Below are 57,671 nucleotides of genomic sequence, written 5' to 3'. Positions count from 1 at the left end.
AATTCATTTATAATAAATGGCAGTTTTATCCGGGTGTTTCAGCAGGTTATGTGATATCGGAGGAGAATTTCTGGAAACCTGTTTCAAAGTATGTAAACAATTTCAAACTAAGAGCTTCTTACGGTAAATCAGGTGATCAAAATAATGTTGCAAACAATTTCTTCTTTTATCCTTCTTTACCAACAACTAAAGCAACTGCGTCCAATTGGTATTTTGGTTCAGCAACACAGGCTTATGTTTCGCAAACGGGAGATGTTAACCCTAACATTTCTTGGACAAAACCTGTTATGTTAGACTTTGGGGCAGATCTTGGTTTGTTTAATAATCAACTTGAAATTACCGGGGACTGGTATCAAAGAAAGATTACTGATTTATTGGCTCCAGCAGCGCCACTTCCTTCGGTATTTGGTACATCAGTACAGTCGATCAATGCTGGTGAAATGACTACTAAAGGTTTTGAGGTTGCCGTAAATTGGAAACAACAAATTGGTAAAGATTTTAAATACAGTGTAAAAGGTACTTTAAGTAATTATAAAGGTATTGTTACTAAGTATCCTAATCCTACCAAATCTCTAAGCACGTTGTATGAAGGCCAAGTAATGGGGGAAATTTGGGGATATACTGCCAACCAATTGTATCAAACAGCTGATGAGGTTGCAAAAGCGGTGCCTGCTTCATTCTGGAGCGGTCGTTGGATGCTTGGAGATTTAAATTACCAAGATTTAGATGGTAGCGGTAAAATTGACAATGGCAAAAATACTGCTGATAATCCTGGTGATTTACGAGTTATCGGTAATGAAACGCCACAGTATTTTTATGGCTTATCAACCGATATGCAATATAAAGGTTTTGATTTAATGGTGTTTGTACAGGGTGTTGGCAAAAAAGATGTATTTATTAATTCAAACTATTTCTTTGGTATTGCTAGTGGGGCTCAACCTTTTCAAAACTCTGTATTTACTTCAACATTGAATAGATGGACTCCTGATACTCCAAATGGATACTTGCCTAAGTTCTATTTGAGTGCTGAGAACCAGAAAAACCTTCAAACTTCTACTCGTTACTTGCAAAATGCAGCATATTTACGTTTGAAGACGGTTCAATTAGGTTATACTTTCCCTGAGAAATGGACTAGTAAGCTTAAAATAGACAAGTTCCGAATTTATACCACAGCAGAGAATCTTGCAACGATTACCAAAATGTTTGAAGGAATTGATCCTGAAATTGCAATTGGTACTGGTAAAATTTATCCTTTGCAAAGAAGCTTTACATTTGGTTTAAATGTGACTTTATAATTCAGAAAATACATTAATCTAGGTATTAATCTTAAGTAGATTATAATGAAATTAAATAAACTAATACTTATAGCAGCGGGTCTTTTTATGACGATGACTGCCTGTCAAAAAAATATTCTTGATCTTGCACCTGAAGATAATATCTCAGATGCAGAGTTTTGGAAGACACCTAGTGATCTTCAATTGTATGCTAACAGCTTCTATAATGCTCTTCCATCTTACACAGGTTTTAATACTATTGGTAATTATGGTGATGATGCAGATCAAGGTAGTGATAACATGATTGCGTTTGGTGGTTACAATACTGCTATGAATGGAGAACGCGCAGTTCCGGCAACTGGAGGGGGATGGTCTTGGTCTTCATTACGTAACATTAATTATTTTTTGGAACGTTATAGCAAAGTGAATGCATCTTCAGAGGCTGTGAATCCTTATGTAGGAGAGGCTTATTTCTTTAGGGCTTATTTTTATTTTAATATGCTTAAAACTTTTGGTGATCTTCCTTGGATCAATAAAGTGATGCAAGTTAGTGATTCAACTATGATTTATTCTGCACGATTACCGCGCAATATTATAGCTGACTCGATAATAAATGACCTTGACAAAGCAATCAATTTGTTGCCAACTAAATCAAAGGCGCAAACTATGCGTATTAATAAGGAAATTGCCATGGGGCTGCAATCTCGTATTGCCTTGTATGAAGGTACCTGGGAAAAATACCATGCAGGATCTGTTTTTGGAGTTGTTGGGTCAGATGGCACAAAATATCTTCAAAAAGCAGCCGCCGTTTCAGATGCCTTAATTACTTCAGGTGTTCATCAACTTGATAACGTAGGTGTTGCTGATGGTTATTGGAAATTGTTTAACCAAACTAGTCAGTCTGCCAGCAAAGAAGTAATGTTATGGAGAGCTTATAGTGCAACTGGTACTCCTCAATTAGTTACTAACTGGGCTCGGTATACAATTGCTGGTGCTGCACGTGGTCTTACAAAAAATTTAGTTGATGCATATTTATGTACAGACGGTAAACCTATTTCGGCTAGTTCCTTGTATAAAGGAGATGATTCATTAAAACGAGTGGTGACTAATCGTGACCCTCGTCTCGCTCAAACCATTTATGTGCCGGATAATAAACATTATATTACCCAAGGTAAAACAGGTACAGCAGATCTTGTTTTTACTGTTCCTGCATTTAATAACACTGATAATACAATGAAACCGGCAACTGGTTATCAATTGTATAAGGGTCATAGCCCTGATTATGCTCAACAAAGTGCACAAAATATTGGTACTAATTCTTTGATCATGATGCGTTATGCTGAAGTACTATTGAACTATGCTGAAGCAAAAGCAGAATTAGGCGATATTTCACAAGCAGATTTGGATAAAAGTATCAACAAGCTTCGTCAGCGTGTGGGAATGCCTAATCTTTCAGTTACAGCGATTACTACAGATCCTAAATGGGAGTTCCCAGCATTGTCTCCGATTATCAACGAAGTTCGTCGTGAGCGTCGTGTAGAGCTAGCTTGTGAAGGTTACAGAAAGGATGATATTTTCCGTTGGGCTGCAGCTGATGAGCTAATCGTTGGTTGGAAACCTAAAGGTGCGAAAAGATTGCAGTGGATGACAGATCCAACTGTTAAGACTTTTTTAACTAATGCGGCGTATCCGGTTGATGCAAATGGTTATATTGAGAAGTTTCAGGCTTCTGCTCCTTTAGCAACTGGTTATAAGTTCAGAATTGACCGTGATTATTTATCACCGATTCCAAGTAATGAGATAAACTTAAATCCTAATTTAAAGCAAAATCCTAATTGGTAACGCTCCTGTTCTTTTAATTGTGATTTAATTATTAGCGTGTTGCTTTGTTGATTATTTAACTAAGCAACACGCTTTTTTAATTTAAAATTTATTTATGAAACATTTACAGTTGATAATCATGTGCTTATCAATGCTTCTGGGCTGCAAAAAATCAGAAAATGTTGAAGCGCAATCACGCGAAAAAACTCCGATAACAGAAACTAAAATTATGATTGCCGGTTATTTGCCGAGTTATGGTTTTAATGGCTATGATTTTCAAAACCTTAATTATGTAAATCGTGTATATTATTTTTCAATAGAGCCGGATGTTGTAGGTGGTTTTCAAATGACGGATGTTGATTCAACCAACATTGAGTTTTTAAAAACCAAACTTAGCTCTCAACAAGAATTATTTGTCACTATCGGTGGTTGGGTGAAATCTCAAAACATTCCAACCATGGCGGCTGATCCGGTAAAACGAAGTGCTTATATTTCAAAATTACTTGGTTATTGCCAGCGTAGAAATATAAAAGGCATTGATTTGGATTGGGAAGATTATCCTAACACGGTTAGTCAAAGCAGTTATGTTACTCTTGTTAAGGAATTGGCGGAAGCACTTCGGCCGAAGGGAATTAAATTTAGCGTAGCTCTGGGTGATACAAAGTCTGCTTTTGGACAGCAAGTAAATAATTACGTAGATCAAATTAATTTAATGACCTATGGTAAGCTTGATGCGAACGGAAATCAGTCAACTATGCTTCAATTAACCAATGCCTTATCCTCTTTTGTTGGTACTGGCATTCCAAAGAACAAATTATTGGCAGGGGTTCCTTTTTATGGAAAACGTTCTGCTGACCCTGTTTCCATGAAATATTCTGAAATTGTAAGTGCATCATCTCCTGCAACTACGTTAAATAAATATGATTCTTATAGTTTCAACGGGCGTTCATTTTTGCAAGATAAAACAGCCTTTCTTCGCCAAAACGGATACGGCGGTATTATGGTTTGGGAACTTTCACAGGATGTCTCATCTACTTCTCCGTATTCACTTTTGAAGTGCATTTACGAAAGGAATTATTAAGCGTTGCTCTATAAAACTGAACATATCTAAGATTTATAGTTGTTGTAGGGACCTAAAGAAATTTTTATAAATAAGTTATCTATCTGATGAAGCTGAATCATTTTTTTCTTTTTCTTCTCTTTCTTTTGCCGTGCACGGTTGCCGGACAAAAACAAAAAACGTATTTCGTTTCTGTTAGTGGGAAAGACAGTAATCCAGGAACGCTGGAAAAGCCTTTTGCAACGCTTCAAAAGGCACGCGATGTTGTTAGCTCACAAAGGAAATTACATCAGGATGCTGTAATTACAGTCTTTCTTAGACAAGGATCTTATTTTCTTGCCCAGAGTTTTGTGTTGGATAGTCTGAATTCAGGCACTAAGCAGGCTCCAATCACCTATAGTGCTTATCAAAATGAAAAAGTAAGTATTACAGGAGGCATCACCATTTCGCCCGGTAAAGCGGTACCGGTGACGAATAGAAATGTCTTGTCAAGATTATTGCCAGAAGCTCGAAGTCGCGTGCTGCAGGTGAATTTAAAGGCATTAGGCATAAAAAACTACGGTACTATTCAGCCGAAGGGTTTTGGCAGGGCTTACACTACGACAGCCATGGAGCTTTTTTGTAATAAAGAAGCCATGAAGCCGGCGCGATGGCCAAACGACAGCCTCGTGCCTATTGGCAAGGTAATCGACCCGGGCTCAATACCACGAAACGGTGATTTTTCTCATCGCGGAGGTAAGTTTACGTATAATGTACAAAGGCCGGCTCGTTGGACTAAAGCCACCGATATCTGGATTTCCGGTTTTTTTAAATACGGTTACGCCGATGATGCGGTAAAGATTGGCAATCTCGATACAACCAATAAAACATTGACTACCGTTCAGGAAACCATGTATGGTTTTGAGAGTGGCAAAATATTTCAGCGTTGGTATGCATTTAACTTACTGGAGGAGATTGATGAACCCGGTGAGTATTATATTGATAGAGAGGCCGGCATGCTGTACTTCTTACCTCCAGTCGGTAAGCTGGAAACAATTGAATTGTCGCTTACAGAAGAGCCTTTGGTGGTCATGGAAAATGCCGCTTATGTACAGTTTAAAAATATCATTTTTGAATGCTCCAGAGGCATGGGGGCATATATAGAACGAGGTAGAGCAAATAAGATTGATCATTGCACCTTCCGAAACCTCGGCATGGTTGCTGTTTCACTGGGAAAAGGTATCCAGATGGATGGTTTTCAACATACAGGCACCGGGCAGCCAACCTCAAGAATCATCGGAAATTTGTATGGACATCTTTATGACAACACGACCTTTGATCGCGAAGCTGGTTCGGGGCATGTAATCAGCAACTGTCAGATTTACAATACCGGAGCCGGAGGAATTATTCTGGGTGGAGGCAACAGAGTTACGCTCCAGAGAGGAGATAATCAGGTTGTCAATTGTCGTATTTATAATTTTAACCGTATCGAACGTTCCTACAAGGCAGGTGTGAACATTGATGGCGTGGGTAATGTCATTCGTAATTGCGAAATCTACAATTGCCCCGGCAGTGCCATTCTTCTGCATGGGAACGATCATTTGATTGAATATAATGTTATTCATGATGCTGTTAAAGATGGAGACGATATGGGGGCTATTTATTATGGACGTGATCCCAGTGAATTAGGAAACAAGGTTAAAAACAATTTTTTCCATCATATTGGCAATGAGCATGGGGTGATTATGGCCGTTTACCATGATGATGGGGCTTGTGGTATGGAAGTCACCGGAAATGTGTTTTACAAGGCCGGTTCCAGAAATATCATGATAGGCGGAGGCAACGACAATGTGTATCGTAATAATATTTTTATTGATTGTCCGCTGGCTTTTCATCTCGATAACCGATTAATGGGCTGGGCAAAAGGATTCGTCGCAAAAGACGGCTTGTACGAAAAACGTTTGAAGGCCGTAAATTATCAGCAAGCTCCTTACTCAGAACGATATCCTTCAATCTCTAATTATTTTAAGGATAACCCAGGATTGCCGAAACGAAATTTTATTGAAGGGAATGTTTTCGTTAATGTTAAATCATTACATAATGGTAAACCAGAGTGGTCATATATCGGAAAAAATTTTATTCTGAACAGCGATCCTGGTTTTGTGGATTATGAAAAGATGAACTTCGAACTTTTGCCAACTTCTGAAGTGTACAAGCAGCTGCCCGAATTTGTCAATATTCCTTTTAGCCAAATCGGGGTTCAAAAAGATCAAAATAAAAAGAGTGACGTTTATCGTCAGCCTGTGCGTACTAGAAGGTTACGTTAAAATTATATAAATTGAATATCATGGTTTTTAAAACGTGTTATGCTGGTAAATAGATTAGCAGCATAACACGTTTTGTTTATCTTTGTAGCGTGATACACACTGCAAAGAAAAGAAATTTAAAAACGTGGTTATCCGGTTTACTGTTTGCGGTATTCCTGATAACTCAAATTCCTTTTGCTGCTTTTCACAACCACAGCTTTAAAAATCCCGATCCTTTAGCCAAAGGAAAAACAGAGCAATCAGCAAAGATCAGTGATTCAGATGGAGCTTCGCCTTGTGCGGTTTGTAATTTCCATTTTATTAAAGATTATTCTGTTGAGCAGGAAGCACAACTTTTGGTTCAGTCTGTTGTTTTTAAAAGCTATCTTATTGAGTCGGTTAAAGCAGCCACTGCATTACTAACCCTCCGTCAACTACGCGCCCCTCCCGTTGTAGCATAAGCTCCCTGTTCGGCTATCGCTCTGCCGAAAATCAATTATTCTAATTTCTTACTGTTCATGTAAAGAATCTTGTGGTGGATAAGTTTTCCACTTATGGCTCTGTTGCATTGATTTATATAGATCAAAAATGAAAACAAAATCATTTTTACTCTCACTTATTGTATTTTTTCTAACCTTAAATAAATTGGTAGCAGGCCCCAACCCTGTAACCACGATAACCGGTAAAGTGACCGATAAAACAACCGGTCTGCCCATAGAGGCGGCGGAGGTTAGTATTACCAGTTTGCACATCGGTGTTAATACCAACAGCAAGGGCATGTTCACACTTCCGGATGTTCCTAAAAGTAAGCTCCTCATTACCGTTAGCCGATTGGGTTATAAATCAGTTTCAATGCCCATCGATCTGAATGCTATGAGTATAATCAATTTTGAGATGGAACCAACTACTGTAGAAATCAATGAGGTGGTCGTTACAGGTTCTCCTATACAAGGTCAAAACGTTCGAAATAGTACGGCCATTTCGGTAGTATCGATGAAATCAATTACCAGTAGCGGGGCCACAAATATTGTGGATGCCTTAGGAAACGTTCCGGGCGTATCACAAATAACAACGGGAGGAGCCATCTCTAAGCCTGTTATCAGAGGTCTGAGTTACAACCGGGTAGTTACCTTGAGCAATGATGTAAAGCAGGAAGGTCAGCAATGGGGAGATGAACATGGCATTGAGGTTGATCAATATTCGGCCGGTAAAGTCGAAGTGCTGCGTGGACCTGCCAGTTTGTTTTACGGTTCCGATGCGTTGGGTGGTGTGATTAATATTATTGATCCTGTTACTTCTCCTCCCGGAAGTTTCAAGGGACAGTTCATTACCAATTATTCAACCAACAACGGGCTTACTGCTAATAACCTGCAATTTGAGGGGAATTATCATGGATTTGTATATCGCATGGTGGGCACTTATAAAAATGCCATGTCGTTTGCAACACCTAGCGAACGCGTTTATAACAGTGCTTTCAGAGAGAACAATATTACGGGCATGGTGGGTGTAAATAAATCATGGGGATATGCGCATCTTACCTATTCGCGATTCAATACAGAATTGGGTTTAACGGATGGGCAGCGTGATTCAACGGGTAAATTTGTTGACAATGAAGGAAATACAGTTTCTCATAGTGAATTGGAAAGCCGTTCATTGGCCTTGCCTTTCCAACATATTACGCACAATAAAGTAGCCTTGAATACAAATATTGCCCTTGGAAAGGGATTCATAAAAACTACCTTGGGCTTTCAAAATAATAAACGCATGGAGTTAGAAGACTCTCCTTCTGTTCCATCTTTGTTTTTTGATTTGAGTACTTACACATTGGATAGTAAATACTACTTCCCCGAAATGAACGGTTGGGCCCCGGTAATTGGTATTTCTGGTTCGATTCAGAATAATCGTAATAAAGGAGAGGAAGCGTTGGTTGCCGGCTACGATTCGTATGCGCTGGGAGCTTTTGCATATGCTAAACGTTCTTGGGATAAGCTTACCCTTGATGTCGGACTACGTTTCGATACCCGTAAAATGAATGGGATGGAAGAATATCAGTTTATGGCCTTCAACAATACATTTTCAAATATTTCAGGGTCGACTGGCTTAACCTATCAGCTTACAGATAACTTCCATGCAAAAGCAAACATTGGTCGTGGATTTCGTGCTCCTAATATTGCCGAGCTGAGCGCACAGGGAGTGCATGAGGGAACGTTCCGATATGAGGTTGGGAATCCAGCTCTTAAACAAGAAACTACCCTGCAGTTGGATGGATCATTGGGATGGGATGGTAAATACTTCAGTTCGGAGCTGAATGGGTATTACAACATGATAAATGATTTTATCTATTATCAGAATACAAATAATGAACAAATCGATGTGAATGGCATTCTATACCCGGTTTATCGTTATATACAAGGAAATTCTGTTTTGAAAGGTTTGGAATTCAGCTTTGATGTTCACGCGATAAGTTCATTGCATTTCGAAAATACCTTTGCTCTTACCCGCGGAACAAATACCGATACCAAACAGGATTTGCCGTTTATTCCGCAAGCCAAACTAACCAATGAGCTGCGTTTTAATATCCCGAAGGAGAAAAAATCAGGTTTGACGGGCTCGTACGTTAGCTTGAGCATTGATAACAATTTCAAGCAAACTAAAGTTGATCCTTTTGAAAGCAGTTCTGGTGGATACACTTTGTTAAACGCTGCCTTGGGCACTACCTTTTGCAGTAAATCAGGCCATGAATGGTTCACGATCTACGCAAACGGCCGTAATCTTACGAATAGAAATTATATTGATCATTTAAGCCGCTTCAAAGAAATAGGTATCTCAAATATAGGTCGGAATATTACCTTCGGTATTAATGTGCCCATTTCTAATTAACGCTTCGACTCCGCTTAGTGTGAGGGAAATGAATCACAGGACTAATGCTTTAACTCTGCTCAGTGTGACTGTCAACCTGAGTGGAGTTGAATGTTCCTGTTCAATTGCGGTCAGCCTCAAATTTATTTTTTCTTTCTTTCTTTCTTTCTTTCCCCCAAAACCTAAGCATCATCTTTTTCGTACCTAATCAGGATGCCGCCCAATTAAGTTGGAGTTTTTAGAAAAATGGCTGTTTTTAGAGGTTCGGCTGCCCAAAATAACAAGAGAAAATATGAAGGTGCTGAATATAAAGACAACCATGAACCCCCTCTACGGTAAACTACTACCTCTAATGCTTGTTCTGAGTTTTGCCTGGACAATTAGCGCAGGACAAAACATACAGTCGATAAACGGAATTAAGCCTTACTTTTTTGACTTGCCACTTGATTCAGGTAAAAATGTAATAATTGAAGCTGCCAAAAAGAAATTTAAGAATAATCTCGTTGAGGATTTTGTGGTAGAAGCTAACATTAAAACCTATTTTGTTGCCACCACTATTGCCTATGACTATTTTACCCAAAAACCATTGATAACTAGGCTGAAAATATACGAAGAATGGAGCTTTGATGATCCGTCTATGTCTGATTCAGAGCTTCATATTGTTATTGACGCTTATTATGGTTCTGAAGGTAAAGGGGAACGCAATATGATGTCCCAATATTCATCACTGCAAAATTCATTTAAAGATAGATTTGCAAAACAAAAAAGCTATTCATATTACGCCGGGAGCAAAATTGCAGGAGGGCATAATTATTTTATCAGCAGTATGGATAAAAATCCAATAGTAAATCTAGGCTGGTCAAATGGGGGGAATAGTGATTACAGCGTGATCATCTCATTTATCAAAAAGATTAATTGTCATGAGGTTACGCTCGCTCAAAGTGAGACCGACAAGCAACCTGAAGTTCAAAACTATTTAAAACGACTGATTTTTCGCACACTTCGTTAACTGCTATAACGGGGATTTAAATTTTCGGTAGCGTTTCTAAACCGCCGATAATTTTTTTGTCGTGCATGATCTAAGTAATAGTCAAATTAAATAGTTATATTACAGATAGTTAGTAGTGTTTTGATTTGCTCTGAAAAACACAGACATTATCCATGAAAGCAAACGTGCAATATGTTAACCCTTCAGAGGCATTAGCTGTCATTCAATCAAACCAACGGGTTTTTATACAAGGCAGCGCCCACACGCCCACTTTCCTGTTAAAGCATTTGGCTCAGGAAGCCCAACGTTTAAAAAATGTAGAAGTAGTTTCAATAAGTGTATACGGAGATTTACACGTTGATAAGTTTGAGTTAAAAAACAGCTTCTGCCTTAATTCATTATTTGTTTCAGAAAGCATACGTAATGCGGTTCGGGAAGGTTATGCAGACTATGTTCCGGTTTTTTTAAGTGAAATTCCTGAGTTGTTCAAACGCCAAATTTTACCTCTCGACGTAGCTATCGTACATGTTTCCGTTCCGGATGCTCATGGCTATTGCTCTTTAGGGGTATCGGTTGATGTTGCACGCAGTGCGGTTGATTCGGCACGATACATCATTGCGCAAGTGAACCCTAAGGCGCCAAGAACACATGGTGACGGCATGATACATAGCAGCCGATTTCATGCAATGGTCTTTTGTGAAGATAACCTGCATGAGGCCTTTTTTGGCCAAAAGGCTGATGACAATACAACGAAGATTGGTGAATATGTTGCCGGGCTCATTGACGATAAATGCGTTTTGCAAATGGGCATCGGTGCAATTCCGGATGCTGTTTTAAAATGCCTGCATAACCATAAAGATCTGGGGGTACATACTGAAATGTGCTCAGATGGAATTATTGATCTTTTTGAAAAGGATGTTATCAATAATAAATACAAACAAATTCATCCTAATAAGAGCGTTTCATCCTTTGCCTTAGGTTCAAGGAAATTATATGATTATGTTAATGATAATCCGGCTTTTGCTTTTCTGGATGTTGATTATGTCAACAATCCGAGCGTTATCAGTAGAAATCATAGAATGATCGCTATAAACAGTGCCCTGGAAATCGACATTACAGGTCAGGTATGTTCCGATTCCATTGGCACCTATCAATACTCCGGCGTTGGAGGGCAAATGGACTTTATGCGGGGTGCGGCATTAAGCGAAGGTGGGAAACCCATTATTGCCATCCCTTCCCGTACAAATAAAGGCGTGTCACGAATTGTATCTGCATTAAAACCAGGGGCCGGCGTGGTAACTACCAGGGCGCATATGCATTATGTTGTCACCGAATACGGTATAGCCTATTTATTCGGGAAGAATTTAAGGCAGCGGGCAAAGGCCCTTATCAATATTGCACATCCTGATGATAGGGAGCTATTGGAGAAAGATTGTGTTGAACGCTTCAAGATATTTTAGCGAACTTATACACACATTTCCAATCGATTTTATAATTTAAAAATGAAATTAAAGATAACAGCCATTGTTTTAGCAGTAATTGTTTCACTTCAACTGTTCAGTTACGCTAGGTTGGTGATGCGGATGAAATATGAGGTGGCATTGAAGGAAATGGTGATTAAAAAGGAATACAACTCAGAGCAAGATAAGGCCGCTGAATTAAAAAAAGTTCAAGATGAAAAACACAGCAACATTATTCAGAGAAGGGTGACTTTAATTTCGCTTTTAGTATTCTCATCGGCCTTAATGGTGGTTTTATTCCGGTTGTACAAAAATGAACAACAAAAGATTTAAGCAAAGGGTAATTAATAGATTCATGGATGACATTGAGCCATATATCAAATAAAGAAGTTAATAAAGCTGAACTTATAAAGGGACAGGATATCAGAGCAGGTGTTTTTAACTTAATAAAATCTGAATTTCCGAACTTTTCCAACGATAGTGTTGTATCGCTGGACGAACTGAACAAATACCGACGACTCTACCTTACCAAACTTGTTGAGCAAGAAAAAGGGCAATTGGCCAATATTGATTTGGATGTAATGCAGGCTATTCGAGATAACTCGATACTTTCTGAAAACATACAAGACGAAATTGAAGGTGCGCTTACAACCGGTCAAAAATTGGCAGATAAAATTGCATCATTCGGCGGAAGTTGGACATTTATCGGTTCATTTTTTTCATTCTTGGTTTTATGGATAGCGACCAATATTTGGTTGTTTACAACTAAGCCCTTTGATCCGTATCCATTTATCCTTTTGAACTTAATTCTCTCCTGTGTGGCTGCAATCCAAGCACCTGTTATCATGATGAGCCAAAATCGACAAGAACAGAAAGACCGACAACGAGCAGAACACGACTATAAGATCAATCTCAAAGCAGAACTTGAAATAAAACTGTTGAGTGAAAAGATGGACCACTTGTTAGTTCATCAAAACAAAAATTTTTTGGAAATACAGGAAGTTCAAATTGACTATTTAGAAGACTTGATGAAGCAACTTAAAAACAAATAGGATTTCATAAAATAAAAGAAGCGATGATACAGCAAATTCAGACATCGGAAAAGAACATTCTGGCTATTGAGGTGATTGACGGGTTTACCGAAATCGACGAAACGCTCTGTCAGAAATTATTTGAAGAGAAATTAAAGTTGGGCTATGCTCAGGTAAATGTATTAGTGAAGCTCGATGAGTTGAAAATTACTCATAGTAGTGTTAAAGCTTTTATGGAAGACACTATCTGGGCTTTAAGGAACTATAAAAATATTGGGCATCTTGCCATAGTTGCTCATTCAAATGTATTGAAAGCTTTAGTCCCGATCGATAATATATTTTTTAAGCGTGCTTCCGAAGGGCGATTAGAACGGTATTTTGACATCTCGCAGATGGAAGAAGCACTTCAATTCGTGGGATTATAATCAATGAGATGCTAGTTGAGCGAAAAAAGAATCTCGGACTTATTGAACTCATTGCAATTGCAGTAGGTGGAATGGTGGGGGGAGGGATTTTTAGCGTACTTGGCATTTCTGTTTCGATGATAGGAAATCTCACTCCTGTTGCAATCATAATTGGCGGACTAATAGCAGCTCTTGCCGCCTATTCGTATGTGCAACTTGGGGTTTATTATAAAGATGAAGGAGCAACATATTCATTCTACAAAAAGACTTATCCAAAATCTCCTTTTTCAGCAGCCGTTATTGGGTGGCTGGTAATTTTTGGCTACATCAGCACTTTGGCATTATATGCTTATACATTTTCGTCATACGTAATTAGTGATTCTGGTTTTGCAAATAATGTCTGGATCAGAAAACTAATAGCAATTTCGGTAATAGGCTTTTTTACCTTTATTAATGTTTGGAGTGTAAAAGGTATGGGGAAGCTGGAAGACCTAATGGTGTATTCAAAATTAATTGTTCTTGTTGCTATTTCTTTCTTTTTGATTTCATACGGTGACGGCAATTTTGTTCGATTCTCTGAAATGATAGTTGCAGATGCTGAGAAAGCTTCTGTGCTGAATATTCTTATCGTTGCCTCAGTTACTTTTGTTGCCTATGAAGGGTTTCAATTAGTAATTAATGCAGTTAATGAAATGTCAAACCCTCAAAAAAATATCCCCAGAGCAATTTATTCGTCTATCATCTTGGTTATCCTTATCTATGTCATCATTTCCATCGGAGCATTATTTGCAATTCCAATTAATCAGATAATAATGAATAAAGAGTATGCGCTGGCCGCAGGAACAGGAAAGGTGATGGGTAAATTAGGAAATGATCTCGTAATCATCGGAGCTCTTTTGGCAACGAGTAGTGCAATTAGTGGCACCTTATTCGGCTCTTCAAGGCAAATGGCTGTAATAGCATCCGATTCATTTTTGCCGTTTTTTCTTTCAAAACGACACAAAAATATTCCTCAAAATGCGATTATGACGATGGCTTCCATCGCAAGTTTCTTAATTGTTATTGGCGGGTTACGCTTGATTTTGGAATTTGGGAGCATTACCTTTTTGCTGGTTTCGCTCTTAATGGCGATTGCTAATTATAAAATTCGCAAACAAACAGCGTCATCTTCTTTGCTGACCATTATATCAATCGTCGGTTTAGGAATCGGAGCTGTCTTGATTTTATGGTATGAGTTTAAGAACAATTGGGAACAAATGCTCGCCATTCTTTTTCTTTATCTTATTTTGACCGTTTCAGCTTGGTTTTATTCCAGAATTGGCAATCAAACATAATGTAACTGGGAAAGTTTAACTTTTTTCAACGCCAACCTAATTAAAAACTAAGCATTGATTTTTTCAATAATTATCAAAATCTCTCCATCCTGACACCCTCTAGCGCCAAATCAGATTAACGCATTGTTAATTATAAATTCTTATCAAAAATCACATTTGCTATAGTTCAGATATGATTTTTTGTTTTATATATTCTTTCTAATGATCTGTAAAAGATGTTTTTGTGCGCTAAATTGATTAAATTTAAGAATGAAGATACTGAGAGTTAAAATACTAGATGATAGTGCAGTTAAGCTGCTCAAAACCATGGCCGATATGAACCTCATTGCTATTGACGAAAAATCGGACAATGGATTCTTAAAAGTGTTGAGTCATTTGCAACACAAAAAGGAAAGTTCATTATTGGGTGAAGCAAGCAAGGATGTAAATTAAAAAGAGATTAATACAGCAACTCTCGTCCTTGTCACACGTTCGACCTTTCTTCTCTAATTCCTTGAATCGATTTTCCTGAATGCCTTCCAAATAAAGCATGTTTCGGTATTTCAATAATTTGTGAGCCGTAAATTCCGGAATGACCGGAGAAAATATAGGCGACAATACAGGCAATGGCTATAAAAAGGCCGCTCTCAATTCCGAAAAGCTCGAGTCCCATCAATGTGCAGGCAATAGGCGTGTTAGATGCGCCGGCAAAAACGGCAACGAATCCCATGCCAGCCAATAATGATAAAGGTAAAGGAATAAAAAACGTGAGAATGTTTCCTAAGGTCGCGCCGATAAAAAACAAGGGGGTTACTTCGCCGCCTTTAAACCCACAGCCTAATGTAAATGCTGTAAAGAGCAGTTTCAATATGAAATCATAATAAGGCAATGGCTCAACAAAAGCCTGTTTGATAAGAGGAATGCCTAAGCCGGCATAGCGGGTTCCGATAAAATAAAAAAGTGCAGCAATGATAATTCCTCCGAAAAAAGGGCGCAGGTAAGGCGTTTTGACAAAGCGTGCAAACTGATGCTGAAACCAGTGCATAATTACGGAAAATGCTCTTGCGGTTAATCCAAAAAATAAACCTGCAACAACGGCGTATAACATGGTAATTGGAGTAAACTTCGGAATAAATGGAATATGATAAACCGTATGCACAACGCCCAGTGAACGGCAGGTCCAATCGGCTATTAGAGCGGCAAATAAGGCGGGTAATATAGCGGTGTAACGTGTACCGCCCGCTAAAAAAACTTCTAACCCAAATACTAATCCTGCTAAGGGGGTTCCAAATACTGAAGCAAAACCGGCGCTCATGCCGCTAATCAATAATAACTTACGATCTCTGTCGTGTAAATTAAAAATCTTGGTAAACTGATCGGCGATTGATCCTCCCATTTGAACCGCTGTACCCTCGCGTCCAGCTGATCCTCCAAATAAATGTGTAATGATGGTTGAGCATAAAACAAGAGGTGCCATTTTAAGCGGAACCATTTGCTTTGGACTATGAATTTCTTCGAGCAGCTGATTGTTGCCTTTTACCACATCTGAGCCATAGCTGTAATAAGTATAACCTATCGCCAAACCAGCTATTGGCAATAGCGCAATAATCCAATTGTTGAGTTCGCGGTAATTAGTTGCCCAATCCAGCAAAATAAGGAATATGGCGGATGCTGCACCTGAGAGCAGGCCAATAATGCTCGCGATAAAGAGCCATTTCAAGCTGAAAAGAAGTAAAGGAATTAGCTCTGTCGAATGATAAATGCGTCGCACTTTCTCTGGAATGCTCATGGCCATAAAAATAAGATTGTTAATTAAATTTTCGGCATAAATCTTAAAGGTGGCACAAGGCTGTTTCTTGTCAAATAATTATAAAAAATTGCAATCGAATAGTGTTGCATTACCGCTCAAAAAACTACTTTTGAAGAAGATACCAATCTTCAACACTTATAACCATATGGAACTTACTCCTGAAATAATCGACAGGCTTGAGAAGTTGCAAAAGAAATACGATGCTATGGGACAAGACATGGTTTCGTATCTCGACGGCTTGCTTCATGCCGATTTTTTGACTTATTGGGATTACATACATCTGGATACTTTGCTGAGTTTGCAAAATCCTCGTACGCCCTTTCCTGATGAGAAAATCTTTATCATGTATCATCAAATCACAGAGTTATACCTTCGTTTGATTATACATGAATGCGAGCAAATAGCACAACATCCTGCTTTAACAACTACTTTTTTCTTAAGCCGTATCAAACGCGTTAATCGTTACTTTGAAACCCTAATCGATTCGTTTGATGTAATGGTAGACGGAATGGATAAAGAACAATTCCTCAGCTTCCGTATGTCGTTATTGCCTGCCAGTGGTTTCCAGTCGGGTCAATATCGCATGATTGAGATTTATGCTTCCGATTTCCTAACCTTAGTTCCGGTTGAAAAGCGGGAAGCACTTAAAGATGCTTCAATCGAAGAAATTTACGAGCAATTGTATTGGAAACAGGGAGCGACGGAGCTTTCCAGTGGCAAGAAAACGCTTACACTTAAGCAATTTGAAGCCAAATACTCCGATCAGTTTATTAAGCTGGCAAAAGCATGCAAAGAAAATAACTTTTGGAAGTGCTATGAACGTTTAAAAGCTCAAGGCGAAAATGTTGAGGCTTTAGAGGCTGAATTGCGAAATTTCGATACTCATGTAAACGTGAACTGGAAATTGATGCATTACCGCTCTGCAGTGCGCTACATGCAAAAAGATCCGGAAGATATTAAGGCCACAGGCGGTACTAACTGGCAAAAGTATTTGCCACCGCGTTTCCAACGCCTCATTTTTTACCCGGAACTCTGGATGCCTGAAGAGTTAGATAACTGGGGAAAAGGATGGGTTGAAAATAATGTATTTGGATCATAAATTCATTGAAAAACAAACAGCTTTTGTCGTGAGAGCGCCTGTTTATAAGCCTGTTAGTTTATTCGTTTTAGTATTAGTCGTAAAAATTACGTAATCTTGCAGATCATAAATAATTTTAAATAATATGCTCGAAACATTGAACTTTGAAGTTGAAAAAATTGTAAAATCGAAAATTGAAGAAGTAGATTTTACCAATTTGCCTTTCGGGAAAGTATTTTCTGACCATATGTTGGTTGCTGAATACAGTGATGGAGAATGGAAAAATGTAAAAATTGGTCCTTATCAACCTATTTCATTTGAACCATCGTTGGCGGCTCTACATTATGGACAGGCTATTTTTGAAGGATTAAAAGCTTACAGAAATCAGCAGGGAGAACCGGTTGTGTTTAGACCTGAGGCTAACTTTGAGCGCTTCAATATTTCGGCTAAGCGCATGTGTATGCCGGAAGTGCCTGAAGAAATCTTTATGAAAGGTTTGGCCCAATTAATTGATGTAGATAAGAACTGGATTCCTAAGGAAGAGGGCTTTGCTCTTTACATTCGTCCGTTTATGTTTGCAACCGACGAGTTTATTGGTGTTCGTCCTTCACAAACCTATAAATTTATCATTTTCACTTGCCCGGTAGGTGCTTATTACAGTCAGCCGGTAAAAGTGAAGTTTGAAACCGAATATTCACGTTCGTGCGAAGGAGGTATTGGCTTTGCCAAAGCTGCTGCAAATTATGGCGCTTCTATGTACCCTACTCAATTGGCTCAGCAACAAGGCTTCGACCAGGTAATTTGGACCGATGCCAGCGAACATGAGTATATTGAAGAATCGGGTGTAATGAACGTGATGTTTGTTATCGACGGTGTTTTGGTTACTCCACCTGCAAAAGACACTATTTTGAAAGGTATTACGCGCGATAGCGTACTTACCGTTGCCCGCGATTGGGGAATGAACGTAGAAGAACGTAAAGTTTCAGTTGCTGAAGTAATAAAGGCAATTGAAGAAAATCGTTTAACCGAAGCGTTTGGAGTAGGTACTGCTGCGGTAGTAAGCCAGATTGCTGAAATTACTTACAAGGATAAAAAGTATATTTTACCTGAAGTTGCAGGTCGTGACTTTTCGAATAAGGTTTATCGTGAACTCGATGATATTAAAACCGGTAAAAAAGCCGACACTCGTGGTTGGGTTTTTAAAGTGTAATTGGTGAGTAGCCTCTTATATCTTTTGTCTTAAAATAACGTCTGCTGTAGAAAAGAAAAGACCCGAGGACTCGGGTCTTTTCTTATAAATAGCTGTCTGTTGTGCTGTCAGAAAAGCGAAAGTGTAAATCAAAATAGCTATAAATCATACTGAGCTCTTTTTAATTTTTGTTCCCTTTTTCTTTCCGTCTTATTTTTTTGCCGGCTCTTTTTGGCATATTTATCACTTAATTTTTTGAGTTTGTTTTCATCTTCTTGATCAATCCCAATTGATCGCTTTATCCCTTGATAAAGAGTCTTCCACAAAAAATTGAAAATTTGTTTTTGTTGATTCCTGGCAAATGTAGCATTTGCTTTTCGAGGTGCTTTCCCGGTTAAGGGGTTATCGCTGTCAAGAATCAAGGCGTTTAAAAGCGTGGAAGCCAATCCTTTCTTTTCACCCGTTTCAGGATCTAAAACAGTTACTACAAGGTTGGAATACAAAAACTTCATTTTAATAGAAGAGCGTATGTTGTTAGCCTTAATGTCAAAATCTAAATGGTTTACCCTGCCGGTTTTTAATTTTACCATCGCTAATGACTCAACTGCTTTGTTCACTACCCTAAGGTCCATACGGCCTAAGCTTCCTGTTACCCTAAATGTATGATCTGATTTGGAGATCGGGAAAATAAACTCTGTTTTTAATTCACCAACACCCATAAAATAGGATGAAACATTAACCAGCATATTCTTTTGCTCGGCCGATTCATTGTTAGTAATGTTTTTAAACTGCGCATTTAAGGAAGAGAAGAAAATGGTTCCCGGCGATATACCTTTGGGTGCAAATTCTTCATAGTCTACTCTACTATTCCGAATCGTAGCATACTGCACTAAAATTGGAAAAGTGGTGTTTTTTAACAGCTCATGAACTAAGACCTTAGCTTTTTCATTTTTCATTGGCACTCGTTTATCTCTGAAGGCATATAATTGTAAACCTGAAAAATCGGCTTGCTCAATTATTAATTTTTCATCAAATAATAAGGTTCTGAAATGAATGCCCCGAACATTCGAGCTGTCAATTTTTAAATCCAAACGATCGGTTTGCTTTCCTGCAGCCTTTGCGTACAGGTATTGCTCAAACCGGGGTTGCAGGTTAAAATTGGTTACCAGGATGGAGGAATCCTGCGTGGAAAGCTGCAGTTGATCGAATTTTATGGTGTTTAAACTATCGGGAAGACGTAATTGATAATGATTAACAATAAAACGAATATTATCTGAATAGAATAAACGAGAGGTGTCCTCTTCTGAAGGTTTGTTGAGGCGAAGCCCATCAACAAGGAGCGAAAAATTATTAGCTTTTAAATATGATTTTTGGCTTTTAGTGTTAATTAATTCGTAAAATACGCTTCCCTCAGTTGCCTTAATTGAACTAACTACTGTTTCTTTGAATATTGGTGAAATGATGTCGTATAGGTCTTTTTTGATGTGATTTTTTTTCTGTACTACTAGTTGGTTTTTGAGAATTTTAACATGAGGCCGATGAATAATTATATTTTCAATAGCCAGCGTTTTATTTTGGAAATAGTTCCACTGGTTGATGCCACGAATTTGAATGAACTCAATTTTAATAGTATAAATGGTTTGGGGGGCATTTTCTTCTCTTTGGAGTTGCTTGTACACATTCGTGTCGGCAATGAGTTTTACGTTTAACAAACTTACCTTTCCTAATAGAGGACGAATATCCAGATCTTCAAATTCGAGATGATAAAGACCTTTGCTCGAGGAGAGAACTGCTTTTTTAAGTGTTTTTGCCAATATGGGTCTGTATTGGCGGGACAGAAAAAAACCAATAATAGTGCAGATCAGTGACAGCACAATCAGGATGACTAAGGCCCATTTTAAGATTTTTCGGAAAACATCCATACAGAGCTGTTTGTACTGAAATATACTGTAAAAGTTTTAAGTAATAAGTATAAAGTTAAAAGTTTAAAGAATTGAAAAATAAGTTGCTATAAATAAAGAAAGAAAAGGTCTGTATTCTTATGCCTTACTTCTTATTTCTCTTTTAACTCTGCCAATCTGTCATTTATCCGTCTAAATTATTACCTTTGCGATCTTAATTTTAGATGGGAATGTTTAATCCGGAGATAACTTTGAAAGAACACGATGAGGCTCGACAAGGCGAGGCGTTAGTGTTGGAAAACGATAAAAACGTAAGCAATAGCCGTAAACTTTACATTGAAAGTTACGGTTGCCAAATGAACTTTGCTGATTCGGAAATCGTAGCTTCTATTATGATGGAGATGGGTTTTACCACGACTGGTCATTATAAAGAGGCGGATGTTATTTTTATCAATACTTGTTCAATTCGTGAAAATGCTGAACAACGAGTTAGAAATCGATTGAAAGAATTCTCGGCAGCTAAGACCCGTAAGCCTGATCTTATAATCGGAGTGTTGGGCTGTATGGCCGAACGCTTGAAAGCTAAATTTTTGGAAGAAGAGAAGTTGGTGGATATTGTAGTTGGTCCGGATGCTTATCGCGATTTGCCAAATCTTATCGGCAGTGTGGATGATGGGAATAAGGCAGTTAATGTGCTTCTATCACGTGAAGAAACCTATGCTGATATTAGTCCGGTGCGATTAACCAGCAATGGCATTTCGGCTTTTGTATCTATCATGCGTGGTTGTGATAACATGTGTTCATTCTGTGTTGTGCCTTTTACGCGTGGTCGTGAACGCAGCCGTGACCCTCATTCTATTGTTAAAGAAGTAACTGAGCTTAGCGAAAATGGCTACAAAGAAGTAACTCTGCTTGGCCAAAACGTTGACTCCTATAAGTGGACGAGTGAGGATGGATCAGAATTTGTAAATTTTGCCGGTTTATTAGAGCGAGTGGCTTTAGTGAATCCTGACATTCGTGTACGTTTCTCCACCTCTCATCCTAAAGATATCACTGACGAAGTGTTGTACACGATCGCCAAACACGAAAATATTTGCAATTATATTCATTTGCCGGTTCAATCGGGTAACAGCCGCATTCTGGAATTAATGAATCGTACTTATACGCGCGAATGGTATATTGACAGGCTGGACGCGATTCGTCGCATTATTCCTGACTGCGCAGTTTCTACTGATATTATCTCCGGTTTCTGTACGGAAACAGAAGAAGAGCATCAGGATACCTTGTCGTTGATGGACTATGCTAGCTTTAGCTATGCTTACATGTTTACGTATTCAGAACGTCCGGGTACTCCTGCCGCTAAGAAACTGAAAGACGATGTTCCGGATGAAGTTAAAGGCCGTCGTTTAAACGAAATCATTGCCAAACAACAACAAAGTTCTAGAGCCGAACTTGAGCAGCAATTAGGAAAAGTGCAGAAAGTATTGGTTGAAGGTTTCTCAAAGAAATCAGATAAGGATTTATGCGGAAGAAACGATTATAATGCGATGGTGATTTTCCCCGTAGTAGAAGGCATAAAACCAGGAGATTACGTGAATGTACTGGTTGAACGATGCACCAGTGCAACCTTGATTGGGAGAATAGTTTAGAGCTACTAGAAGTAAGACATAAGAATCAAGATGATATATGGAGGGCTATGCCTCATAATTTTAAACAATTAGTTATTTGGCAAAAGTCAATGGATTTAACAGACGTTGTCTTCTTGTTTAATTCCTTCTAATATTGCGGAAGGTTCCGGTAAACGTAATAAGTTGCAATTTGCAGAGTTCCTTTCAACTTCATTGACTTGTACTTTTGAACTGGAAACTCAACTTCTTATTTCTGAAAGAAGAGGTTACGGTAATAAAGAACTAAATCATTACCATTGGTGATTGAATACAGAAAATGATATATAGTTTTCGTGAAAAGATTATGAATGAGAATTCATGATCGTGAAAATTAATTATAAAATATTTAGCATTAAGAAAATCAAAAGCGACTAATCTTTGCTCTTGATTCTTAACTCTTGCTTCTCTATTATGGATGTACAAGAAATAAAACAACGTTTCGGGATTATCGGTAATTCACCACTTTTAAATCGGGCGATAGATATTGCTCGTCAGGTATCACCAACCGATATTTCAGTGCTGGTAACCGGTGAAAGTGGTTCCGGAAAGGAAGCGTTTTCTCATATTATACATAATCTCAGTGCCCGCAAACACGGTCCATTTATAGCAGTAAACTGTGGAGCGATTCCTGAAGGTACCGTTGATTCAGAACTTTTCGGACACGTAAAAGGCTCATTTACCAATGCTGTCGACGATCGCAAAGGTTATTTTGAAGTGGTTAACGGTGGTACTATATTTTTGGATGAAGTTGCTGAGCTGCCTTTTGGTACTCAGGCACGTTTGCTGCGTATCCTGGAATCGGGTGAGTATCTCCGTGTGGGATCATCAAAAGTACAAAAAACCGATGTCCGTATTGTTGCAGCAACCAATGTCGATGTATTTGAAGCTGTGCAAAACGGCCGTTTCCGTGAAGATCTTTATTACCGATTAAATACAGTTCCCCTTCGCATCCCTTCCTTGCGAGAGCGTAAAGAGGATATCTACCTTTTGTTCCGCAAGTTTATTGCTGATTTTAGCGAGAAGTACAGAAGCCCTTCGCTTCAACTTACAGAAGATGCTCGGCAAATTTTGGAGAATTATTCTTGGCCGGGTAACGTGCGCCAATTAAGAAATGTAGCCGAGCAAATAGCCGTTCTCGAAAAAAACAGAGAAGTAAACGGGCAAACCATCATGCAGTATATTCCGGTGGAAGCTACCATGTCTAACTTACCAATGCGTATTAATGATCGTTCAAAGGAAAGTGATTTTTCTGAGCGTGATATTCTTTATAAGGTTTTATTTGATATGAAGAAAGATCTTACTGACCTTAAAAAGTTAGTGGTTGAAATCATTCAAAATCCTGAAGGAGTGAATAGTGTGGTTCAGATGAACCCGCAATTGGTAACGAAGTTATATAGCGACGTTCATCATCATACCATTGAGGATCAAGAGTCAACGCCTAGTTTTAATCTTCAGCCAATAAATACGAATCCGGCACCATCGCAATATCATCCATTACATGTTGCTGAAGAGATAGAAGAGTCGCTTTCACTCAATGACCAGGAAGCAGATCTTATTAAAAAGGCCCTCAAAAAGCATAAAGGTAAGCGTAAGTATGCAGCCGAGGAATTGGGGATTTCGGAACGTACACTCTACAGAAAAATTAAAGAATTAAATTTATAAATTAACGGTCCGGTAATCGGCAGATTGGTTTAATGAAAAGATTAGTCATCAGTATTTTGTTCATCGCGTGTAGTTTTCTGTTAAACTCATGTTATACTTTTACAGGAGCCTCAATTCCGGTGTCGGTAAAAACGTTTTCTGTGCAGTTTTTTGAAAACAAGGCGCCTTTGGTGGTACCAAGTCTTAGCCAAACCTTTACCGAAGCGCTTAAAGGTAAAATACTTCGTTCTACTCCTTTGGATCTTCTGCGTCCGATTGGAGATGTGAATTTTGAAGGAACGATTACCCAGTATAATGTAGCGCCTGTAGCTATTGCTTCAGGTGGTGATCAAAACCGAGGGCAAGCTAATCAAACTAGATTAACCATTACAGTACAGGTGAAATTTACCAATACCAAGGATGATAAGTTAAGCTTTGATCAAAGTTTTTCGCGCTTTGCTGATTTTCCTAAAAATCAATCACTAGCTTCAGTGCAATCGCAATTAATCCAATCTATCACAGATGAGTTGATCGACGATATTTTTAACAGAGCATTTTCAAATTGGTAATAATGAACAAGGAATTATTTCATAAATACCTCAACGAGGCTCGACGGCAAAATTTTAGTGCCGATAGTGATTTGAAACAAGCAATTGCAAAGTATTCGTATTGCGCAACTTTACATTTTTTACTCGCTAAGTCATATCGCAATCAAAATAGTGTTATTAATTATCCTGTCGCTCAAGGTATAGCTGCCGCTTATGCCAGTAATCGGGAGGCTTTATATGAATTTATCTATCCTCAGCCTGAGTTTGAAGAGGAGGTTGTGGCGAAAGTTCCGGCTGTGGAAGAAGCACCTTTTAATACGTTTGCAGCAAACTTTCGTAATAAAATGGCCCAATTGGAGGCTGAAAATCCTTTGAAAGAGGATGCGGAGGAAGATACTTTTAGTGAAGAAACAGATGATATTGTAAGTATTGAAGATGATTCGGCATCTGATTTTGGAGCTTTTACTTTGGCGCATCAGCTGGAAGTGGTAGACATTGATATTGAAGAAAGCAATGATCCAATTTCAGCAATTGAAGAGCCGGTTGAAGGTTCGAATGAATTAATTAAGTTTAATCCATTGGCAACAGGGGTTGCTTTGAATATTGATGACCATCTTCCTCACACTTTTACCTTTTGGTTAAGAAGAATCAGGCAATTGCAAGAACCTGCCAATGCACAGCAAGTCATAACTGAGCCTATAAAAAAGGTGGTCACTCAAAATTTCACCAAAGGCTTTATTGAAAATGCACTGCACGTTTCAACATTTAACGAGCTTGAGGATAAAGTGATAGTCGAGTTTGATCTTTCTAAAAAAGAAGATCGATTGATAGAAAAGTTTATTCGGGAAGAACCTACTATAAGGGCAGTTCAATTGAACGAAATTTCATTCGAAGACAAAGCTGAAAAACATACCGAAGATGATATGAGTTTGGTGACGGAAACCATGGCAAAGGTTTATTCTGATCAACATTTATACGAAAAAGCAATTATTGTGTATGAAAAATTAAGTTTGAAATTTCCGGAAAAAAAACTTTACTTTGCGACTCAAATTGAGAAACTTAGGCAACTTGGCCAAGTTTAACAGACAAAATCAAATAAACTATTATCATAATTTTAAAACTTTCTTTTTACAACGATGTATACGGCATTAGTGATCTTAGCAATTTTAGTAGCAGTACTTTTAATCCTTATTGTATTAATTCAAAACCCTAAAGGAGGTGGTTTAAGTTCTGCTTTTGGTGGAAGCTCACAGATGCTGGGTGTGCAAAAAACAAACGATTTCCTTGAAAAAGCTACTTGGGCTTTAGCAATTAGCTTGTTGGTAATTAGCCTTTCAATCAATTTCTTTATTCCACGTGGAGAATCAGCAACTGAATCAATTATTCAAGAGCAAATTGACAAAACTCCGGTTCCTATGCAAAACCAAACGCTTCCTGCAGCACCTTCGGTTACTCCGTCTGATTCCGCTAAAAAGTAGGCAGCAAGGCTTTAGGCCTGAGTTTTAAGTAAATATTCAGATCTAAAAAAGAAATAAATATCATAACAAACAACCCGATTAGCATTGCTGATCGGGTTGTTTGTTATACAACATCCTTATAGATAAATTCCGAGCAGATCTTAAGGATTTGAAAAAACATAAAAAAAATAATTTACTTCACCGTCTCATATCTTCTGTCTTGAATCTTGATTCTCACGTCTCATACTACCTATTCGCATTCAAAAACTTCTTCCTGATAATTTCCTGAACCGGTTTGTTTTCAATTTTAGATTCCAGCCATGAAATAATGTCGAGGTATAGATACGGACGCTTTTCGTACGGATGGTTCTCAAAAACCACCAGTTTATCATGTAGATTCTTGAATTCTGTTTTTAGTTCATGCTCGTAAATGGTTCCCAGGTTTTTCAAGAAGTTGATTACCTCAACCTGAACCTTGTTCAAATCATTCATTTTTACCAGGAAACGGTAAACCGATTTAATCTGATACTCCAGATTGGAATCATTGCCGGCCTCGTAATTGGCGATCAGGTTTAAAATGCGGGCAAAACACTGTAGGTCCGAACGGACATCGGCATCACGCGTGCTAATTACTTTGCTTAGGTAAATAAGGGCATTCTTATTGTCACCACTTCCAAAATAGAGACAGGCAATTTTATAATAAAAGACAAGCACGTGGTGCTCGTCAATACGTGATTCATTTTGTATTAAGAATTGTTTAATCTCCGGCAACCATTTAAGTCCGGCTGTAAAGGTGCCTTCCATAAAATGCTGGTTCATTTTATTGGTTAGCAAACACGATTGAGCAAGCATTTCGGCGTTATCATCCAAAAACTCCTGATCGCGTTTTATGGCATCTTCCAGTTCATTCAAAACTTCCCAAAACTTTGCATAATGACGCAGGTAGAAAAGGGATTCGAGTAGATAATTATAGGCTTTTAGGTAAAAACTGATCATGCCTTTTTTCATCTGCGGGTTTTCATTGAACAGCTGAACCCAGCGCTGAGCATGGCGGTAACATGCCACAAAATCCTGAATGATGTAATTGTACCAAACGTACGATTGATACAGATACATCTTTTCATAAAAGCCCAGGGATTCTATTTCGTATTTGGGCAGATTCATCTCAAAGAAGGTTTGCACAAATGCCAAATCCTTTTTGTTTTTCACATAGCCCACTTTAAGATATAAACCATATAATTGGAGCGCAAGGTTGGAAAACTGATTGGCTTTTTGAATTGCATTGTTCAGGCCTACAGTTTCTGTGGTAAGCATGTCGGCCCGGTTGCTAATTGATCGAGTGATGTATTGTGACTCAATCATTTTTTCAAATTCTACAATTTCCAAGGCAATGGTGTTTTGCATCAGTTCAACAGCCATGGTTTTGGCCTTGTCGAGTACCTTCAAACTTTGCCTATATAAACCTTTGTTGTAAAGGATTTTTGCGAAATCTACCTGTTCACGAAGCTGCAGATCGGGATAATGCTGAACGTTCATTAAACGCAAACTGATCAGAATTTGCTTGTAAAGATGTGCCTTCATGTTGGAAAGCTGAACCTTTTTTACGGGCGCTTTCTTTAGAATTTTGTCCTCATCATATTCGTTAACTCCGTCCATTGCATCAAACAGCGATAAAAACTTTGCATCCTGATTGCCTTCCAGGCGAGTGGCAAAAAGTTTAAAATTTCGCTTTTCTGATTTCGACATGGACTTTATCAACTCAAAAACAGGCTCATTCTTAATATTAGCCATTGTATAAATTTTTATTTTATTTATCTGGTAGTTAGCTGTTTATCGTGCATATGTTAATGTTGAAATTAGTACAAAATATGCCTCAGCTGTTTTCAAGAGCTAATCTTACTGAATACTTTAGACTCTTACAAATAGAACTGATAACATGACTGGAAGAAAAATACAGATATTCGATACCACGTTGAGAGATGGAGAACAAGTTCCGGGCTGTAAGCTCAATACACCTGAAAAAGTGGAGATCGCAAAGAATCTCGAACGTTTAGGTGTGGATGTAATTGAGGCTGGTTTTCCTATTTCTAGTCCTGGAGACTTTAATTCCGTAATGGAAATTGCAAAGGCAGTAACCGAACCGATTGTTTGTGGATTGTCAAGAGCCGTTCCTAAAGATATAGAAACCGCAGCGGAAGCCTTGAAATTTGCCAAACGACCACGTATTCACACGGGCATCGGTACTTCTGATTCACATATCAAATATAAATTTAATGCTACCCGTGAGGAAATTATAGAGCGTGCGATGGCAGCAGTTAAATATGCAAAGAGTTTTGTTGAAGATGTTGAATTTTATGCTGAAGACGCCGGACGTACGGATAATGAATTTCTTGCTCGTGTTTGCGAAGCAGCCATAAAAGCCGGTGCAACTGTATTGAATATTCCCGATACTACCGGATATTGCCTTCCGCATGAATATGGCGAAAAAATCAAATTCCTAAAAGAAAATGTGAAAGGAATTGATAAAGCCATCCTTTCAACTCATTGTCATAATGATTTAGGGTTGGCAACAGCTAATTCTATTGCAGGTGTTTTGAACGGAGCAGGACAAATTGAATGTACAATTAACGGTATTGGTGAGCGTGCTGGGAATACTTCACTTGAAGAAGTGGTGATGATTATGCGTCAGCATCCATATTTGAATTTATATACCGGCGTTAACACGCCAATGCTTTATCCAATTAGCCAATTGGTTTCAGAGCGTATGCAAATGTTTGTGCAGCCCAATAAAGCTATTGTGGGGTCAAATGCTTTCGCTCATTCGTCAGGAATTCATCAGGACGGCATGATTAAGAACCGTGAGACATATGAAATCATTGACCCTAAAGATGTAGGCGTTGATGAATCATTAATCGTTTTAACAGCACGTAGTGGCCGTGCAGCATTAGCTTATCGCGCACAAAATATTGGCTACTCATTAAGTAAAGAGGAGCTGGATATTGTGTATGCTCATTTTTTAAAAATTGCCGATCGTAAAAAGGAAGTTCATGATATTGATATTCATGAGTTGATGAAAATCGTTAATATTTCTATTGCTTAAACCCTAAATCTCCTAAGGGGGCTTGAGGCCAATGCAGTGATTATAATAAGAATAGACAATAAGAAAGCTTCCCTCAAAGTTGCTCTCTTTTAGGAGAGGGAATCAAAGGGTGAGGCTTTAAATCAAAAAATAGATGGGAAAGACCTTATTTGACAAAGTTTGGGATGCACACGTTGTGACTTCTGCAGAAGGAGGAATCGATGTATTATATATTGATAAGCATTTAATTCATGAAGTTACCAGCCCGCAAGCATTTGCTGAGTTGGAAGAACGCGGAATTCAACTGTTCCGCCCTGAAAAAATAATGGCTACAGCTGATCATAATGTTCCTACCTGGGATCAGCATTTGCCGATTAAAGATGACCTTTCGCGTTTTCAGGTAAATAAACTTACCGAAAACTGTGCTAAACATAATGTTGAGTTATACGGCTTAGGCCACAAATATCAAGGTATTGTGCATGTTATTGGTCCTGAGCTTGGTGTAACCCAACCCGGAATGACCATTGTTTGCGGGGATAGTCATACTTCAACCCATGGAGCCTTTGGTTCAATTGCGTTTGGTATCGGAACCAGTCAGGTTGCTCAAGTAATGGCCAGCCAATGTTTGTTGCAAAACAAGCCTAAGAAAATGCGTGTAAACGTAAATGGAGTATTAGCAAAAGGCGTTTCGCCAAAAGATGTAATTCTTTATATCATCGCTAAGCTCAGTGCCAACGGCGGAACAGGTTATTTTGTGGAGTTTGCCGGGAATGTTTTCCGTGAAATGAGCATGGAAGGCCGAATGACCGTTTGCAATATGAGTATTGAAATGGGTGCTCGTGGTGGCATGATTGCTCCTGATGAAACCACTTTTGAATACGTTCGCGGTCGTGAGTTTGCTCCAAAAGGAGAAGATTTTGAAAAAGCAGTAGCGTACTGGGAAACATTGCCTACTGATAACGATGCTACTTTTGATCTCGAGTACTCATATGATGCGGCTGATATAGAACCGATGATTACATTCGGTACCAATCCGGGAATGGGTATTAAAGTAACCGAAAACGTTCCCACAGAAGATAAATTCTCTGGTCAGGAAAGCTTCGACAAAGCCTTAGGTTATATGGGCTTTAAAGCAGGTGAATCGTTGATAAATAAGCAAGTGAATTTTGTCTTTATCGGTAGCTGCACCAATTCTCGTATCGAAGATCTGCGTTTAGTTGCTGAGTTGGTAAAAGGCCGTAAAAAAGCGGATAACGTAAATGCCTTCATCGTTCCGGGTTCTAAATTAGTTGAAGCGCAAGCTAAATCTGAAGGCTTAGATAAAATTTTTGCAGAAGCAGGCTTCCAGCTTCGTGAACCGGGTTGTTCGGCTTGTTTAGGTATGAATGAAGATAAAATTCCTGCGGGCGAATATTGCGTTTCTACTTCGAATCGTAATTTTGAAGGCCGTCAAGGACAAGGTGCACGTACTTTACTTGCTTCTCCATTGGTTGCAGCAATTACCGCTTTGGAAGGTAAAATTGTGGATGTGAAAGCTTATTTGAATTAAAATTAGTGAGAAGGGAAGATGGATGATGTGAACAGCTATTTATCTCAAATCGCCTATCTTAATACTCAAATCTAAATTATGAAAGTAGAAAAATTTCAAAAGTTAACGGCAACAGCAGTACCGTTGCCGATCGAAAATATAGATACAGATCAAATCATTCCGGCTCGCTTTCTAAAAGCAACCAGTCGTGAAGGTTTTGGTGATAATTTGTTCTGCGATTGGCGTTATGATTCAGCAGGTAATCCTAAGGCTGATTTCGTATTAAATAATCCCAAATATTCGGGTGAAATCTTGGTGGCCGGGCGCAATTTTGGTTGCGGTTCAAGTCGTGAACATGCGGCTTGGTCAATTCATGATTTCGGATTTAAAGTAGTTGTGTCGAGCTTCTTTGCCGATATTTTTAAAGGAAATGCCTTGAATAACTTCTTGTTGCCGGTTCAGGTATCCGAAGAGTTTTTGCAAGAAATCCTACAAGCGGTAATCAATGAACCATCAACTGAACTTACAATTGACCTGGAATCACAAACCATTGCACTTGGTAATAAATCAGAATCGTTTTCGATTGATGGCTACAAAAAAATGTGCTTGTTGAATGGCTATGATGATATCGACTTTTTGTTAAGCTTAAAAGACAAAATTGAAGCGTTCGAACAAAAAGCGGTCTAATTAACTAAATTTGAATAAATTGTCCCTTCAGGGGGAATTAGGAATATATGAAAAAGAAAATTGCCGTATTGTCCGGTGACGGTATTGGTCCGGAAGTGGTAGCACAAGCTATCAAAGTATTGAATGCTATTGCCGGTAAGTACAACCATACATTTGAATACACAGAAGCATTGGCCGGAGCAATCGCTATCGATGTAACCGGAAATCCAATGCCTGATGAAACGCTAAAGGTATGTTTAGAATCAGATGCCATTTTATTCGGAGCCATAGGTGATCCGAAATATGATAATGATCCTAATGCAAAGGTTCGCCCGGAACAAGGCTTGTTGAAAATCCGCAAGGAAATGGGGCTGTTTTGCAATATTCGTCCGGTTACTACCTACGATTCGTTGATCGATAAATCTCCCTTAAAAGAAGATCGTATCAAAGGCGCTGATTTGGTAGTTTACAGAGAATTAACCGGCGGTATTTATTTCGGCGAAAAAGGACGTAAAAATAACGATACTACGGCTTATGACAATTGCGAATACTCAGTTATAGAAATTGAACGTATCGCTAAACCTGCTTTTGAGGCGGCAAGAGCTCGTCGTAAAAAATTAACCTTAGTTGATAAAGCCAACGTATTGGAAACCTCACGTCTTTGGAGAGATGTGGTGAAGAAAATGGCGTCTGAATATCCTGATGTAGAAGTCGATTATTTATTCGTAGATAATGCGGCTATGCAAATGATCGTGAATCCGGTTCAGTTTGATGTTATCTTAACTGAAAATATGTTTGGTGATATTATCTCTGATGAAGCCAGCGTAATTACAGGTTCATTAGGTTTATTAGCATCTGCATCAATGGGCGCAAAAACCGCGATGTTCGAGCCTTGCCACGGGTCATATCCACAGGCTGCAGGTAAAAATGTCGCCAATCCGGTTGCCGCAATTTTATCAGCAGCAATGATGTTAGATCATTTTCAGCTGTTTGATGAAGCTAATTGCATTCGCAAAGCTGTTAAAAAATCGATTGATGAAGGAATTGCAACAGTCGACATTAACAATCAAAATCCAAAAAACACTTCCACTGTTGGAGATTATATTGCTAAGTTTGTGGGCGAAAGCAGTTCTGTTACTGCTTAAAGAGTTTACCCTATCCAAAGCAAGAACCCCTGCCTGCGCATCCGGCCGGGGTTTATTAGTTTAATATAGTGCTCTTATCACTATTAAAGCCTTTTCATAGATTCTGACTTGTTTGCTACCTTTACACACTATGAGAGAAGTTCTAGAAACCAAGCGCAAGGCATTAAAAATAAACCTGGATGAACATATTTACGGCACATTTGCGGAGATTGGTGCAGGACAAGAAGTAGCCCGTAATTTTTTTATGGCAGGAGCAGCTTCCGGAACAGTTGCTAAAACCATGTCGGCTTATGATATGGCCTTTAGTAACGCCATTTACGGAGCCGAAGAAAGCGGTCGGTATGTGTCTAAATCTCGTTTGCTAAAAATGTTGGATCATGAGTACCCTTTGCTTAGTGAACGTCTTTCTGACGAAAAATACAAAAAACGTACTTTTTTCGCCTTTGCAGATACTGTAATGACTCTCAATTACAGCAAAACCAATGAACCCCATGGTTGGATTGGTTTACGCTTTCAATTGCAGCCCGGGGCAGAGTGTAATGATATTTTATTCCACGTTCGCTTATTAGATAGTGATGCAAGCCTTCAACAGGATGTATTAGGTATTTTGGGCGTGAACTTGGTTTATGCGGCCTATTATTATCATGAAGATCCACAAGCCATGATTGAGTCATTGGCTGATAATCTTTCGGTTGGTTCCGTGGAAATTGATATGATCAATGTATCAGGGCCGGCCTTTGACGGTGTAAATAACCGATTGCTTAATTTATACCTCATCGCCAAAGGGTTTTCGAGTGCCGCCATTTTTGGAGCCGATAGCACCGTTTACCAGCCTAAAGATCTGCTTTATAAAAAAGAAGTGATTATTTATCGCCGTCGTTATGGCCAAAAAGCACCTATTAATAAGGAAAAATTAACCACCGCCATAGAGTACGTAAAGCAAAATGAAAACGCCAAGGATGAAAATCTGGTGGTGTTGACGGAGATAACCTTAAATAATCTTTTGTCAGAAGTGGATGGTGCGATTAACTTGGATGAAATAATGCATAGGGTGGATGATTTATTGTCGCGAAAGCGAACAGTGATTGTTTCTAACTTTTCTCGTCATAATAAATTGGCTCAGTACCTAAATCAGTGCAAGCCTAAGAGCATTATCCTATTGCTGAATATAGCCAATTTGGTTAATATATTTAATGCAGAAAATTACGGTGCCAATTATTCACGAGAATTGCTGAGCTATATTAGTGGATTATTTAGTAAGAATGTGAAATTGTATGCTTTCCCTTATTTTTCATCTAAAGAAGGCAAAGTGATCACCTCTCAAAATATGCCTAGCTCGGTTGAAGCTAAGCCGCTCTTCGATTTTTTGATTACCAACGGATATGTTAAAGATGTAGTATCATAATACGAAAAAACAACATGAAGGTTAATAAACAGTATTGCGGAACAACAGCTAAAGGAGATCTTTATTTAATTTCGCTTGAAAATGAAAAAGGAACCTCCGTTGAGATTCTGAATTATGGCGCTATTATTAAATCATTTAAGGTGAAAGCGGCCGATGGCAAGGAGGTTGATATTGTGCTGGGTTTTGATAATGTTGATGAATATTTTTCTAAAGAATATTTGAGTAACTATCCTTACTTCGGAGCCGTTATCGGACGTTATGCAAATAGAGTTAAAGGCGGAAAATTTAAAATTGACGGCAAAGACTATCAGATAGCTCAAAACCAAAACGGCGATTGTTTACATGGAGGAATTGAGGGGTTTGATAAAAAGGTGTTTGAGGTAATTGGCTATACTGCATTGCCAAATCCAACAGTAACGCTTCGTTATATAAGTTCTGATGGAGAAGAGCACTTCCCTGGTAATTTAGATCTGTACATAACCTTTGAGTTGAATAATGAAAATGAACTTAGTTATGAGTTCAAGGCTACTACTGATGCACCAACGGCTGTAAACATTACCCATCATAGTTATTTTAACCTGGACGGAGGAGCAACAACGATTGGAGAACATTTGCTCACCATCAATGCTGATAATTATTTAGAACAGGATAGCAATTATGTGGTAACCGGCAATTTGATTCCTATAGCTTCAACCGCTCACGATTTTAGAACCGAACGAACCATTAACCGCGATATGGATCCGGAGGAAGGATACGATCAGAGTTTTGTGATAGCAAATCCGGGTGGTTTAGCATTAGCCGCAAAAGCTAAATCAAAGGAAACAGGTGTACAGTTGAATGTGTTTACTACCGAGCCGGTTGTGCATTTATATTGCGGAAAGTATATTCCTGAAATTAAAGGTAAAAATGGCGTGAAGTACGGGCCTTTTCATGCGTTTTGTTTGGAAACACAGGTTCACCCGAACGCTATAAATATTCCTTCTTTGCCGGATACGATTCTCAGACCCGGTTCTGTTTATTCAACGAGAACGGTTTACAAAGTAAGCAATGGAAATCAAGGCTGATCATTTTAAGCTGCGGCCATTGCGACAAGGCGATGAGTTTTCGTTAGCTGATAATGCTAACAATGAAAAGCTATGGAATAATGTGAGGGATTATTTCCCGCATCCATACACAATAGAAGATGCCCGCGCTTGGATAGCTTTGAATGAAAACCAACAACCGCTTACCCATTTTGCCATTGATATTGACGGATTAGCGGTTGGTTCTATAGGCATTAATTTGAAAGATGATGTTTATAAATGCAGCGCTGAGATTGGTTTTTGGCTGGGCGAAAACTACTGGAACCAAAAAATAATGTCGAATGCAGTCAATGAAGTGGTAGACTATACTTTTTCAACTTTTGATGTGGTTCGCATTTATGCCAGTGTTTTTGAATTCAACCATGCTTCCATGAAAGTTCTTGAACGGGCAGGCTTTCGTCAGGAGGCCATGCTTCGCTTTGCCATTATAAAGCATGGAACACTAATGGACGAATACATTTATTCCATTTTGAGGCTCTGAAACCCGATGTTTTGCAAGGCTAAACAGTTTCCATTGGTATCAATTTCATAAACCCCTGAACTACGCCGCTCCTTCATTAAGAAAAATAAGGATTCAGTAGCCAAGGCAACTTGCTGGATGTTTTCAGTTTTAACAATTGACCAAAAATAAGGCTTACGTGATTCGGCTTTACTTATTTCCTCAAATGTCGATTGTATTCCTTTTTCTAACACTAATAAGGGAAGGCCAAATGCTAAACAACTATTCCAAATTCCTTTAGCAAGTTCAGTTGAAACTTCTTCGGTTACCACCACCAATTGCACATGCAACTGGTTAACGGTAAGGAAGCGAGGGAGTTCCTGGTATTTTATTTTTTTTGAGAAACGTTTACTTAACAGATGCTGTTTTTTTTCCAGGTCTGTATAGTCATCGGCAATAACGATGTCATTAAAGTTTTCAGTATTAAGTTTTAATACAAGATTGCTGCCAGCTAATCCGGCTCCTCCTACAATTACAATCATGCTACAAATAAGTTTTGACCAGGTTTTTGAAGAATATCTTTTTCGGCAGCCACTTTAAACATCGTTTCAATAGCACGGCGTCCATCTGGCCCTAAATCTAAGGAATATCTATTAACATACAGCTTAATATGCTTGATCATTACTTCTTCGCTCATTTCCTGCGCATATTGGCGCACAAATTCCATTGCCGAACGCGGATCACGAAAAGCAAATTCCACACTGTTGCGAATCAAACGGTTTACAGTTTGCTGAACCTCAATCGGCAACGATCGTTTAATGAAAATTCCTCCTAATGGAATTGGGGCCCCGGTTAAGTTTTCCCAATATTCCCCCAAATCGAGTACTTTGAACAAGCCTTTTTGTTGATAGGTGAAACGATTTTCATGAATAATTAAGCCCAAGTCGATTTTTTCATCAACGAGAGCGTTTTCTATCTCTGAAAAAAGTAGTTCTTCTTTATTTTTTGCTTGCGGAAATGCCAGGCTTAGCAGAAAATTAGCAGTGGTGTATTTGCCGGGAATCCCAATTTTTAAATCAGCAAGATGCGGGCTAAGTCTTGAAATCAAATTGCCCATGCTTTCTCTGCCTGATTTCATCGCAATTTTATGCTTCTCCTCAGCCGTTTCGGTATTGATATCTCGTTTAGCTATCAACAAGGGTCCAACCCCGAAACCCAAAGCACTGCCTGAATTCAATAAAGCATAGTTTTCAGCAGCATAGGCAAATGCGTGGAAACTAAGCTTAGTAATGTCTAATTCGTTCCGAAAAGCTTTTTGATTCAACGTTTCAACATCATCAAACGAAAATTCAAAGTCTAATCCTTCAGTGTCAATCTTTTTATGGATTAACGCATCAAAAATAAAAGTATCATTAGGGCAAGGCGAAAAGCCTAGAGTAAGTTTCATGTTAAAAATGTTAATATTAAAAGGTCACGTTGAGCGGAGTCGAAGCGTTTCTATATCAAGCCTTCAACTCTAATAGATCTTATTTACATATTCGATTAAATAATTATTCAGGTGTTTAATCGCCAAAGGGATGTCCCAGTTTGCACGATTACGTTTTTCTACATGGTTGGAAATGCTGCGCAGTTGAATAAACTTCACGTTTTCCTGTAAACAAACGTAGAAAAAAGCAGCACCTTCCATGCTCTCCACATCGGGAGTACAGCGTTCCACCATCTTTTGTATGCTGGATTCATTGCCGTTAACCGTATTTACCGTAACACCTGCGAGTGATTTTAAGTTTTCTGTTCTGAAATTATTGATCAGTTTTCCATTTGTAAACGGGAATTCATTAGGGTTCATAAAACCAAGATCAGTCAGGCTCACAAAGTGATCACCATCTTCGGCTCCAAGCTCCGGTAGCTCCTCGCTTATCACTTGTATAACTTCACCCAGCTTAATTGAGCGATCAAATGCGCCCGCTATACCGGCATTAATAACCAAATCATACGAATTTTTAGCCAAATGCTTCGTGAGGTGATAGGTGGTGGCAACCATCCCTACTCCGGTGATCAAAACATCTGTATGAGGATGAATGTTGATAAATGGCTGAATCTCCGCTTTGGTAGCAGCAACTAGGAGTAGTTTCATAATTAGGGCAAATGTAGGATGTAAAATGGAAAGTCCATAGTCGATAGTCGAGCAACCATTGATTATCAATTTTTGAATTATCATCTAATCATGCTATGGACTATGGACATCAATTTTTTTACGATATTTGCGCCATGATCTACATAACAAGAAAAGAACATTTTAATGCGGCTCATAAGCTTTTTCGGGAAGAATGGAGTAATGACAAGAACGCTGAAATGTTCGGTAAATGCTCTAATCCTAACTGGCACGGACATAACTATGATCTGTTTGTGACCGTAAAAGGCGAGGTGAATCCTGAGACAGGTTTTGTGATCGATTTAAAAGATTTAAAACAAATCATCAATTCTCGTGTAATTGATAAGCTTGATCATAAGAACATAAATCTTGATGTCGACTTTATGAAAGGCAAGATGGCCTCTACGGAAATGTTGGCCATGGAAATTTTTAATCAGTTAAAAGGCGAAATTGAAAGCAAGGGCGCTGCCTTACATTCGATTAAACTTTTCGAAACGGAAAATAACTTCGTTGAATATTTCGGTTAGTAACGAATATAAAATTATGGAACAATATAAAGACCATACTCCAAGTATGATGGAGGAAAATGAGATGGACGGTTATGAAAAAATTGACCGTTACAATGCTGGTAAAATCAAAAGGATTGCGGATAAGTATCATGATATTTTAAAAGATATTGGAGAGAATCCGGATCGTGAAGGTTTGAATAAGACTCCTGAGCGCGTTGCCAAAGCATTACAGTTTCTTACCCACGGCTATGATCTGAATCCAACCGAGATTTTGAAATCGGCTATGTTTACCGAAGATTACAGTCAAATGGTTATTGTAAAAGATATTGAAGTGTATTCTATGTGCGAACACCATATGCTGCCTTTTTTTGGTAAAGCTCACGTAGCGTATATTCCCAACGGAAAAGTTGTAGGATTGAGTAAAATCCCTCGCGTTGTTGATGCCTTTTCGCGACGTTTGCAAGTGCAAGAACGATTAACCAACGAAATTCGCGACTGTATTGAATCGACCTTGAAACCATTAGGCGTAGCTGTGGTGATTGAATGTAAACACATGTGCATGAGCATGCGGGGTATTCAGAAACAAAATTCGGTAACGACGACCTCGGCATTTACAGGTGAGTTTGTGAACGAAAATACGCGTATGGAATTTATGCAATTAATCGCGGCAAAATTAAGCTGATTAAGTTCAACGTAATAAGTTGTAAGTTAAAGATATCAGATTTTATAAGTATCTACTACAACCAAAGAAAGCTATGGTCCATTGACGATGGACATCACTATCCAATAACTATTAACTATAATTAATGAAAGCATATGTTTTCCCTGGACAAGGGGCACAATTTGTAGGCATGGGTAAAGATCTTTATGAGTCTTCTGCTCAGGCTAAAGAACTTTTTGAAAAAGCGAATGAAATTATCGGTTTCCGTATTACAGATACAATGTTTACCGGCACCGATGAAGATTTAAAACAAACTAAAGTTACTCAACCAGCTATCTTTTTACATTCAGTAATTAAAGCATTAATAGCGGATGGAGAATTCAAACCGGAAATGGTTGCAGGGCATTCGTTAGGCGAGTTTTCGGCTTTGGTGGCTAACGGAACATTGAGTTTTGAAGATGCTTTTAAACTGGTAATTGCTCGTGCAAACGCCATGCAAAAAGCTTGCGAAGTACAGCCTTCAACAATGGCGGCAATTTTAGGTTTGGAAGATAAAGTAGTAGAAGATATTTGTGCATCGATCAATGATGTAGTGGTTGCTGCTAATTACAATTGCCCTGGACAATTAGTGATTTCAGGAACGATTGAAGGCGTGAATACTGCATGTGAGAAATTAAAAGAAGCAGGCGCTAAACGTGCTTTGGTGTTAAATGTTGGTGGAGCTTTTCACTCGCCTTTAATGGAGCCTGCCCGTGTTGAACTAGAAGCAGCAATTAATGCCACTACTTTTAATCAGCCTATTTGCCCGGTATATCAAAATATCAATGCGGCTCCTACCACTGATCCTGAAGTGATTAAGAAAAATTTAATTGCTCAGTTAACAGGAGCTGTTCGCTGGACTCAAACTGTTCAGGCAATGATTGCTGATGGAGCTACTTCTTTTACCGAAGTTGGTCCGGGAAATGTGTTACAAGGATTGGTGAAAAAAGTAAGTAAAGAGATGGCTACTGCCAGCCTTTAATTAGTCGTTGGTCAATAGAAAAACCAAAGCCTTTCGAACTCGAAAGGCTTTTTTATTGATAGAATTCCTCTAAGTATCAATAAATAAATAAATAATTCATTATTAAATATTTATTTTTAAAATTCAGTCCATTAAAGCCTATTGCATTGAAAGTCAACATTAAAATTATTTACGGATTGCTGGGATTACTTGCTGTTTTGCTCATTCTTAGTTTTTCGATTGACTTTTTCACTTCATCGGAACGTGAAACAACCGAAATTGCTAATCGCACTCAAAAAGCATTGATTCGAAAGTCCGATTTAGTCAATGATTTTTATGAAACAAACCTTGCTAAAGGTGTTGATACTAAATTTATTGCCAATGTCTCTGATTTAATTGATCAATTAGATGTTGAAAATATTAGTATGCTTCATTATCAGTTTGATAAATTAACGTTTTGGAGTAGCAATCGTATTGTTCTTCCCCATCCGGAACAAATACATGATGGTTCATCTTTTAGGCAGTTATCTAATGGATGGTATTTTATTATTAAGAAAGTAAAAGGAAACAATGCGACGCTATTTTTTGTGCCCATTAAAAGCGAATATTCTTTCCAAAATACCTATCTGCAAAATGAATTTTCACGTGATTTAGCAATTCCCTCCTATTTTAAGTTAGCTCAATCAACAGATCCCGGGGCGGTAGCGGTGAAAGATAATGGAGGAAAGGCGTTGTTTTACTTAAGCATTGATAAAGCTTTAAGTGCGCAAATTGTTTCTGTCCTAGAAATCATCATTGATGCCGTAATCATCCTACTCACTTTCATTTTGCTACTACTTATTGCTCATATTTTCTTTATTAAAAAGAATTGGGCGTTAGTCATCCTTTTTGCAATAGTATTGCCGGTGGGAATGAGATTTTTGATGATCAATTTAAGAGTGCCAAGTGAGTTTTACAAACTTGAACTTTTTGGTCCGTACATATACGCTTCCAGTTATCCCAATAATTCGCTAGGTGAGTTATTTCTGAATACCCTTTTTGTTTTTGGCATTCTCTGGTTTTTTGAACGTAAGCTTAAATCTTTCAAGTTTTCAGTGCGAGTTAAAACAGTAGCTTATGTTTTAGCATCCCTTTTAATAGCCATAGTTTATAAATTAAGTGCTACTCTGTTTTTTGTTTTTCAAGGGTTAATCATTAACTCCCGCATACAGTTTGATATTTCCCATGTACTTGATCTTTCAATCTATAGCTTTTTGGGCTTATTTATAACAGCCATTGTATTATACACTTTCTATCTTTTTTGTTTAATTCTCGCACGGTTGTTTATGGCGTTTGACTTTTCAACCGGCGAAAAAATTACACTCGCAAGTGTTGCCTTAACAGTAGTTACATTAGTACTTATTGTTACCAATAGCTTTAATATTTATTACCTGTTAATTGCTTTCTTTCTCGTTCTTATAGAACGCGTAGCAAGACAAAGAAGAGGGGTGCTTGATTTTCCTGAACGCACAATTATTCTGCTCATTTTTTCAATACTCGTAGCTTCTAATTTGATTGAATTTAATAATCAAAAGGAAAAGGAAAGAAGAAAACTAGTTGCGTTAAAACTGGAAGATGCGAATGATCCTATCGCTGAGTTCGTTTTTAATGATATTCGGGAGAATATTAAATATGATAAAGCTATTGCAAACTATTTTAACGGGGAGGAGCTGCCCAATCGTATACAATTAAATAATCATCTTCAAAAAAGATATTTTGGTGGTTATTTTTCCAGGTATGAAGTAAGCGTGTATCCCGTTACGTCTTCAGTTGATTCATTAACTGAAGAAAATGCAGGTCCGTTTAGGGCTTTGCTCGACAATGCAGGGCTTAAATCTTTTTCTATCAAACAAGATACCCTTTTTCAGCCTAAGGGTATTCCAGGCATGCAGCGCTACATTGCGGTTTTAAATCTGGATAGCCCGAAAATGGCGAAGTTGCTTTTTGATATTCACTCAAAGCTAGTAGATAAAGGAAATACTTTTCCTAAACTTCTGCTTGAAGGGAATGTAAACATCAATAAAGAAATTGAAAGATATTCTTATGCTCTTTACAATAAGCACAAATTGATGAGCAATAAGGGGGATTATTTGTATAAAAGACTGGATGATGAGTTCAACGCGCAATTGAGAGTTCATGATAGCTATTTTGCGAACCTTAACGGGTATAATCATTTAGTTTATAAAGCACGCGATAATACTATAATTGTTGTGAGTAAAAAGAATGGAGGATTCTTTGTTGAGCTGGCTATCTTCTCCTATATTTTAGGTTTCTCGATTGTTTTTACGTTCCTGATACTTATTTGCAGGTATTTATTTTCAGTCGTTTATACCCATTTTGATGATCTGCTCCGGTTTAATTTCAATGAAGTATTTTCTTCGGTTAATATTCTGTTTAAAACGCGTATTCAGTTATCGATGATATTGGCTGTGATGATGTCGATCATCGTAATTGGTTGGGTAACTTTATCCAATGTACGGCGCCAGTATAAAGAGCAACAAAGTCAGTTGATCAACGAAAGGGTTAGTTTGGCTACAGCAAGTTTTAACTCTGAGCTGGTCGAAAATGATAGGCTTATTATTGATAAGGATTTTCCTGTCAAGTTTGCCTCTTTCTCCGACGTGACCGACAATGATATTAACCTTTATGATACCGAAGGAAACCTTATCATATCAACTCAGCCAAAACTATTTGATAGAGGATTGATTGATGAGAAAATTGACCCGAAGCCATTCTATAATATTCAACGCAGCGGATTCATTGAATACATTACTGAATACGAAAAGATAGGTAAGCTTGATTACCTGGCCGCTTATTCGCCAATTGTAAATTCTAAAAATCAAATTTTAGGTTATATCAGTTTACCTTATTTTGAAAACGAAGAAGAATACCGAACCCGTATCTCGGCGTTTTTGAATGCTATTATTAATGTGTATTCATTTGTTTTCTTAGCTATTGGTATTGTAGCTTTCATCTTTTCAAATTCCATAACGGCTCCTTTGGAGCTATTGCTTCAAAATTTTCGTACCACACGGATTGGTAAATACACTCCAATAGAGTGGCGGGGGAATGATGAAATTGGCAACATGGTAAAAGAATACAACAACATGATTGCCGAATTGGAAATAAGTGCGCGTAAATTGGCGATGTCTGAACGTGAAAACGCTTGGCGTGAAATGGCAAAACAGGTTGCTCATGAAATTAAAAATCCACTTACACCTTTACGCTTAGGAGTTCAGCATTTGGACCGCGCCTGGCGAGATAAGGACCCTAATTTTGATCAGAAATTTGAGAAGTTTAGTAAGGGGTTTATCAAACAAATTGATAGTTTATCATTCATTGCTTCTGAATTTTCGAGTTTTGCACGAATGCCCGATACGCATAATGAAGTGTTCGATGTAAAAGAGATTTTGGAAGAAACAGTGTTTGTTTTTAAAGAAACAGAATCGGCTGAAGTAACCTTTAAATCATGGAGCTATACCAATACAAGTGTGTTTGCTGATAAAGATCAGTTAATGCGTTCTTTTAATAACCTGGTAAAAAATGCATTACAAGCGATGCCTCCTGAAACAAAGGGTATGGTTATTATTGACTTAACAGGATCAGATAATGAGGTGTCGATCACTATTTCAGATAACGGTCTGGGAATACCCGATGATGCACGTGAAAAAATCTTTTCTCCGAATTTTACCACCAAGAGTTCCGGAATGGGTATTGGTTTAGCTTTCGTAAAAAGCTCCATTGAAAATGCCGGTGGTACCATACGTTTTAACTCTGTAGCAGGGGTGGGAACCACTTTCTATATTAACTTGCCGGTAGTAAAGCAGTTTGTGAGTGAAAAAAGAGCATAAAAAAAGAGCACCAAAGAGGTGCTCTTTTTTTATATGTGATTATGTAAGTTATTTAAGGGTAAAGGTGGTTGAGCCTATAAGTGTACGTTCGGTGTAAATGTTCACTTTGTAGGTTCCTGAGGTCCAGCCTTCGCTGCTTAACCATTCAATTGCATAGTTTGAATTGCTATGGACGTAAGGAATTGTAGTGCTGGTGGTGTACTCAATTTTTTCACCACCAATCATTAATGGTTTACTGGTATCTTCTGTAACTGAACTTACCATTTTACCGGAAGGATCAATAATTTGCATGTAAATCAGGTGAGGTCCTTCAACCGCAAGATCATTAGGGACCATATTGATATTAGCCACCACTTTGTCAAGTTGTTTTGCACGGGTAACATCAACCAATTTTCCACTGTTTTTTCTCTTTAAAGTAGAAATAGTTACGCTTTGGGCTTTAAGCATTGACGCTTTTGATACAGTATTTGAAAGTTCTGTGTTTTTGCTAATCAGTTCGCCATTTTTGCTGCTTACTGAGTCAACAGATGACTTTAGACTAGAGTTTTGTGCAGTAAGGATCTCTTTTTCCTGTTTCAGTTGTTCAATATCAGCAATGTATTTATTGATGGTGTTTTTTAAAGTACTAATTTCTGATTTTGCTTTTGAAAGTTGTGCAGCGGTAAGTTTGCCCTGACGTAAAGCGATTTCAAGCTCCTCAATCTTAGCACTCAGCTCTTTTTCTTTTGCCTGCATATCATCAGATAAGTTAGTGTTCAAAGCTTTCACTGACGATAATTCATCTTTCATTTTGTTAAGCTCAACTTGTAAGTTCAACTTTTCGTCAGAAAGAGTTATGATCTTAGCTTCCTTATCATTCTTGTTAAAGAAAAGATAGGCGTTAGCTCCTAGCAATAAAACGATTAATGCGGATAGGATGTAGATCCAGTTTTTCGATGATGTTTGGGTTTCTGTGGTTTCCATTTTAGTTAGTGTAATTTTTTCTCTTGTATTGGTTTGGGGTTATTAGCAAGTGATTTAACACATGCTTCAGTTATAGTGGATTTACCTACTTTTGCACCTTGCACAATATTTATTTAAATCTATTGTTTAGATTAAAGAAGCCGGTTTTTTACTAATTCAATTATAATGCCAGCCAAATTAATGCTAATAATCTTAAGTTTCATAGCCTGTAAGAGAGCGGTCGGGTAATTTTTTCCACATACCGTGTATTCTCAAAATTTTATTTTTGCAGATTGATTTTATATAAAAATGCTGATTAAACAACACTATAAATTACTCGTTCTCCTGTTTTTCATTTTTGGTAATTACGTTTGCTTTGCGCAAAATACTAACCATCCCAAGCGTGAATTCAGAGGCGTTTGGATTGCAACTGTGGCTAATATTGATTGGCCTAATAGCAATCAATTGTCGGCCAGTGAACAGCAAGACCAATTTATATATTTGCTCGATCAACAAAAACGCGATGGAATTAATACGGTAATAACTCAAATACGTCCGGCAGCTGATGCTTTTTATGCTAAAAGTCGTGAGCCCTGGTCTTCATGGTTAACAGGAGCTCAAGGTCGTCTTCCTTATCCGGTATATGATCCGCTTCAGTTTATGATTGAAGAAACGCATAAACGCGCAATGGAGTTTCATGCCTGGTTTAATCCGTATCGCGCCACACATAAAAGTGCCCGCGGGCCGGTCGCAACCAACCACATTACGCGCACTCATCCTGATTGGTTTTTTCGTTATGGAGGTCAGCTTCTGTTTAACCCGGGATTGCCTGAAGTACGTAATTATATAGTAAGTGTTGTAATGGATGTGGTTAGAAACTATGATATTGATGGAATACATTTCGACGATTATTTCTACCCTTATCCCGAGCCTAATCAAACTTTACAAGACTGGGCTACGTTTAAAAAGTACCCCAATGGATTTACCAATATTGACGATTGGCGAAGAAACAATGTGAACCTCTTAATAAAAATGGTTCATGACAGTATTAAGGCCACTAAGCCTTATGTGAAATTTGGAATAAGTCCTTTTGGTATTTGGAAGAACTCCGTAACCGATGATGATGAAGGTTCATTGACAGATGGTGGATCTTCTTATTACAGGCAATATGCTGATTCTCGTGAGTGGATAAAGCAAGGATGGGTCGATTATATGCTTCCGCAGGTTTATTTCCAGATTGGCCATCCAAAGGCTGATTTTGAAACGCTTGTAGATTGGTGGAACACAAATAATTACGGACGGCATATCTACATCGGAATGGGCGCTTATCGAATTGGTAGTGATCCGGCCTGGCGTAGAGCTACCCACATGCCTGACGAATTGAAAATTACGCGTTCGTATGAAAATGTTCAGGGACAGGCTTGGTTCAGCGCAAAATCATTGATAAGAAATATTCAAGGTTTTACAGATACGCTTCGCAATAATTATTATCGATATCAGGCCTTACCGCCAACCATGCCCTGGATAGACAGTATTCCTCCCAATGCACCTAAAGAATTCATAGCAGTGCAAACTAATCCGGGGGTTGTAAAATTAAGTTGGAAAGCTCCTGATGTGGCAAAGGATGGAGGTACCGCTCGCGGCTATGTTATATATCGTTTTACAAAAAATGAGGCTACCAATATTTTAGATGCAAAGCATATCATAACAGTAGTGTACAATGAAACGAGTTTTACGGATACCGAGCCTAAGCCCAAGCAAAGATATGTGTATGTGATTACGGCACTTGACAGGCTTCAAAATGAAAGTGTGGATTGGTGCGTAAGTAGCGTGCTGCTGAACTAATTCAGGAGCAGATTGCCTATTATGTTTTCATTCTCAAACTGCGTGAGTATGCGCTGTTCAATGGGGTTGCGTTTAATAATCGGATTTTCAAACCAAAAAATCGGATCATATCGTGAGTGTTTAATGTTTTCGTAATCATTTACAGCGTAATCCATATCATGAACTTTCAGGTCGGCATTGTGTTCATACACAAAAAAGAATCCTTCAGAAGTCAAGCGTATCGGCCGTTTGTTGTAGATGGTAAAAAATGAGATTTTGGTTTTAATATAATCCAAACTGATCAATCCGCTTGAATCGGGTTTAAAACGAATTTCATAATCAAGCCGAGTGTTGTCAATCAGTTTCACTTTGTCTTTTTCATATCCGGAAGCCACAATGAATACATTTTGTTTATCCAAATAAGTCCCTTTTATAAATAGAATTTCCAGCGTTTTTTCATTGATATAAAAACTGCCAAAAGTACTGTCAATAGGATTTTTTTTGCTGTTAAAATCTATTTCAAGAATTGAATCTCCAGTGGCTGTATCTTGAAAACGGTTGGCAATTGTATAGCTAAAACTTCTCTTTTTTCCATGGCAAATAGGTTGAGGGATATCTAAATCAATTGCGGCTTCTGAATACGCCTTGAGGTACCTGGTCACCACCGATTGATTATAGATGTAAACCCGATCAGCGGTATCAACGTTTTTAATGCCATAGCGTGAGTGGGTTAATTCCCAGCATCTTATGCCATTGTTATAGGTCTTTACCTTGTAGAATGATTCCAGGATTTCTGTACAGGAAGTGTCATTGTGATTGTATTGCCGATAAAATGCTTTTCCGGGCAATAGGTGTCTCCTGTTTTTGAGGGCCTTGTCGTGGACTTTCGAAATAAGATCTCTTAAATAATTCGGATAGTACACCTGAACTTCGTTTAGTTTAATTACCGTTGGCTGAAGCTGAATAAGGAGATAGCTGGTATCTTTTACTGAGATGGTTTGAGGAGCATAGCCTAAACAAGAAATTTTAAGCTGAACAGGCAAGGCATATATTTTAATTTCAAAACTACCATGATCATTGCTTAACGTTCCTCTGGCTTGCCCGGCTATTTCAATACTTACATACGGAACTATTTCGTTAGTTCCCACTTGTTTCACATCTCCATAAAGCATATGCTGGGCTGCACTTTGTCCACTCAAAATGACGACAAAAATGGCTATGAGCACTAATTTCATGGAGCAGTATTTTTAGTATGAATTTACCCATAAAAATGAAGATAGTAAAGATCTAATAAATTGTAAATCAGCTAAGTGATTGTATTTTTTTCTCTGTTTGAAAGTGAAGAAATATATATCAAAAATGTAGTATTTTGGAATTTTTTATATTTTGAGGAATAAGTGAAAATTTTCAATTATGACAAAACCAGCCGACGTTAATGAGTACATCGCCAGTTTTCCGGTAGAAACTCAACAACGCTTAGAACAAATGCGAGCAATAATTCAGGAAGCAGCTCCGCAGGCAAAAGAAGTAATCAGTTATTCAATGCCTGCGTTTAAATTGAATAAGATGTTGGTTTATTTTGCAGGTTATAAAAACCATATTGGATTTTATCCAACTTCATCAGGAATTTCCGCCTTCAAACAGGAACTCTCCATTTATAAAAATGCAAAAGGTTCTGTGCAATTCCCTCTTGATCAGCCGCTCCCGGTTGATCTGATTGCACGAATTGTGAAATTTAGGATTGATGAAGATTTGCAAAAGGCAAGGAAGAAGTAAGTGCAGGGTTTGGTCAACTTTTTTTATTAGTTTCATACTTTTAAAAAATGAATAAATATGAACCATTTATGATTGCTCTTGTTTTTCTAATAGTAACTTTTATTAACTATGCTATTTATAACAAGGCTGCTAAAAAGCTTGATCAGAACAAAAAAGCAGAATTAAAAGCTTTATTTGCTGCTCGCAGAATATATACCTTTGGACCGCTAATTGGTATTTTGATATTATTTTCAGTGCTTTTGTTCAGTGGAGTAGTAAGTTTATTAGTCGCATATATTATTTGCTACATTCTAGCGATAGTATATAGCCTTATTTCGAGATACTACTTTAATAAAAAGCTGAAGGAAAGTAATTTTCCGATTGAGTATATCAAGTCATATATGCTTTGGTATTCCATAAACAGTTTGGGAGGATTTGTAATCTTTTTTACTCTGATTTTTAACCAATTGGTTTAAAAAAACAAATAGCACGGAGTTTTTGCTTCGTGCTATTTGTTTTTTTCTCTTCGAGGCTTAGGCCTCTTCTTTGCTGACTGAATACTGCCGACTTTCTACTAAATCTCCTCTTCCCCAATCATAACCTCTTGTTGTTCAAAATTGCTGCGAACAAAGTTACACCAATGGCAATCCTCTTTGCCGCAACCTTGAGAAAACTCGTGATTCATGATTTTTGAATGCGTTTCATTGATTTGTGCTTTTACAAACTCAATATCGTCGGGCGTAATTACGATTTTCTCTTTATGGTATTCATTGTCCTTAATCGGTTCAACAAAATCAAATTCAGTACTCACCACTTCCCAATCGTTGCTTTTGTCATTATCTACTAAAATCTTATAAAACACAGCCTGGCGCCAGTAATCGCCTCCCGTCGGATTCTTCTCATCCGGGCGACTGAATTTAGCTTTAGCGTTTTTATACTTACCGGTTTTGTAATCGACAACATTGATTTGTTTACCATTGAATTCCATTTTATCCAGATTACCTTTAATCGGCACATTATCGATAACCACATTTTTAATGGAGCGTTCGGTAACAGCTACTTTGTTCCAGGTGATGGCGTACTGCACATAATATGGTGGTATAATTTTTCGGCCGTATTCCATGCGCAGCTTAAAATCATCTTTGGTAAATGACTCACGGTTACGGTACATGAACCAGCTGAACTGATCAAATAAAAAGTCTTCTCCCGGAAACGCATTCGTTTCATGCATTTTTATATACATTTTGTTCAGCGCCCAGTGTATAGCCAAGCCAAATGTGGCGCTTGGACTTTTTCCTGAAGGCACACGAATAAGATTCTGGAAGTAAAAGCGTAATGGGCAATCCAGATAACTGCTCAAATGCGTTACACTCAAGGTGTAATTTTGCAATAAAAGGTCAAGGTAGTTTTTATCGATTAGCTCAATTTTAGGCTTTTCTTCTTCATTAAACTGCGTAGCGATGTAATCAAAAAGCGCATCTTCGTTTACTGTTTTGTGCTGAGTTGGTAAATCCAAACCTTGCCTCATTTCGGCAATAAATTGCGAATGTTCCAGTGCTTTTCCTTTTTTATCTTCTGCCGCAAAAGAAACATAAAGCGAGTGTTTGGCTCGAGTTAAAGCCACATAAAACAAACGACGCGATTCTTCCAGTTCAGAACCTTCGGCCACTTTGGTGGTGAGGTTGTCAGGATATTTATAGTTTTTAGTTCCTCCAGCTTTTTGTTTCGTATCCCAAACTTTGGTATTACATCCTACCAGAAACACATACTCAAACTCCAAACCTTTGGATCCGTGCGCTGTCATAAAATGTACACCTTTTTCAGCGAAAAGCGTTTTGTTGAGTTCCAGTCGAATGTCATTTTGTTTCATGAGTTCGATGGTCCGTACAAAGTCTTCTATTTTCAGATCAGGATTTTTACGGTTTTCTTCTTTCAAAAAGTCGAACAAATTGGTGAGTACCTGCATGTTCCAATTGCGTTCTTTTGAGTGCATGATGTACTTCAGAATACCGGCACGGAGAATTATCTTTTCGAAGAGTTCCTGCAGCGTTAAATTTTTTGACTCTTTGATCCAAAACTCCAGGTCTTGGCTTAGTTTTTTTATTTCTGCAGATGTCTGCTGGTCAAACAGTGTTAGTTTTTTAGGTTGAGCCAGATCAGCTATCCAGCGACGAATAGAAGTTTTGCCGAAAACACTGTCATCTGCCTTGGCTCCAAATGAGTAGTTTTTACGGAACACTTCCACACTGATTTTGGCAGTTTCAATGGACGGAATGTTAAAGAAATCATAATGCATGATTTCAAACAACAGGTCGTCGCCGCTGTAAGGTGTATCCATTTCCATCGCCAAATAACGCAGAATGTTGATGATGTTGTCGACAAAAGGCAAGGTGAGTATATCTAGTTTACGTTTAATATTTACAGGGACCTCTTTTGCTGCCAAATAATTCGCCAATGCTTCCGCTTGATTGTGATTACGAAAGATCACCGCAATTTCATCCGGGCCAACTCCATCTTCCAATAAAGAAATAATTTGAGTGGCCACTCCTATCAATTCATGATCCTGATTTTGATATTCATGAATTTGGGGAACGATAGAAAACGAAGCCAGTTTGGCGTTGGCGGCAGTTAAATTCTTATCAAGATTAAGCGCTTTAGTTAAACGCTCAAGGTTATTATCGATAAGCACCTTTGAGGCATCGAGAATTGCCTGCGTTGAGCGATAATTCTGGGTAAGCACAATGGTGTTCAGGTCGTTTTTATAGGAGAAAGCAAAGTCAAGAATATTGCTCATATTGGCTCCCTGAAAACGAAAAATCGATTGATCGTCATCTCCAACTACAAATACATCAGGTTTTTCGCGATCAGCGATTAAGTGCTGCAAAAGTTCATTCTGTGCACCACTGGTATCCTGGTATTCATCCACCAAAATATATTGAAACTGTTCCTGATAGCGAGCCAGCAAATTAGCATCGTTTTTAAAAGCATCGAGTACCCACACAATCATGTCATCAAAATCATAACGATTTCGGGCGCGCATTTTTGCCTGGTAATGTGCATACTCTTTAACCGCCGCACGCAGCATTTCCATTTTCTGCGTTTCTTCTGCTATTTTATCAACTTTTAAATCGCCGGCGTTGTAGTGTTTGGTTTTCTTTTTATAAATGAACTCTTCACGAAAAGGTAAGTCGGTCAGATATTCATCAATCTTCTTTTCTATACTTTCGGGCTGCCAATCTTCTTTTTTAATGAGTTTGAAGAGATTTTTAAGACGCTTTTTTTCAAAGTAAACTTCACCCGTAAAACGTTTCAACGGATTGCCGACATTAAATTCGTCAATCAGCTCTTTCAATAATTCAGCTTCTTCCAGATCCGAAATCGGGTCGAGGTTAATCTTGCCGAAGTATTCCAGGTTCTCCTGAATAACCTCATTACAAAACGCATGGAAAGTATAGATGTTAACGCGGTAAGCATCCGGGCCTATAAAGTCGAACAAACGCTTCCGCATATTGATGGCGCCCGCTTCGGTAAATGTTAGGCATAAAATATTGCGAGCATCGGTATCGGTATCCAACAAAATCTTCCCTATCCGTGCGGCTAAAATCTGAGTTTTACCAGTTCCAGGGCCGGCCACAACGAGCACTGGGCCGTCAATTGTTTCCACAGCTTGGCGTTGTTGAATGTTTAGGTTGTTGAGCGCTGTCCTAAAGGCTTGATTATATTCGAGTTGCTGGTTCATTATTTGGATGGAACTGGGAGGTTAAAAATACATGCAATTACAATACGTTGGTCCATAGTATTAAATTTATTGTTATTTTTCTTTAGGACTAAATAATTGATAGTCATAAATACGTTTTTGACATGTTTAGACACTCAGGACAACGAAGAACTCATAAGCATAATATTCGGCTTGCTGCGCTGTTATGCCTTACAGCCGGATTTGTAAACGTAGCAGGCTTTTTAGCATTCGCCGTGTTAACAACAAATGTGACGGGTCATGTTGCACTTTTTGCTGAAAAGATTGCCAATGGAGATTTTGCATCTGCTCGTATCGTTGGTCTCTGGATGTTACTATTCTTCTTGGGCGCTTTTTTGTCAAGTCTTTATAGATTTCAATTGGCTCGTAACCCAAGATTCTCTCATACAGTTCCAATAATTGTTGAAATTACCATTTTATGCTTTGTAGGGAGCTACGGGAATACTTACGACAATTCGTTAATTAAAACCGAATTTTTTGCCGGAAGTCTTTTATTTGCAATGGGAATGCAAAACGCAATGGTTTCAATGGTATCCGGATCTGTTGTAAGAACAACTCATTTAACAGGAATATTTACAGACTTAGGCATTGAGCTATCCGCGTTAATAAAATCTAGTGATGAAAACAAAGCTGCTTTAAAACAAAAAATAATCCTTCGAATTATCATAATTACATTCTTCTTTATTGGAGGAATCTTAGGTGGAATACTGTTTAAAATTATATCCTATAAGACATTTTATATCCCGTCAGCCATACTAGTTTTTGCCATGTTTTACGATATATTTCGCGTTAAGACCATTAAGTATATCAGAAAACTTAGCCACAAAGTTGCTTCCGAATAGGCAATACTATTTCTATCCCGGTTTGTAGAAAGAAACCCCGTCAAGTCAAGAAAAAATACGACATGATTTTAGCGATTGGCCAAGGCTGCAAGACCTTTTTGCAGATCATCGGCGTTCATAACTGGGCTGAAATCCACTTTAGCATTCATGCTTTGAAAAAATGGTTCAGCAATACCAGGTATTTCCGAAGAATCTTTAAGATCAAAAACCATGAAGCATGATCTGCAGCCGTCAACGGCAAGAAAATAGCTGGCTTCGGGTTTTATTTTTTCAATAGTTGATTGGATAATCTTAGGTAGAGAACCATCCGTAACCGCCTTGTTGGATGCAGTAACATCCAACGTAACTCTTAATAAAGTTCGCATGATAGAGAGTGTTTTAGGTAGAAGTAATTTACTAAAAAAAATTAATTAAAATGTCCTTTTCCCTTTTTTAGGGCTTCGTTTTTTAAAAAAAGTATGTTTTTGTTTCAGTAATAATAACTTTACCGCCATAAAATTTTAAGCAATGAAGAAAAGTTTGTTGATCATTATAATGATGCTTCTGATCGCAACTGTTTTACGAGCTCAGGAAGCGCCCAAAGTCTATAACCCGGCTGCTGATGCGAAAGCTGATTTGAAAGCAGCTATTGCTAAAGCTCAAAAAGAAAGGAAGCATGTGTTTTTGCAAATTGGTGGGAACTGGTGCAGTTGGTGCATCCGCTTTAATAAAATGGTAACTGAAGATTCCCAACTCGATTCAGCATTAAAAGCAAATTATGTGGTTTATCATCTTAACTATAGTAAAGAAAATAAGAATGAAGATGTGTTGGCGAGTTTAGGTTATCCTCAACGGTTTGGATTCCCAGTATTTGTAATATTAGATGCCAAAGGGAATCGACTAAATACACAAAACAGCGCTTATTTGGAGCAAGATAAAGGATACAGTAAGGCCAAAGTGTTGGAGTTTTTCAAGCAATGGAGCCCTGCTGCGCTAGATCCGAAATCATATCAGATATCAAAATAGTCGATAATCCATAGTCGGTAGTTCGCAGTCCTTACTATGAACTGTCGACCATGGACTATGAACTTATCTATTAGTGAGCGCTAGTCATTCCGAAATCCTGCAAACCATCTCCTGCTTTAAACTGAGCATTAACAGTCACTGGTAATTTTCCTTTTGGCACCAGTTCATTAAGCATTACCTGGGCCGCAGCCTGTTCAGTATAAGGAGAATCTTCATAACCCACCAATAAACCTTTTGCATTTTCAACGCCCGGTAATTTGGTGATTTGATAAGCATTGGCCAATAAGTTTATAAACGTTTTAGGAGATGCCGACAATTCGGTAATGAATCCAATCACGTTTGTATTATAGTTAGGTGCGGTATATGGGCGTAGTTGAGTATTATGAATACACACAATGATTCGATCGAACTTAGGGAGTGCTTTTCGTACTGAATCTAACAGTTTATTGCTTGCATCTTTAGGAACTATAAAATTGGCAGTTCTTTTTTTTGCTGCTATGGTTTGTTGAAACAAGGTTTCGGCTTTTGGGCCGATTGAAATTACAGCTGTTTTTGCATCAATATCATAAGTGACATCAGGATTGCGAAGTAAGGTTACCGAGGCATCTGCCATTTGTTGTATTAAATCTTTAGCATCCTGAAGGTTTAGGTCCTGAACCAAATTAGGCAAATAAATAGGCTGATAATGATCAAGGCCCGCCATTTTTTTAGCAGCCAATATTTTTTTGCATTTGGCATATACTTCTTTTTTGCTTATACGACCTTGTCGAATGGCTTTTTTTACATTTTTAATCGCCAACGGTACATTTATGCTCATTTCAACCATATCGGTTCCCGCAATAATTGCCGTTGGTTCTGACTCGCCGGGAGGGTGATACTTTACCACTCCTTTCATATTCATTGCATCGGTAAAAACGATCCCTTTGAAGTGGAGCTTATCTCTTAGCAAATCAGTTATAATTGGTTTTGAAAGTGACGAAGGAAGGTTGGCTGTACTATCCAGGGCCGGAATGCTCATGTGTGCCACCATTATTGAGCTTATGCCGGCATTTATTAATTTTTTGAACGGGTACAATTCAAGAGTGTCTAAACGCTCATGGCTCATTTTTAAAACGGGCATGTCAAGGTGCGAGTCAACATCGGTGTCGCCATGGCCAGGAAAGTGTTTGGCTGTCGCTAATAAACCACCGTCTTGCATGCCTCTCATAAGTGCAATTCCTTTTGATGCTACGTTTTCTTTGTTCTCGCCGAATGATCTGAAGTTGATCACCGGGTTGTTGATATTATTGTTCACATCAATAACAGGGGCGAAATTTACATGTATGCCTACTCTGCGGAATTGCCCCGCCATCTGCAAGCCCATCTTATAAAGCAAGGTGTCGCTTTGAATAGCGCCTAATGTCATTTGAAAGGGGTAAGAAATGGTGCTGTCCAAACGCATACCCAAACCCCATTCTCCATCGGTGGCAACTAATACAGGAACTTTAACCGAAGCCTGAATACGGTTCAACATATTGGCATGGCGGATTGGACCTCCTTGAAACGTGATTATCCCTCCAACTCCGTATTTGCTGATTAATCTTAAAATTGAATCTTGTTTTTCTTTCGAGTCGCTTGAATAAACAGGTACCATGAACAATTGGGCGATCCGTTGTTTTTTAGATAGTTTTCGGAAAGTTTTATTCGCCCAAGGATCGGGATTGTTGAGTGAGGAAATAATGGCCAGCTTTGAGGAATCTGCTAAGGACTGAGCCCACATCGGCGTGGTTAATGTACTAAGAGCGAGTAAGAGCGGAATAGTAAATAGAATATTTTTTTTCATGTGTAAATCAAATGGTTAGGAGCGCTTGATTGTTCTATATTCAATATTACAAATATTGAGGGTGATTTTGGCATAATATTGCAAATACTCAACGGATAGAAACTAAAATAATTAACATGAAAAAACCACATGAATTATACTCACCTACTGGCTTAAAAGTTAGAGGTGGGTTCTTGACGGCTATTAAAAAACAAAATATGTTCAGAAAAAAAGGATTACTTACAATGGCGGTTCTTCTGGGCTTTGGAGGAACATTAAAGGCGCAACAATCAAGTGTTGGAATAAAAGCCGGTTTAAATCTTTCAAAGGTGAGTACGTTCACATCAAATAATGGATCTACCGAAACGAACGCAACAACTGATTATAAACCAGGATTTCATGCAGGAATTTATGCTGATTTAGGCATTTCTTCTATCCTTTCATTTCAACCGGAACTACAATATTCTCAAAAAGGATATCGCAGTACCTATTCTGTTTTGGGTAATGTGCGAGAGATATCGGCAAGGTACAGCTATCTGGATATTCCATTACTGGCTAAAATTAAACCTCAAGGTACTCAAGGCGGATTTAATCTATTTGCCGGACCAACAGTTTCCTTTTTGTTGACACAGAAATATACAGAAACAGGCAAAGATTTTACAGTTACTTCAGAGGATCGGGAAATTAATAAAGATAATTTCAGAAAGTCGGATGTTGGAGTGGTACTAGGTGCTGGGTACGACTTTGGGGTCTTTAATTTGAATGCCGCTTACAATTTTGGCTTGCAAAAGCTCGATAAATATAACAATGATGTGAAAGCCAGAAACCAAACAATGCAAGTTTCAATAGGGGCTAAGTTTTAGGCTGAGGCTTTGCTAACATTGCTAAAGACAGTGGTGATGCCAAAAATGAAAAACACCGTCTTTTCTTTAGGTTTTAGATATCCTTTCTAAATAACCTTTTATCGTTGTTTTTTAATTTGGAGCTTCCTGAAAAGGGAGCTCTTCTTTATTTGCTTTAATTTGGGGAAGTTTTTCGGCAATTAATCCCAGTATACTTGTTGCCTCGCTCGTTAGCTTTTCAAAATATCGCTGGAGTAAAAAGGATAGTTTCTTTAAAGTCAGGCGCTTTTTGCAGTTTGAATACATTTTATAATCTAACTCATTAATCTATTGTTTTCGATGGCGTATTATTTGCCTAAAAGGATAGGAATGGGATTAACCTGAATTTTCTTAAATCAATCTTACTAAGCACATTTTATTATTTTTACCACATCGAATAAAAATTGAACTATTATGAAAAAAGTATTACTGCTTGCTGTCGCCCTTTTTGTTGGAGGTGTAGCGAGTGCTCAAAAACTGGAATTTGGTATTAAGGGAGGTGTGAATTTTACCAGTGCTTCTGATATTAAATTTTCAGATAATCTCTCCACATCATTTAAAAACACTTCTGGTAATGTAACAGGATGGCATTTAGGGGTATATAGTGAAATTGGTGTTTCAATCTTAACTTTTCAACCTGAATTGCTTTTTGCAGAAAAGGGGTTTAAAAGTGATCAAGAAAATGGAACAGTAACAGTGAAGTACAATTATCTGGATATTCCAATCCTGGTAAAGTTTAACCCAATTCCATTGGTAAGCATATTCTCCGGTCCGCAGGTTTCGATAAAGTTATCTGATAAAATCAGCGGTCCAAGCGATATCACTTCTCAAATCAATTTAAATAATTTAAAGGATGGAGATTGGGGTATTGTTGCAGGTGCTGGTGTTAAACTTTCGAAGCTGCAAATACAGGGGCGTTACATCTGGGGATTGAATGATGTAACCAAAGAAGGCGCAAGCGTTGATTTTAAAAATCAAATGTTCCAGATTTCACTTGGGTATAAAATTTTCTAGAATCATTTTCGATATAACTATAAAACGAAGAGGCCTATAGGCCTCTTCGTTTTATAGTATATTAGGTTTAGCTGATAACGCTAACCTTTACAGTGTTGGTGCGACCTTTTTCAATAATTGGAGTTGATGCCGTATTAATAACGATCTCTCCGGTTTGAACAAAGTTGTTTTCCTTTAGGAAGTCGTTTACTTCTTGAATGGTTTTATCAGTTGTTTCAAACTTATCATAATAATAAGCACGAACACCCCAAACTAAGCTGATGCTGTTTAATAAATCACGATTTCCGGTAAATACATAGGTATGTGCTTTTGGACGCTGACCGGCAATTTGATAGGCCGAGTAGCCTGAGAATGACATCGCCACGATTGCTTTTGCATTTGTTTTTTCGGCTAAGAAAACGGCCGAATTACAAACTGAATCAGCTAAGAATCGCTCAGGAGTTCCTTCTATATGATGTTCATTATAATACGGATACATTGAATTTTCAATATTCCGGATGATTTTGCT

The 57,671-nt window shown here is 38.2% G+C and carries 51 protein-coding genes (2 of these 51 running past the window's edge); 39 read left to right on the top strand and 12 right to left on the bottom strand.

The genetic code is table 11. From position 1 onward, the window contains the following. The 13 genes from FN756_RS02785 to FN756_RS02725 form a co-directional block, all read left to right on the top strand. Positions 1-1,295, top strand: the 3' portion of a protein-coding gene (locus tag FN756_RS02785) for a SusC/RagA family TonB-linked outer membrane protein (protein WP_142601255.1). 1,852 nt of this gene lie to the left of the window's left edge; 1,295 of the gene's 3,147 nt are visible here — the last part of the coding sequence; its start codon lies off the left edge, out of view; the stop codon is at positions 1,293-1,295. A gap of 45 nt (positions 1,296-1,340) precedes the next feature. Continuing rightward, positions 1,341-3,116: a RagB/SusD family nutrient uptake outer membrane protein gene (locus FN756_RS02780; RefSeq protein WP_142601253.1), complete on the top strand. Its 1,776-nt coding sequence runs from the start codon at positions 1,341-1,343 to the stop codon at positions 3,114-3,116. 94 nt (positions 3,117-3,210) lie between these two features. Then, on the top strand, positions 3,211-4,176 hold the full coding sequence (locus tag FN756_RS02775) for a glycoside hydrolase family 18 protein (RefSeq protein WP_142601252.1): 966 nt from the start codon (positions 3,211-3,213) through the stop codon (positions 4,174-4,176). Between the two features lie 86 nt (positions 4,177-4,262). Continuing rightward, positions 4,263-6,461: a right-handed parallel beta-helix repeat-containing protein gene (locus tag FN756_RS02770; RefSeq protein WP_142601251.1), complete on the top strand. Its 2,199-nt coding sequence runs from the start codon at positions 4,263-4,265 to the stop codon at positions 6,459-6,461. 89 nt (positions 6,462-6,550) lie between these two features. After that, a complete protein-coding gene (locus FN756_RS02765; RefSeq protein ID WP_142601249.1) occupies positions 6,551-6,901 on the top strand; it encodes a hypothetical protein in 351 nt (116 codons plus the stop codon). A gap of 127 nt (positions 6,902-7,028) precedes the next feature. Beyond that, positions 7,029-9,320 carry a TonB-dependent receptor gene (locus FN756_RS02760; protein WP_142601247.1) on the top strand — a complete coding sequence of 764 codons (2,292 nt, stop codon included), beginning with the start codon at positions 7,029-7,031 and terminating at the stop codon, positions 9,318-9,320. 298 nt (positions 9,321-9,618) lie between these two features. Then, positions 9,619-10,308, top strand: a complete 690-nt coding sequence (locus FN756_RS02755; RefSeq protein ID WP_142601246.1) for a hypothetical protein — start codon at positions 9,619-9,621, stop codon at positions 10,306-10,308. Between the two features lie 152 nt (positions 10,309-10,460). Beyond that, positions 10,461-11,747, top strand: a complete 1,287-nt coding sequence (locus FN756_RS02750) for an acetyl-CoA hydrolase/transferase family protein (protein WP_142601244.1) — start codon at positions 10,461-10,463, stop codon at positions 11,745-11,747. A gap of 42 nt (positions 11,748-11,789) precedes the next feature. Continuing rightward, positions 11,790-12,080: a hypothetical protein gene (locus tag FN756_RS02745; protein WP_142601243.1), complete on the top strand. Its 291-nt coding sequence runs from the start codon at positions 11,790-11,792 to the stop codon at positions 12,078-12,080. 32 nt (positions 12,081-12,112) lie between these two features. Further along, positions 12,113-12,799, top strand: a complete 687-nt coding sequence (locus FN756_RS02740; protein ID WP_246085402.1) for a DUF1003 domain-containing protein — start codon at positions 12,113-12,115, stop codon at positions 12,797-12,799. Positions 12,800-12,822: 23 nt separating this feature from the next. Next, positions 12,823-13,203, top strand: a complete 381-nt coding sequence (locus FN756_RS02735) for a SpoIIAA family protein (protein WP_142601240.1) — start codon at positions 12,823-12,825, stop codon at positions 13,201-13,203. A gap of 8 nt (positions 13,204-13,211) precedes the next feature. After that, entirely contained in the window at positions 13,212-14,516 is a 1,305-nt protein-coding gene (locus FN756_RS02730) for an APC family permease (RefSeq protein WP_142601238.1), read from the top strand. A gap of 249 nt (positions 14,517-14,765) precedes the next feature. After that, entirely contained in the window at positions 14,766-14,948 is a 183-nt protein-coding gene (locus FN756_RS02725) for a hypothetical protein (protein ID WP_142601237.1), read from the top strand. 31 nt (positions 14,949-14,979) lie between these two features. On the opposite strand, the gene FN756_RS02720 is transcribed toward FN756_RS02725, so the two are convergent. Beyond that, on the bottom strand, positions 14,980-16,284 hold the full coding sequence (locus tag FN756_RS02720) for a voltage-gated chloride channel family protein (protein WP_142601235.1): 1,305 nt from the start codon (positions 16,282-16,284) through the stop codon (positions 14,980-14,982). A gap of 130 nt (positions 16,285-16,414) precedes the next feature. Here FN756_RS02720 and FN756_RS02715 point away from each other — a divergent pair, with 130 nt between their 5' ends. Beyond that, positions 16,415-17,404, top strand: coding sequence for a tryptophan 2,3-dioxygenase family protein (locus FN756_RS02715; RefSeq protein WP_246085401.1), 990 nt, complete (start codon positions 16,415-16,417; stop codon positions 17,402-17,404). A gap of 124 nt (positions 17,405-17,528) precedes the next feature. Next, entirely contained in the window at positions 17,529-18,593 is a 1,065-nt protein-coding gene (locus FN756_RS02710) for a branched-chain amino acid aminotransferase (RefSeq protein WP_142601233.1), read from the top strand. Positions 18,594-18,730: 137 nt separating this feature from the next. Here the strand turns inward: FN756_RS02710 and FN756_RS02705 are convergent, their stop codons facing one another. Then, a complete protein-coding gene (locus tag FN756_RS02705) occupies positions 18,731-20,386 on the bottom strand; it encodes a hypothetical protein (RefSeq protein ID WP_185955160.1) in 1,656 nt (551 codons plus the stop codon). A 317-nt stretch (positions 20,387-20,703) separates the two neighbouring features. On the opposite strand from FN756_RS02705, the gene miaB reads away from it, so the two are divergent. From miaB to secG, 6 genes are all read left to right on the top strand, one after another. Further along, positions 20,704-22,122, top strand: coding sequence for a tRNA (N6-isopentenyl adenosine(37)-C2)-methylthiotransferase MiaB (gene miaB / locus FN756_RS02700; protein ID WP_142601230.1), 1,419 nt, complete (start codon positions 20,704-20,706; stop codon positions 22,120-22,122). 105 nt (positions 22,123-22,227) lie between these two features. Next, entirely contained in the window at positions 22,228-22,404 is a 177-nt protein-coding gene (locus tag FN756_RS14740) for a four helix bundle protein (protein ID WP_142601229.1), read from the top strand. Between the two features lie 147 nt (positions 22,405-22,551). Continuing rightward, positions 22,552-23,802 carry a sigma-54 interaction domain-containing protein gene (locus FN756_RS02690; protein ID WP_142601227.1) on the top strand — a complete coding sequence of 417 codons (1,251 nt, stop codon included), beginning with the start codon at positions 22,552-22,554 and terminating at the stop codon, positions 23,800-23,802. A 32-nt stretch (positions 23,803-23,834) separates the two neighbouring features. Then, on the top strand, positions 23,835-24,350 hold the full coding sequence (locus FN756_RS02685) for an LptE family protein (RefSeq protein ID WP_142601225.1): 516 nt from the start codon (positions 23,835-23,837) through the stop codon (positions 24,348-24,350). Between the two features lie 2 nt (positions 24,351-24,352). Further along, positions 24,353-25,411, top strand: a complete 1,059-nt coding sequence (locus FN756_RS02680; protein WP_142601224.1) for a hypothetical protein — start codon at positions 24,353-24,355, stop codon at positions 25,409-25,411. Between the two features lie 54 nt (positions 25,412-25,465). Then, positions 25,466-25,807 carry a preprotein translocase subunit SecG gene (gene secG / locus FN756_RS02675; RefSeq protein WP_142601222.1) on the top strand — a complete coding sequence of 114 codons (342 nt, stop codon included), beginning with the start codon at positions 25,466-25,468 and terminating at the stop codon, positions 25,805-25,807. A 225-nt stretch (positions 25,808-26,032) separates the two neighbouring features. Here secG and FN756_RS02670 read toward each other — a convergent pair whose 3' ends face one another. Further along, complete coding sequence (locus FN756_RS02670) at positions 26,033-27,577, bottom strand: hypothetical protein (protein WP_142601220.1); 1,545 nt, start codon at positions 27,575-27,577, stop codon at positions 26,033-26,035. Positions 27,578-27,722: 145 nt separating this feature from the next. On the opposite strand from FN756_RS02670, the gene FN756_RS02665 reads away from it, so the two are divergent. The 7 genes from FN756_RS02665 to FN756_RS02635 all read left to right on the top strand — a co-directional run bounded on the left by FN756_RS02665 (position 27,723) and on the right by FN756_RS02635 (position 35,172). After that, positions 27,723-28,886, top strand: a complete 1,164-nt coding sequence (locus FN756_RS02665; RefSeq protein ID WP_142601218.1) for a 2-isopropylmalate synthase — start codon at positions 27,723-27,725, stop codon at positions 28,884-28,886. Positions 28,887-29,019: 133 nt separating this feature from the next. Continuing rightward, the gene (leuC, locus tag FN756_RS02660; protein WP_142601217.1) at positions 29,020-30,414 is read left to right on the top strand and encodes a 3-isopropylmalate dehydratase large subunit; all 1,395 of its coding nucleotides are present in this window, start codon (positions 29,020-29,022) and stop codon (positions 30,412-30,414) included. 78 nt (positions 30,415-30,492) lie between these two features. Further along, positions 30,493-31,080, top strand: coding sequence for a 3-isopropylmalate dehydratase small subunit (gene leuD / locus FN756_RS02655; protein WP_142601215.1), 588 nt, complete (start codon positions 30,493-30,495; stop codon positions 31,078-31,080). A 47-nt stretch (positions 31,081-31,127) separates the two neighbouring features. Next, positions 31,128-32,204, top strand: coding sequence for a 3-isopropylmalate dehydrogenase (gene leuB / locus FN756_RS02650; RefSeq protein WP_142601214.1), 1,077 nt, complete (start codon positions 31,128-31,130; stop codon positions 32,202-32,204). 130 nt (positions 32,205-32,334) lie between these two features. Further along, a complete protein-coding gene (locus FN756_RS02645) occupies positions 32,335-33,609 on the top strand; it encodes a nicotinamide mononucleotide adenylyltransferase (RefSeq protein WP_142601212.1) in 1,275 nt (424 codons plus the stop codon). A 14-nt stretch (positions 33,610-33,623) separates the two neighbouring features. Further along, a complete protein-coding gene (locus FN756_RS02640) occupies positions 33,624-34,673 on the top strand; it encodes an aldose epimerase family protein (RefSeq protein ID WP_142601210.1) in 1,050 nt (349 codons plus the stop codon). Then, a complete protein-coding gene (locus FN756_RS02635) occupies positions 34,657-35,172 on the top strand; it encodes a GNAT family N-acetyltransferase (RefSeq protein WP_142601209.1) in 516 nt (171 codons plus the stop codon). Before FN756_RS02640 ends, FN756_RS02635 begins: the two co-directional genes overlap by 17 nt. Here the strand turns inward: FN756_RS02635 and FN756_RS02630 are convergent. From FN756_RS02630 to mqnB, 3 genes are all read right to left on the bottom strand, one after another. Next, on the bottom strand, positions 35,151-35,672 hold the full coding sequence (locus FN756_RS02630; protein WP_142601207.1) for a hypothetical protein: 522 nt from the start codon (positions 35,670-35,672) through the stop codon (positions 35,151-35,153). The genes FN756_RS02635 and FN756_RS02630 overlap by 22 nt on opposite strands. Further along, positions 35,669-36,577: a menaquinone biosynthesis family protein gene (locus tag FN756_RS02625; protein WP_142601206.1), complete on the bottom strand. Its 909-nt coding sequence runs from the start codon at positions 36,575-36,577 to the stop codon at positions 35,669-35,671. The genes FN756_RS02630 and FN756_RS02625 overlap by 4 nt, the downstream gene beginning before the upstream one ends. 69 nt (positions 36,578-36,646) lie before the next feature. Beyond that, complete coding sequence (gene mqnB, locus FN756_RS02620; RefSeq protein WP_142601204.1) at positions 36,647-37,264, bottom strand: futalosine hydrolase; 618 nt, start codon at positions 37,262-37,264, stop codon at positions 36,647-36,649. A 134-nt stretch (positions 37,265-37,398) separates the two neighbouring features. Between mqnB and FN756_RS02615 the strand changes: the two genes are divergently transcribed. From FN756_RS02615 to FN756_RS02600, 4 genes are all read left to right on the top strand, one after another. Next, the gene (locus FN756_RS02615; protein ID WP_142601202.1) at positions 37,399-37,809 is read left to right on the top strand and encodes a 6-pyruvoyl trahydropterin synthase family protein; all 411 of its coding nucleotides are present in this window, start codon (positions 37,399-37,401) and stop codon (positions 37,807-37,809) included. Between the two features lie 16 nt (positions 37,810-37,825). Continuing rightward, positions 37,826-38,473 (top strand): GTP cyclohydrolase I FolE, encoded by a 648-nt coding sequence (folE, locus tag FN756_RS02610; RefSeq protein WP_142601201.1) that lies wholly within the window; start codon positions 37,826-37,828, stop codon positions 38,471-38,473. Positions 38,474-38,597: 124 nt separating this feature from the next. After that, complete coding sequence (gene fabD / locus FN756_RS02605) at positions 38,598-39,473, top strand: ACP S-malonyltransferase (protein ID WP_142601199.1); 876 nt, start codon at positions 38,598-38,600, stop codon at positions 39,471-39,473. A 146-nt stretch (positions 39,474-39,619) separates the two neighbouring features. After that, positions 39,620-43,342, top strand: a complete 3,723-nt coding sequence (locus FN756_RS02600) for a sensor histidine kinase (RefSeq protein ID WP_142601198.1) — start codon at positions 39,620-39,622, stop codon at positions 43,340-43,342. Positions 43,343-43,390: 48 nt separating this feature from the next. Here the strand turns inward: FN756_RS02600 and FN756_RS02595 are convergent, their stop codons facing one another. Then, complete coding sequence (locus tag FN756_RS02595) at positions 43,391-44,305, bottom strand: hypothetical protein (protein ID WP_142601196.1); 915 nt, start codon at positions 44,303-44,305, stop codon at positions 43,391-43,393. A 288-nt stretch (positions 44,306-44,593) separates the two neighbouring features. On the opposite strand from FN756_RS02595, the gene FN756_RS02590 reads away from it, so the two are divergent. Further along, positions 44,594-46,129, top strand: coding sequence for a glycoside hydrolase family 10 protein (locus FN756_RS02590; protein WP_142601195.1), 1,536 nt, complete (start codon positions 44,594-44,596; stop codon positions 46,127-46,129). Here the strand turns inward: FN756_RS02590 and FN756_RS02585 are convergent. After that, positions 46,126-47,343 (bottom strand): carboxypeptidase-like regulatory domain-containing protein, encoded by a 1,218-nt coding sequence (locus FN756_RS02585; protein ID WP_142601193.1) that lies wholly within the window; start codon positions 47,341-47,343, stop codon positions 46,126-46,128. The genes FN756_RS02590 and FN756_RS02585 overlap by 4 nt on opposite strands. A 178-nt stretch (positions 47,344-47,521) precedes the next feature. Between FN756_RS02585 and FN756_RS02580 the strand changes: the two genes are divergently transcribed. Continuing rightward, entirely contained in the window at positions 47,522-47,884 is a 363-nt protein-coding gene (locus FN756_RS02580; RefSeq protein WP_142601191.1) for an iron chaperone, read from the top strand. Between the two features lie 47 nt (positions 47,885-47,931). Continuing rightward, entirely contained in the window at positions 47,932-48,339 is a 408-nt protein-coding gene (locus FN756_RS02575; protein WP_142601189.1) for a hypothetical protein, read from the top strand. A gap of 98 nt (positions 48,340-48,437) precedes the next feature. Here FN756_RS02575 and FN756_RS02570 read toward each other — a convergent pair whose 3' ends face one another. Next, on the bottom strand, positions 48,438-51,602 hold the full coding sequence (locus tag FN756_RS02570; protein ID WP_142601187.1) for an ATP-dependent helicase: 3,165 nt from the start codon (positions 51,600-51,602) through the stop codon (positions 48,438-48,440). A 122-nt stretch (positions 51,603-51,724) separates the two neighbouring features. On the opposite strand from FN756_RS02570, the gene FN756_RS02565 reads away from it, so the two are divergent. After that, positions 51,725-52,462: a YoaK family protein gene (locus FN756_RS02565; protein WP_142601185.1), complete on the top strand. Its 738-nt coding sequence runs from the start codon at positions 51,725-51,727 to the stop codon at positions 52,460-52,462. A gap of 68 nt (positions 52,463-52,530) precedes the next feature. On the opposite strand, the gene FN756_RS02560 is transcribed toward FN756_RS02565, so the two are convergent. Then, on the bottom strand, positions 52,531-52,827 hold the full coding sequence (locus FN756_RS02560) for a hypothetical protein (protein ID WP_142601184.1): 297 nt from the start codon (positions 52,825-52,827) through the stop codon (positions 52,531-52,533). A 142-nt stretch (positions 52,828-52,969) separates the two neighbouring features. Here FN756_RS02560 and FN756_RS02555 point away from each other — a divergent pair, with 142 nt between their 5' ends. Next, complete coding sequence (locus FN756_RS02555; protein ID WP_142601182.1) at positions 52,970-53,467, top strand: thioredoxin family protein; 498 nt, start codon at positions 52,970-52,972, stop codon at positions 53,465-53,467. Positions 53,468-53,537: 70 nt separating this feature from the next. Here the strand turns inward: FN756_RS02555 and FN756_RS02550 are convergent, their stop codons facing one another. Further along, complete coding sequence (locus FN756_RS02550) at positions 53,538-55,289, bottom strand: glycoside hydrolase family 3 protein (RefSeq protein WP_142601180.1); 1,752 nt, start codon at positions 55,287-55,289, stop codon at positions 53,538-53,540. Between the two features lie 116 nt (positions 55,290-55,405). Here FN756_RS02550 and FN756_RS02545 point away from each other — a divergent pair, with 116 nt between their 5' ends. Together FN756_RS02545 and FN756_RS02540 are read left to right on the top strand one after the other, a co-directional pair. Further along, positions 55,406-56,131, top strand: coding sequence for a porin family protein (locus FN756_RS02545; protein WP_142601179.1), 726 nt, complete (start codon positions 55,406-55,408; stop codon positions 56,129-56,131). 432 nt (positions 56,132-56,563) lie between these two features. After that, the gene (locus FN756_RS02540; RefSeq protein ID WP_142601177.1) at positions 56,564-57,163 is read left to right on the top strand and encodes a porin family protein; all 600 of its coding nucleotides are present in this window, start codon (positions 56,564-56,566) and stop codon (positions 57,161-57,163) included. Positions 57,164-57,230: 67 nt separating this feature from the next. On the opposite strand, the gene pyk is transcribed toward FN756_RS02540, so the two are convergent. Next, positions 57,231-57,671, bottom strand: partial view of a pyruvate kinase gene (gene pyk / locus FN756_RS02535; RefSeq protein ID WP_142601176.1) — the end only. The gene runs 990 nt beyond the window's last position; 441 of the gene's 1,431 nt are visible here — the last part of the coding sequence; its start codon lies off the right edge, out of view; the stop codon is at positions 57,231-57,233.

This window comes from Solitalea koreensis (assembly GCF_900182575.1).
GTDB lineage: Bacteria > Bacteroidota > Bacteroidia > Sphingobacteriales > Sphingobacteriaceae > Solitalea > Solitalea koreensis.
This window is presented reverse-complemented; position numbering and strand designations above follow the sequence as displayed.

What these genes read in the sequence shown, in the direction of transcription:
- FN756_RS02780 (WP_142601253.1), top strand. Translation starts at nt 1,341, where the DNA reads ATGAAATTAAATAAACTAATACTTATAGCAGCGGGTCTTTTTATGACG.
- FN756_RS02775 (WP_142601252.1), top strand. Translation starts at nt 3,211, where the DNA reads ATGAAACATTTACAGTTGATAATCATGTGCTTATCAATGCTTCTGGGC.
- FN756_RS02770 (WP_142601251.1), top strand. Translation starts at nt 4,263, where the DNA reads ATGAAGCTGAATCATTTTTTTCTTTTTCTTCTCTTTCTTTTGCCGTGC.
- FN756_RS02760 (WP_142601247.1), top strand. Translation starts at nt 7,029, where the DNA reads ATGAAAACAAAATCATTTTTACTCTCACTTATTGTATTTTTTCTAACC.
- FN756_RS02755 (WP_142601246.1), top strand. Translation starts at nt 9,619, where the DNA reads ATGAACCCCCTCTACGGTAAACTACTACCTCTAATGCTTGTTCTGAGT.
- FN756_RS02750 (WP_142601244.1), top strand. Translation starts at nt 10,461, where the DNA reads ATGAAAGCAAACGTGCAATATGTTAACCCTTCAGAGGCATTAGCTGTC.
- FN756_RS02745 (WP_142601243.1), top strand. Translation starts at nt 11,790, where the DNA reads ATGAAATTAAAGATAACAGCCATTGTTTTAGCAGTAATTGTTTCACTT.
- FN756_RS02735 (WP_142601240.1), top strand. Translation starts at nt 12,823, where the DNA reads ATGATACAGCAAATTCAGACATCGGAAAAGAACATTCTGGCTATTGAG.
- FN756_RS02730 (WP_142601238.1), top strand. Translation starts at nt 13,212, where the DNA reads ATGCTAGTTGAGCGAAAAAAGAATCTCGGACTTATTGAACTCATTGCA.
- FN756_RS02725 (WP_142601237.1), top strand. Translation starts at nt 14,766, where the DNA reads ATGAAGATACTGAGAGTTAAAATACTAGATGATAGTGCAGTTAAGCTG.
- FN756_RS02720 (WP_142601235.1), bottom strand. Translation starts at nt 16,284, where the DNA reads ATGAGCATTCCAGAGAAAGTGCGACGCATTTATCATTCGACAGAGCTA.
- FN756_RS02710 (WP_142601233.1), top strand. Translation starts at nt 17,529, where the DNA reads ATGCTCGAAACATTGAACTTTGAAGTTGAAAAAATTGTAAAATCGAAA.
- miaB (WP_142601230.1), top strand. Translation starts at nt 20,704, where the DNA reads ATGTTTAATCCGGAGATAACTTTGAAAGAACACGATGAGGCTCGACAA.
- FN756_RS02690 (WP_142601227.1), top strand. Translation starts at nt 22,552, where the DNA reads ATGGATGTACAAGAAATAAAACAACGTTTCGGGATTATCGGTAATTCA.
- FN756_RS02685 (WP_142601225.1), top strand. Translation starts at nt 23,835, where the DNA reads ATGAAAAGATTAGTCATCAGTATTTTGTTCATCGCGTGTAGTTTTCTG.
- FN756_RS02680 (WP_142601224.1), top strand. Translation starts at nt 24,353, where the DNA reads ATGAACAAGGAATTATTTCATAAATACCTCAACGAGGCTCGACGGCAA.
- secG (WP_142601222.1), top strand. Translation starts at nt 25,466, where the DNA reads ATGTATACGGCATTAGTGATCTTAGCAATTTTAGTAGCAGTACTTTTA.
- FN756_RS02670 (WP_142601220.1), bottom strand. Translation starts at nt 27,577, where the DNA reads ATGGCTAATATTAAGAATGAGCCTGTTTTTGAGTTGATAAAGTCCATG.
- FN756_RS02665 (WP_142601218.1), top strand. Translation starts at nt 27,723, where the DNA reads ATGACTGGAAGAAAAATACAGATATTCGATACCACGTTGAGAGATGGA.
- leuC (WP_142601217.1), top strand. Translation starts at nt 29,020, where the DNA reads ATGGGAAAGACCTTATTTGACAAAGTTTGGGATGCACACGTTGTGACT.
- leuD (WP_142601215.1), top strand. Translation starts at nt 30,493, where the DNA reads ATGAAAGTAGAAAAATTTCAAAAGTTAACGGCAACAGCAGTACCGTTG.
- leuB (WP_142601214.1), top strand. Translation starts at nt 31,128, where the DNA reads ATGAAAAAGAAAATTGCCGTATTGTCCGGTGACGGTATTGGTCCGGAA.
- FN756_RS02645 (WP_142601212.1), top strand. Translation starts at nt 32,335, where the DNA reads ATGAGAGAAGTTCTAGAAACCAAGCGCAAGGCATTAAAAATAAACCTG.
- FN756_RS02640 (WP_142601210.1), top strand. Translation starts at nt 33,624, where the DNA reads ATGAAGGTTAATAAACAGTATTGCGGAACAACAGCTAAAGGAGATCTT.
- FN756_RS02635 (WP_142601209.1), top strand. Translation starts at nt 34,657, where the DNA reads ATGGAAATCAAGGCTGATCATTTTAAGCTGCGGCCATTGCGACAAGGC.
- FN756_RS02630 (WP_142601207.1), bottom strand. Translation starts at nt 35,672, where the DNA reads ATGATTGTAATTGTAGGAGGAGCCGGATTAGCTGGCAGCAATCTTGTA.
- FN756_RS02625 (WP_142601206.1), bottom strand. Translation starts at nt 36,577, where the DNA reads ATGAAACTTACTCTAGGCTTTTCGCCTTGCCCTAATGATACTTTTATT.
- mqnB (WP_142601204.1), bottom strand. Translation starts at nt 37,264, where the DNA reads ATGAAACTACTCCTAGTTGCTGCTACCAAAGCGGAGATTCAGCCATTT.
- FN756_RS02615 (WP_142601202.1), top strand. Translation starts at nt 37,399, where the DNA reads ATGATCTACATAACAAGAAAAGAACATTTTAATGCGGCTCATAAGCTT.
- folE (WP_142601201.1), top strand. Translation starts at nt 37,826, where the DNA reads ATGGAACAATATAAAGACCATACTCCAAGTATGATGGAGGAAAATGAG.
- fabD (WP_142601199.1), top strand. Translation starts at nt 38,598, where the DNA reads ATGAAAGCATATGTTTTCCCTGGACAAGGGGCACAATTTGTAGGCATG.
- FN756_RS02595 (WP_142601196.1), bottom strand. Translation starts at nt 44,305, where the DNA reads ATGGAAACCACAGAAACCCAAACATCATCGAAAAACTGGATCTACATC.
- FN756_RS02590 (WP_142601195.1), top strand. Translation starts at nt 44,594, where the DNA reads ATGCTGATTAAACAACACTATAAATTACTCGTTCTCCTGTTTTTCATT.
- FN756_RS02585 (WP_142601193.1), bottom strand. Translation starts at nt 47,343, where the DNA reads ATGAAATTAGTGCTCATAGCCATTTTTGTCGTCATTTTGAGTGGACAA.
- FN756_RS02580 (WP_142601191.1), top strand. Translation starts at nt 47,522, where the DNA reads ATGACAAAACCAGCCGACGTTAATGAGTACATCGCCAGTTTTCCGGTA.
- FN756_RS02575 (WP_142601189.1), top strand. Translation starts at nt 47,932, where the DNA reads ATGAATAAATATGAACCATTTATGATTGCTCTTGTTTTTCTAATAGTA.
- FN756_RS02570 (WP_142601187.1), bottom strand. Translation starts at nt 51,602, where the DNA reads ATGAACCAGCAACTCGAATATAATCAAGCCTTTAGGACAGCGCTCAAC.
- FN756_RS02565 (WP_142601185.1), top strand. Translation starts at nt 51,725, where the DNA reads ATGTTTAGACACTCAGGACAACGAAGAACTCATAAGCATAATATTCGG.
- FN756_RS02560 (WP_142601184.1), bottom strand. Translation starts at nt 52,827, where the DNA reads ATGCGAACTTTATTAAGAGTTACGTTGGATGTTACTGCATCCAACAAG.
- FN756_RS02555 (WP_142601182.1), top strand. Translation starts at nt 52,970, where the DNA reads ATGAAGAAAAGTTTGTTGATCATTATAATGATGCTTCTGATCGCAACT.
- FN756_RS02550 (WP_142601180.1), bottom strand. Translation starts at nt 55,289, where the DNA reads ATGAAAAAAAATATTCTATTTACTATTCCGCTCTTACTCGCTCTTAGT.
- FN756_RS02545 (WP_142601179.1), top strand. Translation starts at nt 55,406, where the DNA reads ATGAAAAAACCACATGAATTATACTCACCTACTGGCTTAAAAGTTAGA.
- FN756_RS02540 (WP_142601177.1), top strand. Translation starts at nt 56,564, where the DNA reads ATGAAAAAAGTATTACTGCTTGCTGTCGCCCTTTTTGTTGGAGGTGTA.